This is a genomic window from Streptomyces sp. NPDC091272 (assembly GCF_044757485.1).
Lineage (GTDB): Bacteria > Actinomycetota > Actinomycetes > Streptomycetales > Streptomycetaceae > Streptomyces.
In genome coordinates, this window is record NZ_JBIVVC010000009.1 from 57,672 (window position 1) to 114,722 (window position 57,051).

Below are 57,051 nucleotides of genomic sequence, written 5' to 3' on the forward strand. Positions count from 1 at the left end.
CCTCGACCTGATCGCGCACCTCAAGGACCTGGACCTCGGCACCAAGGCCGAGATGTCCGTCAAGCTGTCGATGTTCGGCCAGGCGCTGCCGGGCGGCCACGAGCTGGCCCTCGCGAACGTGCGCCCCGTCGTCGAGGCGGCGGCCGCCATCGGCACCACGGTCACCCTGGACGCCGAGGACCACACCACCCTGGACTCGATGTTCGCCATCCACGAGGAGCTGCGGAAGGACTTCCCGCAGACCGGCTGCGTCATCCAGGCGTACCTCTTCCGCACCGAGGCCGACGCCCGCCGGCTGGCCGCCGCCGGCAGCCGCGTGCGCATCGTGAAGGGTGCCTACAAGGAGCCCGCCTCGGTCGCGTACCAGGACAAGGCCGAGATCGACAAGGCGTACGTCCGGATCACGAAGATCCTCATGGAGGGCGACGGCTACCCGATGATCGGGTCGCACGACCCCCGGCTCGTGGCCATCGCGCAGGAGCTCGGCCGCCGCGCCGGGCGCAAGCTGGACGAGTACGAGTTCCAGATGCTGTACGGCATCCGCAGCGAGGAGCACGTCCGGCTCGCCGCCGAGGGCCACCGGATGCGCGTCTACACCGCGTACGGCACCGACTGGTACGGCTACTTCATGCGCCGCCTCGCCGAGAAGCCCGCCAACCTGCTCTTCTTCGGCCGCTCGATCATCACCAAGAACTGACGCGCGCCCCGCAACCTCGCGACACCCCGCAGCCCCCTGACGCAAGGAGCAATGGAACACATGGACGCAGTGACCCAGGTCCCCGCCCCGGTCAACGAGCCGGTGCACTCCTACGCCCCCGGTTCGCCGGAGCGCGCCCGCCTGGAGGCCAAGCTCAAGGAGCTGGCCGAGAACCCCATCGACCTCCCGATGACCATCAACGGTGAGAAGCGGATGGGCGGCGGCGAGCGCTTCGACGTCGTGCAGCCGCACAACCACAAGGCCGTCATCGGCACCGGTGCCCAGGCCACCAAGCAGGACGCCCAGGACGCCGTCGACGCCGCGCTCGCCGCAGCTCCGGCCTGGCGCGCGATGGCCTTCGACGACCGCGCCGCGATCATCCTGCGCGCCGCCGAGCTGCTGTCCGGCCCGTGGCGCGAGACCCTCGCGGCCTCCACCATGCTCGGCCAGTCGAAGACCGCCCAGCAGGCCGAGATCGACACCCCGTGCGAGCTCGTCGACTTCTGGCGCTTCAACGTCAAGTACGCCCGCGACCTGCTCGCCGAGCAGCCTCCGGCGAACTCGGCCGGTGTCTGGAACCGCCTGGACCACCGCCCGCTCGAAGGCTTCGTGTACGCGATCACGCCGTTCAACTTCACGGCCATCGCGGGCAACCTGCCGACCGCCCCGGCCCTGATGGGCAACGTGGTCGTCTGGAAGCCGTCCCCGACCCAGACCCACGCCGCCGTGCTGCTCATGCAGCTCCTCGAAGAGGCCGGTCTGCCCAAGGGCGTCATCAACCTCGTCACCGGCGACGGCATCGCGGTCTCCGAGGTCGCACTGACCCACCGCGACCTGGCCGGCATCCACTTCACCGGCTCCACGCCGACCTTCCAGCACCTGTGGAGGACGGTCGGCGAGAACATCGCCAACTACCGCACCTACCCCCGCCTCGTCGGCGAGACCGGCGGCAAGGACTTCGTCGTCGCGCACCCGAGCGCCGACCGCGCCATCCTCAAGACGGCGCTGACCCGGGGCTCCTTCGAGTTCCAGGGCCAGAAGTGCTCGGCCTCCTCGCGCGCCTACGTCCCGGCCTCCATCTGGAACGACGGCTTCAAGGAGGAGTTCGCGGCCGAGGTCGACTCCATCACCATGGGCGACGTCACCGACCTCGACAACTTCATGGGCGCCGTCATCGACGCCCGCTCGTTCGCCAAGAACAAGGCCGCGATCGACCGCGCCGCGTCGGACCCCACCTGCACGATCGTCGCGGGCGGCACCTACGACGACTCCGAGGGCTACTTCGTCCGCCCCACGGTCATCGCCTGCACGGACCCGGCCAACGAGGTCTTCACGACCGAGTACTTCGGTCCGATCCTCGCCGTCCACGTCTACGAGGACGCGGAGTACGACGCGATGCTGGAGCAGATGGAGTCGGTCTCCGACTACGCGCTGACCGGCTCGGTCATCGCGGGCGACCGCGCCGCCGCCGCGCACACGATGGACAAGCTCCGCTACGCAGCGGGCAACTTCTACATCAACGACAAGTCGACGGGCGCCGTCGTCGGCCAGCAGCCGTTCGGCGGAGGCCGCGCCTCCGGCACGAACGACAAGGCCGGCGCGCCCCAGAACCTCCAGCGCTGGACCCTGACCCGCGCCATCAAGGAAACCCTGGTCCCGCCGACCGACTACCGCTACCCGCACCAGGGCTGAGCACCAGCCCTGGGGTAGCCCCCTGAGCCCCGCCCCCGTCCGACCCCACATCGGACGGGGGCGGTGTTGTGTCCGGGGCGGAACCTACAGCTTGCGCCACCGTGCCATCGCGAAGGAGAAGACGCCGAACAGCATCAGCCCGATCGCCAGCACCACCAGCAGCCAGGGTCCCGCCGGGGTCTCCCGGAACGAGCGGATGGTGTCGTCCATGCCCTTTGCCTTGTTCGGGTCGAACGTCACCGCCGCCTGCACCGCGAACCCGCCCGCCACGGCGAACACCAGGCCACGGGCCGCGCCGCCGCCGACGCCCGTGACGTCGACCAGCTGACGGGTCCGGCGGGACATCTCGCCCATCTTCATTTCCTTGTGGTACTTGCGCCGGATCGCCTGGACGGCGATCCACAGCCCGGCGCCCACGACCACCAGGGCGACCAGGCCGACCAGCCACTGGCCGGCGGGCAGCCCCATCGCCTTCGCCGTGACGTCCTGGGACTCCTTGTCGCTGGCGCCGCCGCCGCTGCTCTTGCTGCCGACCGCGAAGGCCAGCACCGAGTAGGAGACGAAGCCGTAGAAGACGAACAGACCGCCGGCCAGCAGCCGTTTGCGGGGCTTGTCACCGTCGGGGCCCACCGAGCCGAACAGTGCCTCCGTCAGCTGCCACAGGGCCATCGCCGCCAGGCCGATGCCCAGTGCCCACAGCAGGACCTTCCCGAAGGGCTTCTCGGCTATCTCCGCCAGCGCCCCGCCCTGGTCCGCGGACTTGCCGCCGCCGCCCAGGGCTATCTGCAACGCCAGCACCCCGATCAGGAGGTGGATGACTCCGCGCGCGGTGAATCCCGCGCGGGCGGCGTGCTTCATCGTGTCGCTGCGGGCTGCCCGCCTCGCCGTTCCGGTCGCACTTGTGGCGTTCATACGGGTTCGCCTCCAGCTTCTTCTCGTCCGCAGCCGTGTGCCCCGGCCGGAGGTACGGAAACGAACGGGGGAGTGCCCGAACAGGCCGCGGCCAGGGTCCACGCGGCCGGCGCCACCCCCGAACTCTGGTGGCCCGCCCGGCATCACCCCGCCCGCCCCGCGCCACCGCGCCCCGCGCCACCGCGCCCCGCGCCACCGCGCCCCGCGCTCACGCCGTCATGTCCAGGGCGACCTTTCCGCGCGTCCGCCGGGTGGCGACCCGCTCCATCGCCTCCTTCGCCTGTTCGAACGGCAGCACCGAATCGACGTGCACCCGAACCCTGCCGTCCGCCAACAGGGCCGCTATCTCGCCGAGTTGCTCCCCGGACGGCGCGACCTGGAGCGGAGCGAAACGCACCCCCGCCACCTTTGCCGCCGTCTTGCCGAAGCCCGTGTCCCAGACGATCGCCGTGACCAGCAGCCCGCCGGGGACCAGGGTGGCCAGGGTGCGCGGGCCGTACTCGCCGCCGACCAGGTCCAGTGCGACGTCCACGTCCCGGGCGACCGCCACGAAGTCGTCCGTCGTGTAGTCGATCGGCTCGTCCACGCCCAGTGCGCGCAGGAAGTCGTGCCCGGCCGCCCGCGCCGTGCCGTACACGAACGCCCCCCGCTCCTTCGCGATCTGCACGGCGAGGTGCCCGACCCCGCCGGCCGCCGCGTGCACCAGCACCTTGTGGCCCGGCCCGACCCTGCCGAGCAGTACGAGCGCCTGCCAGGCGGTGAGGGTGGCGGCGGGGGCCGCCGCGGCCTCGACGTGGGAGAGCCCGGCGGGTTTCGGCGCGAAGGCGTCGGCCGGCGCGGTCAGGTACTCGGCGTAGGCCCCGCCGGCGGACATGCCGAAGACCTCGTCGCCGGCCCGGAACCGGGTGACCCCGTCGCCGACCGCCTCGACGGTTCCCGACGAGTCCCAGCCGGGGACGTACGGCGGCTCGCCCGGCTGCAGGGCGAGGCCCCGCCGGGTCAGCGCGTCGACCGGGTTGACGCCCGCCGCGTGCACCCGCAGCAGGATCTCGCCCTCGCCGGGCTCCGGGCGCCGCGCCTCGGCCAGTTGCAGGACCTCGGGCCCGCCGAAGGTGTGGTGGGCCCAGCGCCGCATCAGGGGGGCGGCGCTCCCCGACGAGGAGGCCGGTGTGCCTTCCGGGGCGTTACGGGGTGAAGTCATGCGGCCGAGTCTGCGTGCTGCACGGGGCAGTTGAGAAGACGGCGGCGGACGGCCCGCGTACGCGCCGCGCCGATCGGGTGCCAGTCACGGCCGGGCCTGGAAGAGTGCCGGCCATGACCGAGTACGGGATGACGACGCTGCACACCGTCCACACCGCCCACCTCACCCCCGCCGAGCTCGGCGCCCTCCGTGGCCTCCTCGACACCGCCTTCGACGGCGGCTTCGCCGACGAGGACTGGGACCACTCGCTGGGCGGAATGCACGCGCTGATCAGTGAGGAGGGGGAGCTGATCGCCCACGGCAGCCTCATTCAGCGCCGGGTGCTGCACCGGGGCCACTCGCTGCGGGTCGGCTACGTGGAGGCCGTGGCGGTACGCCCCGACCGCAGGCGGCGCGGTCTGGGCGGCCGGATCATGGCCGCCCTGGAGGAAATCGTCGACGGGGCGTACCTCTTCGGGGCGCTGTCGGCCTCGGCGTCCGGGGCGGCGCTCTACGCGGGGCGCGGGTGGCAGGTGTGGCCCGGGGGACTGGCGGCGCTCGGCCCCGAGGGTGTCGTACCGCTGCCCGACGAGGAGGGGTCGACGTACGTCCGGCCCGCGGCGGGCCGCAACCTGCCCGACCCGCAGAGCGCCCTCTACTTCGACTGGCGGAACGGGGATGTGCTGTGACCGCCCCGGCGTGCTCACCGTGCCCGGTCAAGGGGAGGTCCGGCGGGGGACGGCCATGATCGCGTCTCAGATAGTAGGAAGTCCGAGTAATTGTGGAGACAGTCGGCCGGACCTGTCCTAGCTTTGTAGGAGCCGAACGTCTCGCTCCATCAGCGAATGGCGGCCGCGGGCCGGTGCCCCGAAGCAGGTAACCCCTGCCGCACCCGCTCCCCGCCTCCTTCCGGCGCCTCACAGATGCAGCAATGTCCCGCGCACCTCCTCGTGCGTACCCCCCATGCCTCTGAAGGAGTCGATTTCCATGCCCGAGACGAAGACGACGACGCACCACGCCGCACTGCGCCCGACGACCGCCCGCCGGGTGCGCCACTCCTCCCGTTCCACCGAGGCCGCCGACCGCGAGCAGGCCGCCGCGGCGCTCCAGCGCGCCCTGGACCGCCGCGACAACGGTGGCGAGACCGGTCACTGAGCGACCGCCGGACGGGCATGTCACGTCCATATGCTGGACGTGACGTGTCATTCCCTGGGACGCGGAGTAGGGTCCCGGACATGTCTCGCAGCATCAATCTCGCAGTGATCCCCGGTGACGGCATCGGCCAGGAGGTCGTCGCCCAGGGCCTGAAGGTCCTCAACTCCGTCCTCGCGCAGGACGTGAAGCTGGAGACCAAGGAGTACGACCTCGGCGCCCAGCGCTGGCACCGCACCGGAGAGACCCTCCCGGACGCGGAGCTGGACGCGCTCAAGCAGCACGACGCGATCCTGCTCGGCGCGATCGGCGACCCGTCGGTACCCTCCGGAGTGCTGGAGCGGGGCCTGCTCCTCAAGCTGCGCTTCGCCTTCGACCACTTCATCAACCTCCGCCCGTCGAAGCTGTTCCCGAACACCTCGACCCCGCTGGCCGGCCGCCCGGAGATCGACTTCGTCGTCGTACGCGAAGGCACCGAGGGACCGTACACCGGCAACGGCGGCAGCCTGCGCACCGGTACGCCCGCCGAGGTGGCCACCGAGGTCAGCCTCAACACGGCGTACGGCGTGGAGCGTGTGGTCCGTGACGCCTTCGAGCGCGCGGCGGCCCGCCCCCGCAAGAAGCTCACCCTCGTCCACAAGAACAACGTGCTCGTCTACGCCGGTCACCTGTGGAAGAACACCTTCGACAGGGTTGCCGCCGAGTACCCGTCCGTCACCACGGACTACCTGCACGTCGACGCCGCGACGATCTTCTTCGTCACGCAGCCCGAGCGCTTCGACGTCATCGTCACCGACAACCTCTTCGGCGACATCCTGACCGACCTGGCCGCCGCCGTCTCCGGCGGAATCGGCCTCGCAGCCTCCGGCAACATCAACCCGACGGGTGCGTACCCGTCGATGTTCGAGCCGGTGCACGGCTCGGCGCCCGACATCGCGGGCCAGGGCAAGGCGGACCCGACGGCGACCATCCTCTCCGTCGCGCTCCTCCTGCGTCACCTCGGCCACGAGGCCGAGGCCGCCCGTATCGAGGACGCGGTCTGCGCCGACCTCGCCGAGCGCTCCGCCGACGTCGTCCGTACGACGGAAGAGATCGGCGACGCGCTCGCGGTACGAGTAGCGGGCTGACCCGACGACTCTCCTCTCCACGACAGCCGCCGGGTATCACCACCCGGCGGCTGTCGCGTTTCCGGCCCCGGGTGCGACCATCGACCCCTGGGCCGCGCGCACCGCGAGCACGCCGTTTCATCCCCGCCTCCCCACGAGCGATAATCGAACGTAGGGTCGCGCTACGAGAGGAAGCTCGGACGTCCTACTACGGTGGGGGCGTGAGCTGCGGCCCTCCCCAGACGACCGGTGAAGGACACGTACTCATGACGACGCTCACGACGATCGAGCTCAAGCCCTCAGCCACCCCGCTGGCCTCGGCGGAGCGCGAGGCGATCCTCGCCAACCCCGGGTTCGGCCGCCACTTCACCGACCACATGGTGACGATCCGCTGGACCGAGGGCCGCGGCTGGCACGACGGACAACTGGTGCCGTACGCCCCGCTGTCCATCGACCCGGCCAACATGACCCTGCACTACGCGCAGGAGATCTTCGAAGGCCTGAAGGCGTACCGCCGCCCGGACGGCTCGGTCGCCACCTTCCGCCCCGAGGCCAACGCCAAGCGCTTCCAGGCCTCCGCGCACCGGCTGGCGATGCCGGAGCTCCCGGTCGAGACCTTCATCGCCGCGTGCGACGCCCTGGTCAAGCAGGACGAGGCCTGGGTCCCGCAGCACGGCGGCGAGGAATCCCTCTACCTGCGCCCCTTCATGATCGCCAACGAGGTGGGGCTGGGGGTCAGGCCGGCGAACGAGTACCTCTTCCTGGTCATCGCCTCGCCCGCGGGCGCCTACTTCCCCGGCGGCGTGCAGCCGGTCTCGGTCTGGCTCTCGGAGAACTACGTCCGCGCCGTGCCCGGCGGCATGGGTTACGCCAAGACCGGCGGCAACTACGCCGCCTCCCTGCTCGCCCAGGCCGAGGCCGCCGAGAAGGGCTGCGACCAGGTCGTCTGGCTGGACGCGATCGACCACAAGTGGGTCGAGGAGATGGGCGGCATGAACCTGTACTTCGTGTACGGGGACAAGATCGTCACGCCGGAGCTGACCGGCTCGCTGCTGGCGGGCGTCACCCGGGACACCTTGCTGAAGCTGGCGGGCGACCTGGGCCACACCTCTGAGGAGGGCCGGATCTCCACCGAGCAGTGGCGGGCCGACGCGGAGTCCGGCGCGCTGACCGAGGTCTTCGCATGCGGCACGGCGGCGGTCATCACCCCCGTCGGCCATGTGAAGTCGGCCTCCGCGCAGTGGACCACGGCTGACGGCCGGCCGGGCGAGGTCACCATGAAGCTGCGCAAGGCGCTCCTGGAGATCCAGACGGGCAAGGCGGCCGACGTGCACGGCTGGATGCACGAGCTGGCGTAACGTCGCGCCCCCGGGGATGGGGCCGCTCACCGCCCCGTCCCCGGGCTGCCACCGCCCCATCCCCGGGCTGCCACCGCCCCGCCCCCCGGGCCGCTCACCGCGCCCCACGTCCCGCAGGCCGCTCACCGCACCAGGTCGGCCCGTACGCCCGCGTGGTCCGACGGCCATACGCCGTCCACCGTGGTGTGGCCGAACCGCGCCACGTCGCGCACGGTGCCCTCTCCCGCGGGGCCGGGTCGGCCCAGGTGGATGTAGTCGACACGGGTGCTCGGGCCGGGCGTGTGATGCCCGTTGGACGCGTCCCAGGTCGCCGATGGGGCGGCCGGATCGGCGTACTCCCAGGCGTCGATGAAGCACTGCCCGCGCACCGGCGGCGCCGTGCGGTAGCCGCCCAGCAGCCGGACCTCGTCCGAATCGGGCCAGGCGTTGAGGTCACCGGCGATGACGGGCGGAAACGGCCCCGGCCCGGCCTTCTCCGCCACGAACCGGGCCAGGGTCCTGACCTGTTCGCACCGCACCGCCGAGTCGTAGGGCGGTGAGTTGAGGTGCGTGGTGAAGACGGGGACGGGCCCGTCGGGGGAGTCCAGGCGGGCGTACAGCGCCACCCGCCCGTCGTCCCTGCCGCCGTCGGCGGGCAGTCGTACGACCGCCTCCTCGCCGACCGGCCAGCGGCTGAGGACGGCGACACCGATGTCCGAGGTGTCGCCGTCGGTGCGCCGCTGCCAGTACTCGGGGTGCCCGAAGCGGGCGAACGTCCAGTGCTCCAGGCCCAGTTCGGCGGCGAGCCAGCCGGCCAGGTTCTCCTCGTCGTGGGCCCAGACCTCCTGCAGGGCGATCACGTCCGCCCGCTGTTCGCGCAGCACGGCCAGGATCGCCCGCCGCCGGGCGTCCCACGGGCCGAACCGCCACCACAGGTTCCACGTCAGTACTCGCATGGGGTGAACGTACCGCCCGGCTTTCCGCCGCCGCCCCGCGCGCGGGGTCCCACACGCGCGAAGCCAGGCTTTCCGCCGCCGCTTTGAACGGCCGGTCCGCCGTGCGAACCGAGTACGGGAAGTTTACGTCTTTCCTTGCGGCGGGACCGCACAGTCGGCCGCCAAGAGCCGTACCAACAGGGGGAGTTCCGCATGCACGTCGTCACACGCACCGCACTGGGCGCGGCTCTCGTCGCCGCGCTCACCGCGGCGACCCTGCCGTCGGCGGGTGCCGCGCCCGCCGCGCCCCGTACCGAGAAGATCAGCACCGCCCCGGCCGGCGGGCAGGCCGACGACTCGTCGTCGGGTCCGCAGCTCAGCGGCGACGGCAAGGTCGTCGCATTCAGCTCGTACGCGTCGAACCTCGTCGCGGGGGACACCCCGGGCACCGCGGACGTCTTCGTCCGCAGCGCGGGCGGCGCCGGGCTGCGACGGATCACCGTCGAGGGGGCCGAGACCTCCAGCCCGCAGCTCAGCAGGTCCGGCCGCCACCTCACGTTCACCGCCGCCATCCAGGACCCGTACGGCTACCGCGTGCACGTCCGGGACCTGGCCACCGGGCGTACCGAGCGGATCGCGCCCGCCCTGGACGCCGGTTACGCGGTGACGGGCGGCGCGGCCCCGATCAGTGCCGACGGCCGGTACGTCGCCGTCAACGCCACGCCCACCGCCGCCACCCCGCCGTCCGACGACGACGGCTCCCGCGTCTACCTCTACGACCGGACGACGAAGAAGGCGGTGCGGGTCAGCCGGACCCCGGACGACGCCGACGGCGCCCGTGGCTGCGTCGCCGGCTCCATCAGCGCGGACGGCAGGAAGGTCGCCTACCAGGACTCGTACACCAACGGGCCCCGCGGCGACGACTGGGGCGACATCTTCGTGTACGACCGCACCACCGGGAAGACCGTGCACGCGGACGCCACGTACGACGGCGCCGAGGCCGACCGCGCGTCCACCACCCCGGTGCTGAGCGCCGACGGCTCGACCGTCGCCTTCCAGTCGTACGCCACCAACCTGGTGCCCGGCACCGACCCCAACCGGGGCTGGAACCCCTTCGTCCGCGATCTGCGCACCGGTGCGCTGACCCGGGTCGACGGCCGCAAGCCCGCCGACATCGCGGGGCTCCACGGGCTGTCCGCCGACGGTTCCAAGGTGCTCTACTCGACCTTCGGCGAGGCCTCGCAAGGGCTGTGGCTGCGCGATCTGCGCACCGGGGGAGACGTGCTCGCCTCCCCGGCCCAGGACGGCAGTGCCCAGGACATGTCCGGGGGCGCCCTCAGCGCGGACGCCTCCACCGCCGCGTTCGCCGGGGGTGACGAAGGCAACTTCGTGCCCGCGGACACCAACGGCCACCGGGACGTGTTCGTACGCCACCTGAGGTGAGCCACCCGCTGAGGTCGTCCGCGACCCGCTGCGGACGTCCGCGGCGGTGCGCGAGAAGCGCGTCCCTCGCGGTGCGGCCCGCATCCTGAGACGCGTGTGAGACACGGGGGCGGCCTTGTGCCAGACTGCCCCCGTGTCCTCGTTCGCCATGATTATCGGCAGCAGGCGCGCCGGTCCGCAGTGACCGTCCCGTTCGCCCACCCTTGGCGACGGCACGGCCCTCAGCTCCAGACCCGCGCGCAGACCTCTCGCACCCGCGAGAGGTTTTTTCGTTTTATCGGCCACACCCCGGCCGCAGGAACGAGGCGCACGCGAAGATGGAGGCAAGTGGAGCAAGCCATTCCGCAGCCTGGGCCGTCCGCCCAGGACCCGACAGGAGTTCAGACAGCATGACGACCGCAGAAAGCCTTGAGAGCAGCTTCCACGTCTTCGACACCACGCTGCGCGACGGCGCGCAGCGCGAGGGGATCAACCTCACGGTGGCGGACAAGCTGGCCATCGCCCGTCATCTGGACGACTTCGGGGTGGGCTTCATCGAGGGCGGCTGGCCGGGCGCCAACCCCCGGGACACCGAGTTCTTCGCCCGCGCGCAGCAGGAGATCACCTTCCGCAACGCGGAGCTGGTCGCCTTCGGTGCCACCCGCCGCCCGGGTGCCAAGGCGTCCGAGGACCCGCAGGTCAACGCGCTGCTCGCGTCCGGGGCGCCGGTGATCACCCTGGTCGCCAAGTCGCACGACCGGCATGTCGAGCTGGCACTGCGCACCACACTCGACGAGAACGTCGCGATGGTCCGCGACACCGTCTCCTACCTGCGCGAGCAGGGCCGGCGGGTGTTCGTCGACTGCGAGCACTTCTTCGACGGTTACCGGGCGAACCCCGAGTACGCCAAGGCCGTCGTGCGGGCCGCCGCCGAGTCGGGCGCCGAGGTCGTCATCCTCTGCGACACCAACGGCGGGATGCTGCCCGCCCAGATCCAGGCGGTCGTCGCCACCGTCCTCGCCGACACCGGCGCCCGGCTCGGCATCCACGCCCAGGACGACACCGGCTGCGCCGTCGCCAACACCCTCGCCGCCGTCGACGCGGGCGCCACCCACGTCCAGTGCACCGCCAACGGCTACGGCGAGCGCGTCGGCAACGCCAACCTCTTCCCCGTCGTCGCCGCCCTGGAACTCAAGTACGGCAAGCGGGTGCTGCCCGAGGGCTCGCTGCGCGAGATGACCCGCATCTCGCACGCCATCGCCGAGGTCGTCAACCTCACCCCCTCGACCCACCAGCCGTACGTCGGTGTCTCCGCCTTCGCGCACAAGGCCGGACTGCACGCCTCCGCCATCAAGGTCGACCCCGACCTCTACCAGCACATCGACCCCGACTTGGTCGGCAACCGCATCCGGATGCTCGTCTCCGACATGGCGGGCCGTGCCTCCATCGAGCTCAAGGGCAAGGAGCTCGGCGTCGACCTCGGCGACGACCGCGAGCTGGTGGGCCGGGTCGTCACCCGGGTCAAGGAGCGCGAGCTCAAGGGCTACACCTACGAGGCCGCCGACGCCTCCTTCGAACTGCTGCTGCGCGAGGAGGCGGAGGGCAGGGCCCGGCGCTACTTCCGCGTCGAGTCCTGGCGGGCCATCGTCGAGGACCGTCCGGACGGCACCCACGCCAACGAGGCCACCGTGAAGCTGTGGGCCAAGGGCGAGCGGATCGTCGCCACCGCGGAGGGCAACGGCCCGGTCAACGCCCTGGACCGGGCGCTGCGCGTCGGCCTGGAGCGCATCTACCCGCAGCTCGCCAAGCTGGAGCTGGTCGATTACAAGGTCCGCATCCTGGAGGGCACGCACGGCACCGAGTCCACCACCCGGGTGCTGATCACCACGGGCGACGGCAGCGGCGAGGGCGGCGGCGACTGGTCGACGGTCGGTGTCGCGGAGAACGTCATCGCCGCCTCGTGGCAGGCACTGGAGGACGCGTACACCTACGGGCTGCTGCGCGCGGGCGTCGAGCCGACCGAGTAACCGGCGGCGCGGCGCCTCCGGACCCACCGGTCACGGGCGGCGCGGCGTCCCTGTCCCCGCGGGCCCCGCGATACGTTCAACATGCAACGAGTAAGCGCTCGTTCACTGTGGGTCAAGAGGGGGGAACCCGTCAGGTCTGCGGCCGAACAAGCCAACTCGGGGCCCGGGGGTGCACAGCGGCAGGCGGAACGGCTCAACTGTTCCGGGCCGTAACGGAGTTCACACGGGTCACACCGTGCACTTGCGTAACGGTGTCCTACTGCTCGGTGCACCCCCATCCACGGAGAGGACGTGACGACGATGAAGAAGACCTACGTCAAGCCGTCGCTGTTCAACCAGGGCGACTTCAGCAAGAAGACCGCCGGCATGTTCTACGCGTCGTGCAAGGAGTTCTGGTCCCGCAAGCTCTGCATCTGAGCGGACGGGTAACCGACTGATGAAGATGCCCGGTCACCTGCATCTGCGTGACTTCTTCGCCGTCCTTCCGGACACCGCCGAAGGCGAGGCGGCGGCCGGGCACCTTCGCTCGGCCGCGCCCGCCGCAGGCCCCGCGCTCACCACCGTCAGCCATCCCTCGGGGCGGCCCTGGATCGTCGCCCGGCTTCTCGTACGCAACCTGGTCAAGGTCGCCCGGGGCGCCGACGCCCTCGTCCTGATCGGGCCGAACAAGGTCCCCGCCGCGTCCCTGGAGGCCGTGCTCGGCCCGGCCCGCGACACCCCCGACCTGCACCGTCGGCTCGCCGCGCTGCCGGGGCTCGGGCACGTCGTCTCCCGGCTGGGGGCCGAGACCTGCGTACGGGGCACGGCCTCCGGCCACCGCCGCGTCTACCACGCCGCACACGCGGGCGGGCGCCTCGCATCCGACCGTCCCGCCGTCCTCGCCCAGCTCACCGGGGCCGACCTCGACGAAGGCGCCCTCGCGCTGCGCCTGCTGGACTTCGTCCCGCACCCGCTGCGCGAACGGCCGCTCTGGCAGGGCGTCGAGGAGATCGACCCGGCGTACGCGCTGCTGCTGCGCGCAGGAACCCACTCGGTCCGGCGCTGGTGGTTGCCACCGAAACCCCGGCTCACCGCGGCCGAGGGCGCGCCCCTGGTCGCCGCCGCGCTCGGTGCGTCCGTCGCCGCCCACCTGCACGGACGTACCAGCGTCAGCGGCGAGCTCTCCGGCGGCATGGACTCCACCGCCGTCACCTTCCTCGCCCAGCGGGCCGGCGCGCAGGACGTCACCCTGCTCACGGTGGCCGCCCGGGACGACCGCTCGCAGGACCAGCTCTGGGCGGAACGGGCAGTGGCGCAGGCCCGCGCGGCGGCCGAAGGCAGCGGCCGCAGGATCGAGCACCGTATCGTCCCCGCCGCGGACGCCCCCCTCTTCTACGCCGACCTGGCGGGCACGGCCGGTGAACTCCTCGACGAGCCCTTCCCCGTCGCTCCCGCCCGCGCCCGCGCCGCGATGCTGCTCGGCCGCGCGGCCGCCACCGGCTCCGAGTACCACCTCACGGGCTACGGCGGCGACGAACTCTTCAATGGACTCGCCTCCGCCTGCCAGGACCTGCTGCCGGGCAAGCCGGTCAAGGCCTGGAGCCGGATGAGCGCCCTGCGCCACCAGTCCGGCTGGCCGCTGCTGCCCACCCTGCGCGGCATGCTCTTCCCGCCCCCGTTCCGCAGCTGGCTCGCGCACTCGATCGCCGGGGACGCCACCGCCGACGCCAGGACCCCGCAGGTCTCCTGGGGGATGCGGCAGGCCCTGCGGCCCTGGCTCACCGACCGGGCGGCGGCGCTGATCCGCGAGGAGTTCCGCAGGGCGGCCCGGGAGGCCCGGCCCATCGCGCCGCGCCCGGGGCGCCACATGGACATCGACACCGTGCGCCTCGGCGCCCGCTACTTCCAGTCCATGGAGGACCTTGGCGCAGGCCTCGGACTGCCCGTCGCCGCGCCGCTCCTCGACGACCGGGTGATCGAGGCCGTGCTCGCGGTGCGGGTGGAGGACCGGGTCGTCCCCTGGCGGTACAAGCCGCTCCTCGTCGAGGCGATGCGCCCGGTGGTACCCGACGTGCTGCTCTCCCGTACGACGAAGGACGACATGTCCGCCGACGACGTCCAGGGGCTGCGCGAACACGCCCCCGCCATCAAGGACCTGTGGACGGACTCGCTGCTGGCCTCCCGCGGGCTCATCGACGCCGAGCGGCTGCGCCGGCTCGCCGACGACCCGTTCTCCCCGGTGCTCCAGCGCTACCCCATCGACGCCACGGTGTCCTGCGAGGCCTGGCTGCGCACGGCCCAGGGTGCCTGGCCGGCACCGTCCCCCGCCACGACCACCAGGGAGGCCACCCCATGAGCGAACTCCGGCTCCGCAAGGGCATAGCCGTCACCACCACCGAGTACGGCAGCGTCCTGCTCGACGAGAAGGACGGCACCTACTGGCAGTTGAACGAGTGCGGCGCACTCGTCGTGACCGCGATCCGCGAGGGCAGGTCCCCCTCCGACGCCGTCGAGCAGCTCCTCGCCGAGTACGAGGTGGAGCGGGCCGAGGCGGAGGCCGACGTCGCCGAGCTCACCGCCCGGCTCGTCGAGGCGAAGATCGTCACCCGGTCCGGCGGCGCCCGATGACCACCGAGATGACCATGCCGCGGCGCGGGGCGGGCCCCGGCGGCCTCCGGTTGCGTACCGCCGTCGCGGCGGCCCTCCTGCTCGCCAGGCTCAGACCGGGCCGGCTGCGCCGGGTACTGACCCTGCTCGGCCGCGGCGCGCGCCCCGCCACGTACGACCAGGCCCTGGAGGCGTACCGGTCCGTGGTCGCGACCAGCCGCAAGTGCGCGGGCTGGTACGGCTGTCTGCCCCGCTCGATCGCGATCGCGCTGACCTGCCGGATGTCGGGCACCTTTCCCGACTGGCACGCGGGCGTCCGCGACGCACCGCCGTTCCAGCCGCACGCCTGGGTGGCGGCGCAGGGCCGGACGGTCGGTGAGGACGTGCGCGACTTCCGGCCGCTGATGAAGGTGACGGCGGGTGGCAGGTGAGAAGGTGCGGCGCGGTGAGAAGGTGCGGCGCGGTGAGAAGGTGCGGCGCGCCAACTCCCCGCCGCGACGTAGTTCGCTCCCGAGCGCGGTGCTCACCCAGGGCTGGAGCGCGGTCACCGTGAGCAACACGTGCATGTTCGAACACATCGGGTAGCGTCAAAGGTATGAGGTCCAGGTCGTTTTCCGTCGTATCGGCCCTCGCGGGGTCGACGTTGCTCGCGCTGCTCACCTTCGCTCCGGCCGCCGCGGCCGCGACCGACGTGACGGACGTGGGCAACGCGCTCAAGAACGGGCCCGTGTACGTCGCCCCTGAGGTCCGCGGCCAGCTCTCCCAGGCCGACCAGGACGCGCTGGCGCGGAAGATCGAGGACGCGGACAAGCCGCTGTTCGTGGCGGTGCTGCCGCGCAGCGCCGAGTTCCCGCCGACCGACGTCCGGCAGAACCTGCGCAACGCGACCGGGGTCACCGGCGTGTACGCGGTCCGTCTCGGCGACGGCTTCGAGGCGGGCGCCGACCCGCGCTCGCTGCCCCGCGCGTCGGTCCGCAACCTGGTCGCGGCGGCCAAGACCCCGGCGGGCCTCGACGCCGCGACCCAGCTCAACACCTTCGTCGACCAGGCCCTGCCGCAGATCAAGGGCCACGCCCCCGCCTCCTGGGACGGCGGGTCGAACGACGGCAGCACCGGCGTCGGTGTGCTGGCCGGGGTGGGCGCCGTGGTCGTCGTGGCGGGCGCCGGCGGTTACGTCCTCGTACGCCGCAGCCGCAAGCGCAAGGAGGAGGAGCGCCGCGCCGCCCTGAGCAAGCTGACGGTCGTCGTCGACGAGGACATCACCGCCTACGGCGAGGAACTCGACCGCCTGGACTTCCACCCCTCCGAGCCGGGCGCCACCGACGAGATGCGCACCGACTACGAGCACGCGCTCGACCTGTACGAGACGGCCAAGTCCAAGATGGCCGCGGTCCGCGAGCCCAATGACGTCCGAGGCGTCACCGAGGCCCTGGAGGACGGCCGGTACTCGCTCGCCGTCCTGGACGCCCGCCGCACCGGCGCCCCGCTCCCCGAACGCCGCGCGCCCTGCTTCTTCGACCCCAGGCACGGCCCCTCGGTGGCCGACGCGACCTGGACCCCGGCGGGCGGCGCCGCCCGTGAGGTACCGGTCTGCGCGGCCGACGCGACCCGTATCGCCGACGGTCAGGACCCGGCCGTCCGCACGGTCGACACGGCGGACGGCCGCCGCCCCTACTACGACGCGGGCCCGGCGTACGGTCCGTGGGCCGGCGGTTACTTCGGCGGCGGGATGCTCCCCGGCCTCCTGGTCGGCACCATGCTCGGCTCGATGCTCGCCTCCCCGGCCTACGCCTCGGACTTCGGCGCGGGCACCGGCTTCGACACTGCGGGCGCGGGCTTCGAGGGCGGTGACGTCTCCGGCTCGGACTTCGACCCGTCCTCGTTCGGCGGCGGCGACTTCGGCGGTGGCGGCGGGGACTTCGGCGGCGGCGGGGACTTCGGCGGGGGTGGCGGCGGAGGGGACTTCGGCGGAGGCGGTTTCTAGGGGATGGTGTCCCCATGAGTTTCCGGCTGGCTGCCTACGCCGTGTGCGTCGAGGACGGGCGGGTGCTGCTCGTCCGCTGTGTGGAGCCGGGGGGCGGGAGCATCTGGTCCCTGCCGGGTGGTGGGGTCGAGCACGCGGAGGACCCGTTCGACGCGGTGGTCCGCGAGGTCGCAGAGGAGACCGGCTGCACGTCGAAGGTGCTGCGACTGCTGGGGGTCGACTCAAGGGTGATTCCCGCGGCCCAGGCGCGGGCCGGGACCTCACACCAGAACGTCGGCATCTTCTACCGGGTGGCCATCACCGGCGGACGGCTGCGCCCCGAACCCGGCGGTGAGGTCGCCGAGTCGGTGTGGACGCCGTTCGCCGAGGTCGAGGGGCTCCGGCGGTCCTCACTCGTGGACGTCGGGCTGTCCCTGGCGAGGAGCGCCCCCGCGTCCGGCCATGTCCCGCCCGTGCCGGTGGGCGGTCTCGTCCAGCACTGAGTCCAGCTCCGGGTCCAGGGCTGAGTCCAGCACTGAGTCCAGCTCCGAGTCCAGGGCTGAGCCCAGCAGCGAGTGCAGCGCCGAGAGGCGGGCGGTCGCGCAGGTAGTCGCGTAGCGCGCGGGAACGACGGCGGGCCGGGGTGGTCGCCCCGGCCCGTTGTCGTATGTCCGTACCCCTGTCCGCACCCCGTGGGTTCAGGCCTGCGCGTTCCTGATCGCCGAGATGTCGAAGTTCAGCTTGATCTTGTCGCTGACCAGCACGCCGCCCGCCTCCAGCGCCGCGTTCCAGGTCAGGCCCCAGTCCGAGCGCAGGATCGTCGCGCTGCCCTCGAAGCCGACGCGGTCGTTGCCGAAGGGGTCGGTGGCGGTGCCGTTGAACTCCAGGTCGATGGAGAGGGGCTTGGTGACGTCCTTGATGGTCAGGTCGCCGGTGATCCGGTAGTCCGCGCCACCGAGCTGCTCCGCCTTCGTGGAGCGGAAGGTCATCTCGGGGTACGTCTGCGCGTCGAAGAAGTCCGCGCTGCGCAGGTGGTTGTCGCGGTCGGCGGCGCCCGTGTCGATGCTCGCGATGCGGACGGTGATCGAGGCCTCCGATGCGGCCGGGTTCGTGCCGTCGAGCTTCAGCGTGCCCTCGTGGTCGGTGAACGAGCCGCGCACGTTGGTGACCATCGCGTGGCGGGCCGTGAACCCGATGCTGCTGTGGCTGGCGTCGATCGTGTACTCGCCGGTCAGGGCGGCCAGGGCCGGGTCCACGGCGGTGGGGGACGTGGTGGCGGTGGTGGTGGCGGTGTCGTTGCTGCGGCCGAAGAGACCCATGGTGTTCCTCCTGGGAGCGGGTGTGACTTTGTTGTTGAACCTTCAACATGAACGACCATAGCGCGATGATGTTCAATATTCAACCTTTACGGTCGGGTAACCCCGTCGAGCCGTCGCAATTCAGTCGGACGGGTGAACCGCACCCCGCTTGGACTTCCGGGCGGGGGTTGTTGGACTGGCGGGGACGTACGGCCCCGATGTCGTTGACGGGGCCGGTGGGCGGCGGGCTTACTCAGGCCCCATGTCGCTGAGATTCCGTGCGTCGTGCGCTGTGGCCGCCGCCTCGTCCGTCGTGTTCGCGCTGGCAGGTCCGGCGCTCCCCACGTCGGCCGCACCGGCCCCCGCCCCCGCCGACACCGCCGTCATCCACTCCGCCCAGCTGTCCGTCGCCGTCGCCAAGGACTTCCCCCGCGTCGTGTCGTACACCGACCGTGCGGGCGGGGCCCGACTGCTCGGCAGCACCGGGCCGGTCACCGAGATCGTGCTGAACGGCACGGCCCACCCCGTCAAGGTCAAGGCCGCGCCGGTGCTCAGGTCCGGTTCCGCCGCGTACACCCTCGTGCTGCCCGCGCTGGCCGGCGTCGAGATCGACGCCACCCTGTCCGTCAGCGGCCGGACCACCACCTTCAAGGTCACGGCGGTACGCGACACCGAGGCGTTCCGCGTCGGCACGATCGACATACCCGGGCACGACCTCGTGTCGGTCGGCAGCGAGGAGGCCGGCGCCGGGACCGCGTTCACCCGGCTCGACCCCGACTCCACCCGCACGGCCGACGTCTTCGGGAAGGTGAGTGAGGCGACCCCCGTGGACGCCGCGCCCGTCGGCGCCTCGTACGGGATCGTGAACACCGGCGCACTCGCCGCCGCCGTCGAGTCCAACTCCTCGTACGACAAGCCGAGCGGCGCGAGCGCGAAGGACGGCGCCCGGCTGTGGCACCGGGCGACCAAGGGCCCGGACGGCGGCGTCCGGGTCGGCCTGTGGTCCGGGCAGTGGACCTACCGGGGCGAGGGCGCCGCGAAGCCCGAGAGCGGCAAGGACCTGCCGTGGGCCAAGGTCGTCGTGACCCCGGACGCCAACGGGGACCGGACGGTCGACTGGCAGGACGGCGCCGTCGCCTTCCGCTCGATCGGCATCGCGGCACCGGGCTCGAAGGAGACCGCGGACCGGGTCGTCACCCACATCCCGTTCAACTTCGCCAGCCAGGCCACCCACCCCTTCCTGCGCACCCTCGACGACGTCAAGCGCGTCTCGCAGGCGACCGACGGCCTCGGCCAGCTCGCCCTGCTCAAGGGGTACGGATCCGAGGGGCACGACTCCGCGCACCCCGACTACGGCGGCAACTACAACAAGCGCGCCGGCGGCCTCACCGATCTGAACAAGTTGCTCAAGGACGGCAAGAAGTGGGGCGCGACCTTCGGCGTGCACGTCAACGCCACCGAGTCCTACCCCGAGGCGAAGGCCTTCGACGAGAAGCTCGTCGACAGGACGAAGCCCGGCTGGAACTGGCTCAACCAGAGCTACTACATCGACCAGCGCCGCGACATCAACAGCGGTGACCTGGAACGCAGGTTCCAGCAGCTGAGGGACGAGACCGACCGCAACCTCAGCCTGCTGTACATCGACGTGTACTACACCCACGGCTGGATCGCCGACAAGACGATGCAGGCAGTGCAGAAGCAGGGCTGGAACGTCGCCACCGAGTGGGCGGAGAAGTTCGAGCACGCCTCGCTCTGGTCGCACTGGGCCAACGACCTCGACTACGGCGGCAAGACCAACAAGGGCCTCAACTCGCAGATCATCCGGTTCATCCGCAACGGCGAGAAGGACATCTGGAACGACGACCCGATCCTCGGCCAGACCGCGATCGAGGAGTTCGAGGGCTGGACCGGCGAGAGCGACTGGAACGCCTTCTACGACAACATCTGGCAGCGCAACCTCCCCGCCAAGTTCCTCCAGCACCAGCAGATCCAGCGCTGGGAGAAGGACCGCATCGACTTCACCGGCGGAGTGCGCGGCGCCGTGGAGAACGGCAAACGCGCCTTCTACGTCGGCGACGCCAAGGTCCTCGACGGGTCCGACTACCTGCTCCCGTGGGACGGCGGCAAGAAGCTCTACCACTACAACAAGGCCGGCGGGAGCACCACCTGGACCGTCCCCGACCAGTTCGAGCACGCCGGGTCCTTCACCGTCAGCAAGCTCACCGACAACGGCCGGGTGCGGACCGCGACCGTCCCCGTGCAGAACGGCAAGGTCACCCTCCAGGCCGCCGCGGGAGTGCCGTACGTCCTCTACCCGGCCGGCCGCACCCCCGCCGCCCGCGACGCGCAGTGGGGCCAGGGCGGCAAGGTCGCCGACCCCGGCTTCAACGACGCGAAGCTCGGTGCCTGGCGCACCACGGGCAAGGTCGTGCGCGACACCGACGACCAGGGCCGCAACAGCGCCGCCCTCACCGGCACCGCCGCCGCCTCACTCTCGCAGCGCGTCACCGGCCTCAGGGCGGGACAGCGCTACACCGCGTCCGCCTGGGTGGAGGTGCAGCCCGGAACCTCCCGGCGCACGACCCTGTCCGTCGGTGGCAGGGAAGTCGCCGTCGAGCGGTCCACCGCCAAGGAGCAGACCGCCGCCAACGACTGGCACGGCACGTACTTCCAGCGCGCCAAGGTCAACTTCACGGCGCCGCGCAACGGTTCCACCACCCTGGACATCCGTGCCGCCCAGGCCGATTCGGACACCCGGGTGCGGATCGACGACGTACGCCTCGTCGCCAACGCGCCGGCCACCAGGCCCGGCACCCTCGTGCACGACGACTTCGAGGCCGTCGACCAGGGCTGGGGCCCCTTCCTCAAGGGCGACGCGGGCGGCGACACCGACCCGCGCACCCATGTCTCGCAGAAGAACGCCCCCTACACCCAGGCCGGCTGGAACGGCAAGCGGATCGACGACGTACTGGGCGGCAAGGAGTCGCTGAAGTCCCACGAGGAGAACGACGGGATCGTCTACCGCACCGCCCCCTGGACCGTGCCCATGAAGGACGGACACCGCTACAAGGTGGAGTTCGACCACCAGTCGAGCCACGCCGGGGCCTACGAGTGGATCACCGGGTACGACCGGATCGGCGCCGACGGCAAGCCGGCGTCCGTCGGCAGCCACAGCACCCCCATCGGTGAGCAGCGCACCACCGCGCACCACTCCGAGACCGTCACCGCGGGCTGCGGCGACACCTGGGTGGGGCTGCGCAAGAAGGCCGGTGCCCCCGAGGGCGCCGACTTCGTCCTGGACGACTTCACCGTCACCGACCTGGGCCCGGCCACCGCAGGCGCCGCCTGCGGGGACCTCACCGTGACCCCGGCCGCCGGTGCCTTCGAGCCGGGACAGCCGCACGAGGTCAAGAGCGTCTTCACCAACTACGAGAGCGCCCCCGCCACCGGTGTGGCGCTGAGCCCGGTCCTGCCCGAAGGCTGGCGGGCCGAGCCCGCGGACCCGGTCACCTTCCCGGCCGTCGCACCGGGCGCCGAGGTCACCGGCAGCTGGCAGGTCACCCCGCCGCTGGACGCCAAGTACCAACCCTACGAGGTCGGTTCGAGCGCCGCCTACACCGTCGGAGGTACGGCGAAGAAGCTCACCGCCACCGCGAGCGTCCGCACTCTCCCGCCACCGCCCGCCGAGGACGCGTACGCCAGCGATCTCGACTGGACGGCCAGTGAGAACGGCTGGGGCCCGGCAGAGAAGGACATGTCGAACGGCGAGACCGCGCCGGGCGACGGCAAGCCCCTCACCCTGAACGGCACGGTCCACGCCAAGGGCCTGGGGACCGCGTCACCCGGCAGGATCCGCTACTACCTGGGCGGCGGGTGCACCTCGTTCACGGCCCAGGTCGGGCTGGACGACGTCCAGACCACCCGGGGCAGCGTGCAGTTCAGCGTGCTGGCCGACGGCGCCGAGAAGGTGAGTTCGCCGGTGCTCAGGGGCGCCGATCCGGGGTGGGCGCTCAGCGCCGACCTGACCGGCGCGAAGTACGTCGACCTGGTGACCGGGGACGGTGGCGACGGGCCGGGCAACGACCACGCGGACTGGGGCGGGGCACGGTTCCACTGCGGCGGCTGAGCACGCCGCAAGGCTGACTGACGGCCCCTCGCACGGAGAAATCTGTGTGAGGGGCCGTCAGTGTGCTTGTGCAGCAAGCGGGTTGGGGTGCGCCGGAAAACTCCGTACCCGCCACACGAAGTGCCGGGTTCGCCGCGGATTCGCTGGAGCGGGACCGTCACCCGGCGTATCCTCGGGCGCCATGGAGGCGGACGGGGACGTCCACAGGGACGAGGGAATCTACGCGTCGTGGCGGCTGAGGCTGTGGCGCGGCGACCCGGTGCGCGAGGTCTGCGGCGCGGGCGTACTGCTGACCGCCGACCGGGCACTCACCTGTGCGCACGTCGCGGTGGACCGGGACACCCCGCTGTGGGTCGACTTCGTCGCCGCCCCCGGGGCGCCCGCCGTACGGGCGAGAGTGACCGAGGACGGCTGGTTCCCCTCCGCCGGGCCGAGTGCTCTGCCGGGGGAGAACGAGAAGGAGCTGGACGTCGCGGTGCTCGCGCTGGAAGCCGGGGTCCCCTCGCTGCGACCGGCCAGGCTGCACCGTGAACTCGTCACGGGGGAGCGGGTGTTGATGACGGGGCACCCGGAGGAGGCCCCGGCGGGTCTGACCCTGGGCGCGACCGTGCGGGGACTGCGGGAGCGGTGGATCCAGCTGGACCCCGAGCGCGGGAACGTACTCCACGGGTTCAGCGGCGCGGGGGTCAGCGTCGACCCCGGGCCCCGGCACCGGGAACCCGCGCCGGACCGGCCCCCGCCGCCGCTCAGGGTGGTGGGGCTGGTGGTCTCCGACCAGGCCGTCGCCCAGCACCGGCTGCCCACCGACTACGACTACATGGTCCCCGTCGACGAGATCGCACGGGCGGTGCCCCTCGTGGCCGGCCTCGCCGCCCCGTTCGACTGGGACGACGCACTGTGGGCCAGGGTGTGGACCTGGTTCCACGGCCAGGACCAGCCCTCGGTCAAGATCAGCGTGCTGGAGGAGGGGTCGGACCGGCACCGCACCTTCAGATTCGCCCGCCACCTCGCCGACGTCGACCACGACGCGGCGGCGCCGGGGGGCGTGCGCGCGCTGGCCGAGCAGGTCGTACGGACGCAGGGGGACGCTGTCGGGGACGGCGCGGCCTGCCGGGACTGGCTGCTGACGGGCCAGTACGCCGAAGCCCGCCGAGCCACCCCGTACCGGCTGCGCGGCAGCGTCCTCGTCACCGGGCTCGACCGTGCCCCCGAGCGCGAGGCGACCCTCGCCCTGCTGGGCCGCGCGCACGCCGCCGGGTTACGGCTGCTGCTGGTCTGCGACTCGTACGGGGAACCCAAACGGCAGGCCGAGCAGCAACTCCTCGACCCGGCCCTTCGCACCCACTCCAGGGCCCTGGTGGAGAAGCTCTACCAGGGTGAGAAGAGGCGCAGGGCGCAACGCAAGTACGGCCGCGGGGCCGGGTCGACGACCGGCCGCCCGCACCCGCCGGACGTCGCCGTCGCACGCCACGAGGACTGGGTGCGGGCGACCGGTCAGAGCGACCCGCGCCGCCGCATCCGCGCCCTGCGCAAACTCCTCAGAAGACTGGACCGGGACCTGTACGCCCTGACCGCCGAGCTCGGGCGGGGGACGGGCGAGTGACCCCGTGCCCGCACCGGGCCCTGTCCGGAGACAGCTGCCCAGGGGGCGTCCTGCCCACCGGGTACTGCGACAGTTGCGGCCGCTCCGCCACCGCCCCGCGGCTGGCGGACGTGCCGAGCCCGCCGGGCGAGGAACACCTCCTCGCACTGCCCGACCGCAAGGTGCCCGACGCGGTCTCCCGGGTCCTCGACCGGCAGGCGCGCGCCGACCTGCCCATCAGGTGCGGAGCCCGCGACTGCCGGGCCGACATCGGCTCGCTCACCGAGGAGAGACCCCCGGACAAGGGCTTCTGCCCGCGCTGCGGCAAGCCGTACTCCTACGAACCCGCACTGGGCGAGGGCGACACCCTGGGCGAGCACTACACCGTGCGGGGCCCGCTCGCCAACGGCGGGCAGGGCTGGGTGTACCTCGCCCACGACGCCCACCTCGACGACAAGCCGGTGGCGGTCAAGGGCCTCCTCAACCGGCACGACGAGGAGGGCGCCAGGCGTGCGGACAGCGAACGCCGCAACCTCATCGCCATCCGCCACCCCCGCATCGTCCGCATCCTCGACTACGTCGAGGTACCCCGGACGGCGGACGAGGAGCCGACCTCGTACATCGTGATGGAGTACGTGGGCGACCTCACGCTCGCCGAGATCGCCGCCCGCACCCGGCGCGGCCAGAACCCGCTCGGCGCCCCGCTCGACATCGAGCACGTGCTCGCCTACGGCGTCCAGATCCTGGAGGCCCTCGGCCATCTGCGGTCGATGCGCCTCGTCTACGGCGACATGAAGCCCTCCAACGTCATCCACGAGGGCACCGGCATCAAGGTCATCGACCTGGGCGGGGTCCAGCCGGCCGACGGCGCGAACCGCCCCACCCCGCTGTGCACCCCGGGGTTCGCGGCCCCGGAGGTGAAGTCGACCGGGGTCACCGTCGCGCACGACATCCACTGCCTGGGCCGCACCCTGGCGGCGCTCGCGGACTGCGCGGTGACCACCGGGGGCTGCGAGGTCGGCATCGACTCGTTCCGCCGGACCGTCGCCCGCGCCACCCACCGGGACCCCGCGGGGCGGTTCGCGGAACCGGAGGAGATGGCGGAGCAACTGCGCTTCGTCGCACGGGAGATACGCGCCCTGCGCGGCCGGAGGGACCCGCCGCGCCCGTCCCGGCAGTTCGTCCCGTCCGTGCACCTGCTGGGTGACCGGCTCGGCACCGTGCCCGGCCCCGAACACTGGCTGCGCAGGCCGGTGCCCTCCCGCCGCGCGCCCTGTGACGCCCCCTTCCTCGATCCGGGCACCCCCACCGCCCTGGAGGTCGCCCGGGGGCTGCCCGCCCCGACGCCGCGCCCCGGCGACAGCCAGGAGTGGCGGTTCGGCATCACCGGTTACGATCCCGCCCAGCCGCTCGGCCAGCCGCCGCGGGGCGGACCGGTCGAGGAGTCGGCGGAGGTCTGCCTGCACAACGTGCGGCTCCTGCTCTGGAGCAGCCGCCCCGACGCCTACGAGCGGGCCGCCCGCGAGCTCGAAGCCGCGGGCCGGATCCTCGGCAGCGGTACGGACCACCCGAACTGGCGGCTCACCTGGCACCACGGCCTGCTCGCCCTGTGGCGTGCCGACCGGGGCGGGCGAACGGCCGCCCGGCAGGGCACGGCGGACGCCACCTCGGGGGAGGCCGAACTGCGCGCCGCGCAACGGCACTTCCTGCGGGTGCACGGCGCGGTGCCGGGGGAGTACGCACCGAAACTCGCCCTCGCCTACTGCGCGGAACGGCTCGGCGAACCCTCGGCGCCCGGCCTCACCGCCGAGGCCCTGTACCGCACGGTCCTGGCCCGCAACCCCTCCCAGGGCGGCGCGGCCCTCGGCCTCGCCAGGATCGCCCTCGCGGACGGCGACCGGGAGCGGGCGCGGCGCGCGCTGGAGCGGGTGCCCCCGGAGTCCCGCGACCACGCGGTGGTGCGGATCGCCGAGATACGGGTCCGGGGGGCCAGGCTGCGGACGGAACGGGAACCGGACGCGGGACGGCGGCAGGACCGCCGGGGCCTCGTCGACGCGGCGCGGGCCCTGCACGAACTGGACGCCGACAGCGCGGTACAGCTGCCGGAGGAACTGGTGAGCCGCCTGGCGACCGAGCTCGACGAGTGGCTCCTCGACACGCTCGTGGCACAGGGCCAGGGCCAGGGGCCGGCCGCAGGGACGGCCGGCCGCAGGCCCGCCGGCGAGCGTGCCGTGCGCTTCCGGCTGGACGCCGCCTACCGGACGATGGCCGGCCGGTGCGGCCGACGGGAGGAGTCGGAACACCTGGTGGACCTGGCCAACTCGGTACGCCCACGCACACGTTACTGAGGCCTGCTGCTGCTTCCCGATGCCTTGAGAGGAGGTCCTTCGGATGGGAACCGCCCCTGCCGCCGGGCCGCGCCACCGGCTGACCGTCGAAGGTCCGGGTGACCACTGGCCCGGCGCCGGGCCGCAGACCGTCACCGCCGTCGTCCGTGTCGGGGCCGGGGCGGCCGAACAGGCCCCGCCGCCCGACGAGTTGGGTGTGATCATCGCGGTGGACTTCGCGCCGGGGCGGGTCGAGGAGACCCGCGAGGCGGTCGCCGCAGCCGTGCGCGCGCTGCCCGAGGGAGCCTCCTTCGCCGTGCTGGGCGGCGATTCCGTCACCGCGCACCCCGACACGGGCGGCTGGGCCGTGGCCGACGAGGCACGGCGCAAGCAGGCCGTGTTCGTGGCCACCCGCCTGCTGCCGCTCACCGCCGCCGCGCGCGGTGGCTGCCTGACCTGGCTGGAAAGGGCGCGGACGATGGCGCGGGAGCATCCGCGCCGCATCGTACGACTGGTGATGATCACCGACGGGGCGGGCACGGGGGTGGACGGACTCGATGCCGAACTGGACGCCTGCGAGGGGAGGTTCACCTGCGACGTACTGGGCGTGGGGGCCGACTGGGAGGCGGAGGTACTGGCCCGGATCGCCCGCCGGCTGCACGGCACCGCCGCACCGGTCTCGGGCCGGGTGGCCGAGGCGGTCGCCGCGGTGGTCGGCCGGCTGGGCGCGCTCCGCGACCCCGAGCTCCCGGTGTGGGTGACCCCTCGAAGGGGCGTACGCCTGCTGTCCCTGGAGGAGACGTTCCCGTCCCGCCGGCCTCTCACGCCGTACCCGGCGGGGCCGGGGGAGGCGGGGGAGCCGGCGGGGCAGCCGCCCGGTACCGGCCCGGCCCCCGGCCGCCTGCTGTTCCGCACCTACGCCTGGGCGACCGAGGAACGGCACTACCTGCTGACGCTGAGCGCGCAGGCGGGCAGCGATCTGCACCACGAGGAGATCCAGTTGGCGATGGTGTCGGTGCCGGGGGCGGACGCGGCCGTACTCGTCCGGTGGACGGCGGCCGTGCGGGCCGACCCCGCCCCGGCGCGTTCCCCGGTGCCGTACGGCGGCGAGGAGAGCCGGCACGTCCAGTACTCCCGCATGGTGGAGGAGTTCAAGAGGGGGCTGGACGCCCTCGCGGCAGGGCGGGAAGGCTCGGCCGACCGGCACCTGAAGAACGCGTCCGGCCTCGCCGGCAGACTCGGCGACCGCAGCCGGCTCGCCCACATCAGGGACGCGCAACTCCAGCTTCGCGCCGGAGCTGCGACCGGCGACGGCGAAGCGGCCCGCCCCGTCCCGCTCACCCACCTCCTGCTGTCCGCGCTCACCGGCCCGGGGACGCCGCCCCCGGCCGGCCCGACGTCCGGCCCGGCCGCGCCCTGTGTGCGCCCCGGCTGCGGCAGGCCGGTCCGGGCCGCCGCGACGTTCTGCGTGTACTGCGGCACGGAGCAGGGGGGTCCCGCGTGAGAGTGGTGCCCCGCAGATGGCGCGGCCGCGGCAACTCGCGGACCCGCCGTCTCCTCGAACTCCACATGGTGGCGGCCGGGCTGCTCGGCGCGCTGGCCGTGACGCTCCTGCTGGTCTCGTACGCCGACGTGCACCGCGAGGTCCCACGGCTGCGCGAGGTCTCCGCGCCCGCGGTCCGCGAGGTGGTCGCCGTCAGACTCGCGCTGACACGGGCCCAGACGTACGCGGAGAAGGCCCAGCTGGGCGGGGCCCTGGAGGCCAACGAGAACTACCCCACCCAGCGGTTCGCCGCGGAGGAGGGCCTGTCACAGCTCGCGGCGGGACAGATCGCGGGCAAGGAGGGCGAGCGGACGCTGGGCACCCTGCGCGGCCTGCTCGGCAGGTACACCGAATCGATGGGGCAGGGGATCTGGGGCTACGACGACCTCTCGCTGACCCGCAGACAGAAGATGACCGAGGGCAGGACGATCCTGACCAGGGGTGAGACCGGCATCGTCGACCGGCTGACCGCCCTCCAGCGCCTGCAACTCGCGCAGGTGGCCAGGGACACCGGCACGGATCCGGCACAGCACGTGGTCGCAGGCGTGGCGGAGGCGGCTCTGCTGGGCACCGGGGTGACGCTCGTCTCGGCGTGGGCCGTGCTGCGTAGACGCTGCGGACGCAGATTCAGCCGGTCACTCGCGGGCGGCCTGCTGCTGGTGCTGCTCCTCGCCGTGCTGCCGCCGCTCTGGACGTCCAGCACCCAGCGGGCACTCGACGGCGCGCGCGAGCGGCTCAACACCCTGGAGTCCCGGGCGGCCCCGGGGCGGGCGGGAGCCCTGGCCGACCCGGACCTGGCCCAGTTGGACGTCAAGGAATCCGTCCGCGAGATCGACGGGGGGCTGGCCGACGCCTACCGGCGCGCCCCGTACGTATGGGGCGTCGGAGCGGCCGGCCTCGCCATGGTCGCCCTGCCCCTCTGCGGCCTCGGCCGCCGGCTGTGGCTGGACTACTGGAAGGTCGCCCCATGACCCGGATGACGGCACGCGCCCTGCCGCGAGCGGAAGGCCGCCCCGCGACCCCGGCCCCGGCACGCGCCCTGCCGCGGGCGAAGGGCCGCCCCGCGACCCGGGGCCCGGCGCGCGCCCTGCGGCCGGTGATCCTCGCCCTGACCGTGCTGCTCGCGGGCTGCGGCCTGGCCGCACCCGGGCCCGACCGGCCGCAGGCGGTGACGGTGCTGGGCCCGTGGACCGGAGCCCAGGGCGACGCCTTCCGCGCACTGCTCGACGGCTCGGGCGTCCCCTACTCCTACGAGGGCACCGCGGCCCAGCGGGAGGTGCTCCTCTCCCAGGTCCAGTCCGGCTCCCCGCCCGACGTCGCGGTCCTGCCGGGAGTGGGTGAGCTCGCCGAGTACGCCCGCGGCAAGCACCTGCGGGACCTGGGGAGCATCGACCCACCGCTCTACGACCCGGAGCAGTACGGCGCCCCCTGGCAGCCGAGACTGCCCGACCTGCCCGGCCAGGTCTTCTGGGTCCCGCTGAAGGCCGACCTCAAGAGCCTCGTCTGGTACCGCAAGGGCGAACCGGCGCCGACCTCGCCCGCCCCCCTCCCGGCCTGGTGCATGGGCATGGGGGACGACGGCGCGTCCGGCTGGCCGGGCAGCGACTGGATCGAGGACCTCATGCTCCAGATGTACGGCACCGAGGTCTACACCCAGTGGGCGACCGGCAGCCGGGACCCGGCCGGCCGGACCCTGGTCCCGTGGACCGACCTCCGCGTCCTGAAGGCCTGGCAGACCTGGTCCGCACTGATGGCCCAGGACGTGCGGGAAAAACCCGGGAGGACGGGCACGGGCGAGGCCCCGGACAGGGAATCGGACAGGGAATCGGACAGGGCCCGGGGCGCGGACCCCGGCGAGGTCCCGGACCAGGCCCCCGCCGGCGGAGCCGCCGAGCGGGCCCTGCTCACCGACCACCGCGGCGAGCCGCACAGCGGCGGTCTGCTGTTCTCCCTGCCCGGCTGCTCGCTCGAACACCAGGGCTCCTTCGCCCGTACGGCCTTCTACGGCGACGAGCACCGCGACGACGTCGCGGTCGTCGGCTCGGAGCGTGTACTGCCCGGCTCCCCCTGGGGCCGGAGCCAGGCGCAGGCGCGTGGCCGCGAGGTCTCCGGCGACTTCGCCGTCCTCTTCAACGACACCCCCGGCGCCCGCCGTCTGCTCCGGCACCTGGCCTCCGAGGAAGGTCAGCGGAGCTGGGCGAGGGACGCCAAGGTGTTCTCCGCGAACTCGAAGGTGCGGGTGGCCTCCGACGCGGCGGACACGTTCATCGAGAAGAACCTCGTGGGCGGGCAGCGCCTGTGCCTGGACGCGTCGGACCTGATGCCCGCGACGGTCAGGGACGCCTTCTACGAGGCGACCCTGCTCCAGCTGGCGGACCCGACGTCCGATCCGCTGCCGCTGCTGAAGTCGCTCCAGCGGGTGCAGCAGCGCGAGGAGGAGGAGACCGAGCCGCCCTGGCTGACCGGGGTGTGCAGCGCGCCGCAGTGAGGCCCTTTGTGACCTCTTTACAAAAAGCTCCGCCCCCGGACGGGGATTCACTCCCTTCCCGGGCATGGTTCTGTCCGGCCTCAACAGGGATCCGGTCCGGAGACTGTGCAGAGTCGACGGACCGTTTTCTTGTCGTTCTTCGTAGGGTCGACACATGACCGTTTTGGATACTCCGGGCGAGCCCACCGACTCCCGCGGCCGGGTGGCCGAGCTGCACGCGCTGCGCGAGCAGGCCCGCCGCGGCCCGAGCGACCGGGCGACCGAGGCGCAGCACGCCAAGGGCAAGCTCACCGCCCGCGAGCGCATCGAGCTGCTGCTCGACCCGGACTCCTTCAAGGAGGTCGAACAGCTGCGGCGGCACCGGGCGACCGGATTCGGCCTGGAGAACAAGAAGCCGTACACCGACGGTGTCATCACCGGCTGGGGCACGGTCGAGGGCCGCACGGTCTTCGTCTACGCGCACGACTTCCGGATCTTCGGCGGCGCACTCGGCGAGGCGCACGCCACGAAGATCCACAAGATCATGGACATGGCCATCTCGGCCGGCGCGCCGCTGGTCTCGCTGAACGACGGCGCCGGCGCCCGTATCCAGGAGGGCGTCTCCGCGCTCGCCGGCTACGGCGGCATCTTCCAGCGCAACACCCGGGCCTCCGGCGTCATCCCGCAGATCAGCGTGATGCTCGGCCCGTGCGCGGGTGGCGCGGCCTACAGCCCCGCCCTCACCGACTTCGTCTTCATGGTCCGCGAGACCTCGCAGATGTTCATCACGGGACCCGACGTGGTCCGCGCGGTGACCGGCGAGGAGATCACCCAGAACGGTCTGGGCGGCGCCGACGTGCACGCCGAGACCTCGGGCGTCGCGCACTTCGCGTACGACGACGAGGAGACCTGCATCGCCGAGGTCAGGTACCTGATCTCGATGCTGCCCTCCAACAACCGCGAGAACCCGCCGACGGTCGTCTCCGAGGACCCCGCGGACCGTCGCGGCGACGTCCTGCTGGACCTCGTCCCGGCCGACGGCAACCGCCCGTACGACATGCGCAAGGTCATCGAGGAGCTCGTCGACGACGGTGACTACCTGGAGGTCCACGAGCGCTGGGCCACCAACATCCTCTGCGCCCTGGCCCGTCTGGACGGCCAGGTCGTGGGCATCGTCGCCAACCAGCCGCAGTCCCTGGCCGGTGTCCTGGACATCGAGGCAAGCGAAAAAGCTGCCCGGTTCGTCCAGATGTGCGATGCTTTCAACATCCCTATCGTGACGCTCCTCGACGTCCCGGGCTTCCTGCCCGGCGTCGACCAGGAGCACGGCGGGATCATCCGGCACGGCGCGAAGCTGCTGTACGCGTACTGCAACGCCACCGTGCCGCGGATCTCCCTGATCCTGCGCAAGGCGTACGGAGGTGCGTACATCGTCATGGATTCCCAGTCCATCGGTGCGGACCTCACCTATGCCTGGCCGACGAACGAGATCGCGGTGATGGGCGCCGAGGGCGCGGCCAACGTGATCTTCCGCAAGCAGATCGCGGAGGCCGCCGACCCCGAGGCGATGCGCGCGCGCATGGTCAAGGAGTACAAGGCCGAGCTGATGCACCCGTACTACGCGGCCGAGCGCGGACTGGTCGACGACGTCATCGATCCGGCGGAGACGCGCGCGGTCCTCATTGCGTCGCTTGCGATGCTGCGCAACAAGCACGCGAACCTGCCCTCGCGCAAGCACGGCAACCCGCCCCAGTAGGCCCTGTGACCCCCGAGACTTCTGTGCACGACGACGAGACGGAGACGACGAAACCGATGAGCACCCCCGCCGACACGGCTGCCACGAAGAACCTGCTGCGCGTGGAGAAGGGCGAGGCGGCCCCCGAGGAGCTCGCCGCGATCACCGCGATCCTGCTGGCGCGCGCCGCCGCGCGGCCGGCCGAGGTCTCTGCCCCGCACGCCCGCACCTCCGCCGGCTGGCGCCGCCTGGAACGCACCCCCGGCTTCCGCGCCCCCCACAGCTGGCAAGGCTGACCCACGGCGCCGACAGGGGCGCCCCACAGGGGCGCGGGGAACTGCGCGACCAGCCACGACGCACCCGCACGAATCACCACCCGCGCCACCCCTCTGCTCACGCAAAAGGGCCCGTCCTGCTGAGGAATCCTCAGCAGGACGGGCCCTTTCCGCGCACCCCGTACGGACGTACTACCGCAGGCGCGCCATCAAGGCATGCTCCACCAAAGTGATCAGCGCGCTCTTCGCGTCCGCCCGGTGCCGTGCGTCGGTGGTGATGATCGGGGTGTCGGGCCCGATCTGGAGGGCCTCCCGGACCTCCTCCGGGTTGTACGGCTGGTGGCCGTCGAACCCGTTGAGGGCGATCACGAAGGGCAGTCCGCTGTTCTCGAAGTAGTCGACCGCGGGGAAGCAGTCGGCGAGCCGGCGGGTGTCCACCAGCACGACGGCGCCGATGGCACCCCGTACCAGGTCGTCCCACATGAACCAGAAGCGGTCCTGGCCCGGCGTACCGAAGAGGTACAGGATCAGGTCCTGGTCCAGCGTGATGCGGCCGAAGTCCATGGCGACCGTGGTGGTCGTCTTGTCACCGGTGTGGGTGAGGTCGTCGATGCCCGCCGACGCGGACGTCATGACGGCCTCGGTGCGCAGCGGGTTGATCTCCGACACGGCTCCGACGAACGTCGTCTTGCCGACGCCGAAGCCGCCCGCCACCACGATCTTCGCGGAGGTTGTGGAGCGGGCTGCTCCGCTGCTAGAGCTTGCGAAGTCCACTGAGCACCCTTTCGAGCAGTGTCACGTCTGGCTGACCGCCCGCGGCTTCGTCGCCGCCGGGCTGGTGAATGGCGACGAGTCCGGCCTCTGCCAGGTCGGCGACGAGGATCCGGGCAACGCCGAGGGGGATGGAGAGCAGTGCCGAGATCTCGGCCACGGACTTGATCTCACGGCACAGGTGGCAGATCCGCTGGTGCTCGGGCAACTGCCCTTGCAGCCTGCTCGGGTCCGCCGTGGTGCTGACCAGCGCCTCGATGGCGAGCTGGTAGCGGGGCCTGGTACGGCCGCCCGTCATGGCGTACGGACGCACCAGGGGGTTGTGGGTGCCGCCGCCGGGGGAGGAGGACGACGGGGAGCCCGCGCGACCCGTGTGGCGCGGCTGCACCGGCTGGATGCCGGGCTGCGCCCGGTGCGGACCCTGCTGCGCACGCTGCGGCTGCTGAGGGGGCGGCTGCTGCTGGTACGGACGGCCCTCGTGCGAGGAACGGCTCGGTGTGGAGGGGAAGTTGAAGCGGTTCTGCGAGGGGTCGCCGGAGCCACCCTGACCCTGTCCCGGGCCGCGGCCATAGGGCCAGTCGGCCGACGAACCGTTTGGGGGCGTTGCCACGTTCTCCTCCTCCGACTGCACTGCGGGCGCCATGCACTTGTGGAGCCACGTCCCCGAACCCTAAAGCCCGGGGACACCAACACGCACGGGGTGTCTGCTAGTTGAGAACACTTGTGTCTGCCTGTTCGACTTCGGGCAGTTGTCCAAGCGATGCTCAGTTGAGCAGACTCCCCTGGAGCTCGGCCCGCAGGTCCGGGGTCAGCACCGTGCCGGCCCGGTCCACGAGGAGCGCCATCTCGTAGCCTACGAGGCCGATGTCGGCGTCGGGGTGCGCGAGCACCGCGAGCGAAGATCCGTCGGAGATGGACATGATGAAAAGGAATCCACGCTCCATCTCCACCACGGTCTGGTTGACGGCGCCGCCCTCGAAGATCCGGGAGGCACCTGCCGTCAGCGACGTCAGACCGGAGGCCACGGCCGCCAGTTGATCGGCACGGTCACGCGGGAAACCTTCGGACATCGCCAGCAGGAGTCCGTCGGCGGAGACCACCACCGTGTGCGACACCCCGGGGGTGTTGTCCACGAAATTGGTGATCAACCAGTTCAGATTCTGCGCCGCCTGGCTCATCGGGCTCACACTAACGCTCCTGGTTGTAGGTACTACCCGGTCCACTGTGCTGATCGTAAGTGGCCGCTTGGTCCTGGTCGGTCCCCGCGCTGCGTCCCCGCTGGACACCGCGGCGCAGGTTGCTCAACCTGCCCCTGACGTCCTCGGGGGCGCGGGAGACCTGGGGGCCGCCCTGCGGGGTCTGCTCGGCGGCGCCCTCGACCAGGTTGGCCTTGGGCACCCGCTTGGGGAGGCCGGAGGGGGTGACCCCGCCCGCCTTCGGGTCCTTGAGCTTCTCGGCCCGCTGCCAGCGCTCGTCGTTCGACGTGCGCCAGCTGTCGTCCGCGGCCTCGCCCGCACCGGCGGCCCCCTGCGGGGAGACCTCCGCCTGCGAAGGTCCCGGCGCCTGGAAGGACTGCGGTGCCTGCGGGGCCTGGGACCGCGGTGCCTGCGGCTGCTCCGCCCGGGGCGCCTGCTCCTGCTGCTCGGCGCCGCCTGCGGACCTGCTGTGCCGGCTGAGCATGCTCTCCGGACCGGACTGGCTGCCACGGCGCGGAAGGCCGGCGTCGGTCATGGCGTGACCGGCGCGCGGCGCGGGAGGAGTGGATCCCGGGCGGTCGAAGCCTACGGGGTCCTGACCTGCCGTGGGAGCGTCGGGGGCCGTCTGGCCGGATTCCGCTTGCGCCGGGAAGGCGGGGTCGTAGGCGGTCTGGAAACCGTTCTGATCCTGCCAGTTGGCCTGCTGAGGCTGCTGAGGAGCCTCAGCGTAGGACTGGTACTCGGATTCCGTATAGCCCTGCTGCGGCTGTCCGGTGTACCGCTCGGTCGAGCCGAAGGAGTCCCGCGGACCGAAGCCGTCGAAGCCGCCGGAGGACGTGCCGGGCGCCGCCGGGTAGCCGTTCTGGCCGTACGAGGGCTGCTGCTGGTCACCGTCGCCGTACGGGGCAGCCTGGAAGGAGGGGTCCTGGTAGGAGGGGTCCGGGTAGCCGGGGCCCTGGCCGGGCTCCTCGTACCGCTGCTCCTCGTAACCGCCCCGCTGCTGCGGCACCTCGTCGCGGAACAGCGGGCGGTCCTCGCCCTGTCCGGGCCGGCCCTCCAGGGCCGCCCTGCGCTCCTCGCGCTGCAACGAGCGGTTCACCGGATCGAGCGGTGTCCTGGCGGGGCCGTTACCGGGCCCGTCCGGCCGGCCGTGCTGCCGGTCGTACTGCGAGTCGTCGAAGCCGAGTTCGGCCGCGGTGCGCATCGGGGCGGCCTCGAAGGCGGGCTGCTCGGGAGCGGACTGCTGGTCGGCCATGATCGAGGAGACGGTGAAGTCGCCCTGCGGCTGGTTCTCGCCACCGCCACCGTGGGTGATCGCGTCCGGCAGCATGACCAGCGACGTCGTACCGGCCTGCTCGCCCGAGGGACGGAGCTGGACCCGGATGCCGTGCCGGTCGGCGAGCCGGCCGACCACGAACAGCCCCATCCGCTGCGAGACGGCGGCGTCCACCGTCGGCGGATTGGCCAGCTTGTGGTTGATGTCCGCGAAGTCCTCCGCGGTGAGACCGATGCCCTTGTCGTGGATCTCGACCATCACGCGGCCGTCCGGCAGCCGGGTCGCGGTGACGCGGACCTTGGTCTGCGGCGAGGAGAACGTCGTCGCGTTCTCCAGGAGCTCGGCGAGCAGGTGCACGAGGTCGGTCACGGCCTGGCCGTGGATCTCCGACTCGGGGACGCCGGTCAGCTCGATGCGCTCGTAGTTCTCCACCTCGGAGGAGGCGGCGCGCAACACGTCGACCAGCGGAACCGGCTGGTTCCAGCGGCGGCCGGGCTCCTCGCCCGCGAGGACCAGGAGGTTCTCGCCGTTGCGGCGCATACGGGTGGCCAGGTGGTCGAGCCGGAACAGGCTCTCCAGCTGGTCCGGGTCGGCCTCGTTGTTCTCCAGGTCGGTGATGAGGGTCAGCTGGCCCTCGATCAGCGACTGGTTGCGGCGGGAGAGGTTGGTGAAGATCGCGTTGACGTTGCCCCGCAGCATGGCCTGCTCGGCAGCGAGCCGGACGGCCTCGCGGTGCACCTGGTCGAAGGCGCGGGCCACTTCGCCGATCTCGTCGTGCGAGGTGATCGGGATGGGCTGCACCCGGGTGTCGACCCGGCCGGGCTCGGTACGGGAGAGCTGGTCGACGAGCATCGGCAGCCGCTGCTCGGCGATGGAGAAGGCGGCGGTGCGCAGACGCTTCATCGAGCGGCTCATCTGGCGGGCGACCGTGCCGGCCAGGATGAAGGCGGCGAGCAGGGCGACCACGACGATCGCACCGTTGATGATCGCGTCGTTGCGCGAGCTCTCGGAGATGGCCGCCGCGTCCGTCACGGCCTTGTCGACGAGCTCGTTCTCGATCTGCGAGTAACCGTCGAACTTGGCCGTCGACGCGGCCATCCAGGTCTCCGGGACGATCCCCTTGGCGGCGAGCGCGCGGGTCGACTGACCCTTGCAGATCTCGGCGGCCATGCCGTCGAGCATCGAACCGTTCTTGGCCGGCGGCGTCGGGAAGGGCTTGCCCGCGGCGCGCGCGGCGGCCTGGGCCGCCGCGAGCTTCTCGGCGCCGTCCTTGGCCTTGCCCTGCATGACCTCGCGGAGCCGGTCCACGTCGTGCTGGGTGCCGCCCGACGCGTACTCGCCGAGGGCGATCGTCTCCAGGTAGTTGTACGAGCAGAACGCCTTGACCTGGCCGTCGTAGATCGCGCCCTCGCCGTTGCCGCTCGGCCGGATCAGCAGGTGCATGCCGATGGCGCGCTGCAGGGACTCGGCGGCCTTCGCCAGCTCGACCGCGTACACGGTCCTGCCGTACGAGGTGATGTTGCCGGAGCCCAGGCTCAGTTCGTTCGACACTTCCATCAGGAAGTGCTGGACGTCGCGGTACCCCTCTTCGGTGGCGACCGGGTTCTTGCTCTCGACGGCCGCGGTGTAGGCGGTCTCGCGCAACGCGGGGAGCAGCGGCTCGGCCTGCTTGATGCGGTTCAGTCGGTTGCGCAGGCCCTGGTTGTCGGGCGCCGCCTTGACCGCCGTGTCGAACTTCTGCTTCGCGGCGTCGGTGACGGCCTTCGCCGCGGTGACGTCCTTGCCCTCGCGGTTCTTGTTCGCGAGCAGCGGGGCGGCGGTCAGGTCGCGCTCGTTGAGCAGCGCGTGGCCGTACTCGGCGGCGGCGCGCACGATGAGCGCGGTCTTCTCCGCGTCCTGCGCCTGCCGCCAGTTGTTGACGGAGCCATTCACCTGGAAGCCACCCATGACCAGGGCGACCAGGGCGGGTATGAGGAGGATCGCGTTCAGCCGGGTGGCCACCCGCCAGTTGCGCGGTGACATCCTGCTGGAACTGCCGCTCTGCGGAGCGGCTTCCGGAACCTCGGCGGCACCCGGCGCCGCAGCACGCGACGGCGGGGTGAAGTTGCCCCGCGTCTGCTGCTCTGCGGAGCTCTTCTTGCTTCGCCTCACTCGACCAACAACCTCTCGGCGTCGGCACCTACGCTGTGCCGTGTTTCGTTCCGGGCCGTACTTCACTGCGCGACCGCCGGCACCCGTTGCGCGGGCCGGCCGCTCGCCATACTCGTGCCACCTGCTCGGACTGCTCGTACTTACTCAGGAGTTTCGCCGAATTCCAGCACGGCCGACGGTTGTGGACCAAACAGCCGGGGCGTCGGGTTCCCAGTGGCCCATCCCTCAGATAAAACGGGCATAAAGAACGAGCCCCGTCAAAAGACGGGGCCCGTATGAGCGCAGCGACACCGAGCGAACGCGCCGGGTTGCCTTGCTCCTGCAATTCTCATTCGAAACGTTATGAACTCCACCGCGGACCAGGGCCGAAGAGTGTCGTACGCCACAGCCCGCCCCGGCCCGGCTACGACAACTTCCGTATATGGAGCCCCACTTGTGTCCTACCCCGGCCGGACTACTTCAGCCGGGCCATCAGCGCGTGTTCGACCAGCGTGATCAGGCCGCTCTTCGCGTCCGCACGGTGGCGCGCGTCGGTCGTGATGATCGGGGTGTCGGGCCCGATCTGCAGCGCCTCGCGCACCTCGTCGGGCGTGTACGGCTGGTGGCCGTCGAACCCGTTGAGGGCGATCACGAAGGGCAGTCCGCTGTTCTCGAAGTAGTCGACCGCGGGGAAGCAGTCGGCGAGCCGGCGGGTGTCCACCAGGACCACGGCGCCGATGGCGCCGCGCACCAGGTCGTCCCACATGAACCAGAAGCGGTCCTGGCCCGGCGTACCGAAGAGGTACAGGATCAGGTCCTGGTCCAGCGTGATGCGGCCGAAGTCCATCGCCACCGTGGTGGTGGTCTTGCCCCCGGTGTGGGTGAGGTCGTCGATCCCCGCGGACGCCGAGGTCATGACGGCCTCGGTACGCAGCGGGTTGATCTCGGAGACCGCCCCCACGAACGTGGTCTTGCCGACGCCGAAACCACCGGCCACCACGATCTTCGCGGAGGTGGTGGACCGGGCGGTCGCGCCGGTGGCGCCGTCAGAGCTTGCGAAGTCCACTGAGCACCCTTTCCAGCAGCGTGACGGCCGGCGTTCCGTCGGCGTCCGCGCCCTCGCCCGGCTGGTGGATGGCGACCATCCCGGCCTCGGCCAGGTCGGCCACCAGGATGCGGGCGACGCCGAGCGGCATCGACAGCAGGGCCGAGACCTCGGCCACCGACTTGACCTCGCGGCACAGGTGGCAGATCCGCTGGTGCTCGGGCAGCAGCGTGGACAGGTGTGCGGGGTCGGCCGTGGTGCTGACCAGCGCCTCGATGGCGAGCTGGTAGCGCGGCCTGGTCCGGCCGCCGGTCATCGCGTAAGGGCGTACCAGCGGCTGGTCGCCCTCGTATGCGTCGTACGGCGCGTCGAGATGCGCGCCGCCGTACGAATCGTGAGAGGCGGGGGGCGGGGTCATGGGTCCTCCGGGCATGACAGCAGGGTGTCGGCGTGCCGTCTGACGGGGCCGGTGGGGGATCGGACTTACGGCCGGACGGTGTGAAGCTGTGGGGCGTTTCCTGAAGAGGTGCTGCGGGGTTACTAGGCGCGGCGCCGCCTAATGGAGCAGGCTTCCCTGGAGCTCGGCGCGCAGGTCGGGGGTGAGCACCGTGCCCGCCCGGTCGACCAGCAGGGCCATCTCGTACCCGACCAGGCCGATGTCGGCGTCGGGGTGCGCCAGCACGGCCAGCGACGACCCGTCCGAGATCGACATGAGGAAGAGGAAGCCTCTCTCCATCTCGACCACGGTCTGCGCGACCGGCCCGCCCTCGAAGATCCGGGACGCGCCGGCCGTCAGCGAGGTCAGCCCGGAGGCCACCGCCGCCAGCTGGTCGGCACGGTCTCGGGGGAAGCCTTCGGACATCGCCAGAAGGAGACCGTCGGCGGAGACCACCACCGTGTGGGACACCCCGGGGGTGTTGTCCACGAAGTTGGTGATCAACCAGTTCAGATTCTGCGCCGCCTGGCTCATCGGACTCAACTAACGCTCCTGCTGGTGAGTGGGGTCAACGGTGCGGAAACTGCCAGTGGTGCCGTTGGTACCGGCCTGGCGGCCCTGCTGGATGCCCCGGCGAAGATTGGTCAGCCGGCCGCGCACGTCATCGGGCGCACGGGAGACCTGCGGACCACTCTGGTGGTTCTGTTCCTGCGCGGTGCCCGGGACCAGGTTGGCCTTCGGGACGCGGCGCGGAAGTCCTGAGGTGGTGACCCCGCCGGCGGCGGGCTTGCGCACCCGCTCGGCCTGCCGGACGAGTTCGTCGTTCGGCGAGGGCCGCCAGTTCGCCTCGGCGGCCTCCCGCTCGGGGGCGGCGGCGGTGGGCTGCTGCGGCACGCCGACGGCCTGGCCCTGCGGACCCTGCCCGCCGGGCTGCTCGCCGTGGAACCAGTTCGACTCCAGCGTGTCGAAGAGCGGCGTGCGGCCGTCCCCAGGGCCCGCGGGCGGCAGCGCGTCGTGCGGCTGCCGGGCCTGCGGAGCCGCCGGGGGCCCGGCCTGCTGGTGCTGCGGCCGGTCCTGGCGCTGCTGCGGTGCCTGCTGCGGCGAAGGCTGCGCGGGCAGGCTCGCCACGGGGCGAGGCGCTCCGAAGTCGGTGCCACGGCCGCCCAGGCCTGCCGCATCGCCCTCGGGGCCGCGCGGACGCGGGGCCAGAGGTGCCTGCGGCGGGCCGGCGGGGTGCGCCGCGGCGGGACGGAAACCGGAACGGTCGTAGGAGCCGGTGTCGTACGCGCCGCCGTCGGGCGATCCGGCGCGGTGTGCGCCGGTGTCGTACGGGTCGGCCCTGTGCTGCCCGTCGTCCTGCGGGCGCCGTGTCTCCGGGCGCGTGAACCGCTCGGCGGCGGACGGCAGTTCGGCCTGCGGGAACCGCTCCGTGGCGGCCGGGTCCTGGTAACCGCGGGCCTGCGCCTGCGGGAACTGCCCCGTGGCGGCCGGGTCCTGGTAACCACGGGTGTCGGCCTGCGGGAACTGCCCGGTCCGGCCCTGGCCCTGGCCGAGTCCCTGCGGACCGCGCACGTCGGGGCGTTCGAACTGACCGGAGGTGCTGTTGCCCTGCGGCCCCCGTACGTCCGGGCGCTCGAACTGGCCGGTGGTGGAGCCCGGTTCGGCCTGCGGGAACTGGCCGGTGGCGGCCGGGTCCTGGTAGCCGCGGGCGTCCGCCTGCGGGAACTGACCCGTGGCGCTGGAGTCCTGGTAACCGTGGGCGTCGGCCTGCGGGAACTGTCCCGTGGCGGCCGGGTCCTGGTAACCGCGGGCGTCCGCCTGCGGGAACTGCCCGGTCGCGCCGGGTCCCTGGCTCTGCCCCTGGCCCGGTCCGCGGCCCTGCGGACCGCGCACGTCGGCACGCTCGAACTGGCCGGTGGCCGCGGGGGTCTGCCGTACGTCAGGACGCTCGTACTGACCGGTCGGCGCGCCCACGCCGGGCGGCGGTCCGTTGAAGTCGGGGCGCTCGAACTCGGCGGTCGAGCCGGGGCCCTGACGGCTCTCCGTCTCCTCGTGACCGCGCGGCGCGTCGGCGGGGTTCTGCCGGGCGCCCCAGCTCGTACCCGGCCGGCCGTCCTGCGACGGGTCCTGCGGGGCCGCCGGGTTGCCGCCGGGCAGCTCCGCACGGGGGCCGCCGGCCCTGGGCAGCGAGGAGGGAGCACCGCGCTCCGGCTCGGGGCCGCCGTTCTGCCGTACGTCCTCACGGCCGCCGCGCGCACCGCCGAAGGCACCGGCGAGACCGCCGCGCTTCGGGGGGCCGGCCGGCGCCGGGTCCGCGAGACCCGCTCCCGGCGTACGTCCGGGCAGCGCGGCCCGGGGACCGGAACCGGCCCCGACCTGGCGCCGGGACGGCTCGGAACCGAGCAGACCGGGTCCGCCCTGCGGGGCGGAGGGACGGCTGCCGGGGCCACCGCCGGCTCCGGGACCCGCGGGCAGGCCGGGACGGGCACCGGGGCCCGCGGGCATCTGCGGCGCACCACCCTGGCCACCGGGCGCGCCGGCAGCACCGGGCTTGCCGGGAACCTTCTTGCCGCCCTGGGCGACGTCGACGGGGAGCATGACCAGTGCGGTCGTACCACCGGAGTCGGACGGGCGGAGCTGGATGCGGATGCCGTGCCGCAGGGACAGCCGGCCGACCACGAACAGACCCATCCGGCGGGACACCGAGACGTCCACGGTCGGGGGAGCGGCGAGCCGCTCGTTGATCGCGGACAGGTCCTCGGGGGAGAGGCCGATGCCGGTGTCGTGGATCTCGACGAGCACGCGGCCGTCGGGCAGCGCGTGACCGGTGACGCGCACCTTGGTCTGCGGCGAGGAGAACGACGTCGCGTTCTCCAGGAGCTCCGCGAGGAGGTGCACGAGGTCGTTGACCACGCGTCCCGCGACCTCGGTGGAGGGCACCGACGACAGCTCGATGCGCTCGTACTGCTCCACCTCGGACGCGGCGGCACGCAGCACGTCGACCAGCGGCACGGGCCGCGTCCAGCGGCGGCCGGGCTCCTCACCGGCGAGGACGAGAAGGTTCTCGCCGTTACGGCGCATACGGGTCGCGAGGTGGTCGAGCTTGAAGAGCGAGGACAGCTGGTCCGGGTCGGCCTCGCGGGACTCCAGTTCGGAGATGAGCGAGAGCTGACGCTGGATGAGGCCCTGCGAACGGCGCGAGAGGTTGGTGAACATCGCGTTGACGTTGCCCCGCAGCAGCGCCTGCTCGGCGGCGAGCCGGACGGCCTCGCGGTGCACGTCGTCGAAGGCGGAGGCCACTCGGCCGATCTCGTCCCGGCTGTGCACACCGACGGACTCGACGGAGGTGTCGACGTCCTGCGGGTCGGACTCCGAGAGCTGCTTGACGAGCTCGGGCAGCCGGTCCTGGGCGACCCGGGTCGCGGTGTCCTGCAGCCGGCGCAGCGAGCGGATCATGGAGCGGGCCACCACGAAGGCGCCGACCAGCGAGACGCCGAGCACCAGGAGGATGACGGCACCGGAGATGACCGTGGAGCGCTCGGAGTCGGCCTGGAGCTCGCGCGCCTTCTGGTCCATCTCGCTGAGCAGCGTGGCCTCGATGCGCTTCATGGCCTGGATCTCGTTGCTCGCCTGGTCGCCCCAGTCCATGTAGGACCGCTTCTGGACGCGCGCGATGCCGTTTTCCTTGGTCAGCACGTCACGGGCGTACGTATCGGCGCGCTGGGCGTCCGGGCTGCCGTGCTCCAGCACGTCGAGCAGCTCTTTGGCCTTGGTGTCGCCGTAGATACGGGTGAAGGTGGTGAGCGCGCTTCGCTCGTTGTCCAGGGCCGTCTTGCCGAAGAGGCGGTCGCTCTCCTGGAGCGAGGCCTTCTGGGCCGGGTCGTCCGGGTTGGCGGGGAGCGCGCCGGCGATGATCGCGCGCTGGATCGAGGCGTACTCCTTGGCGGACGAGAACGCCGCCAGGGCGCGGGTGCGCTGGATCATCTCGCGGCTGGAGGTGGCCTGCGCCATGTCCTGCGAGAGGCTCAGCAGCGAGGTGATCAGGTTGCTGTACTCGCTGACGGTCTGCGAGTTGCCCGCGTTGCCCTGCGTCTTGAAGGCCTCCGCGCGGATCTGCTTCAGGTTCTGCAGCTTGACCGAGATGTCGGTCAGGCTGCCCCGGATGTTGTTCAGTGCCGCGTCGGACTCGTCACCTGCGTCGACGTCGCTCGTGCCGGTGAGGAAGGCCTCGCGCATGAGGTCGGTCTTGTCGGTCTCGGCCTTGATCGTGGCGTCGGAGCGCTCGGTGCCGGTGTGCAGCGGGCCTGCCGTCTTGTCGCGCTCGTTCTGCAGGGCGGCGGCGAGGTCGGTGGCCTGACGGGTCATCTTGGTCAGCAGCTGCATGTGCTCCAGCTGCTGCATGTCGTCGAGGGACTCGGTGATGCGGAGTCCGCCGAGCGCGGTCGCCGCGACCACGGGGAGGGCGAGCAGCGAGACCAGGCGGGTGCTGATGCTCCAGTTGCGCAGGGATATTCGGGTGCCCGCGCTGATCGGCTTCGGGGTCCTGGACGCCTTCTGCTTGGACGCGCCGGAGCCGCCGGAGGACGAGGGGGTCTCCTGACCGCCGCCGAAGGCGTTGCCCCCGCCGCCGAACGCGCCGCCGCCACCGGCAGGTCCCGACCTGGCCGCTCCGCCGCCGGCGGGCGCCGAGCCGCGCCGCTGGGGGGCCTGGGGGCCCTGCGGAGCCTGGGCGTGCGGGGGCTGGGGCGACGAGCCGCGGTCGGCCCCACCGTGCGGCTCGTGTTCCGCCGCAGCTTCCCCTCGGCCCTGGTGGGCCGGGGGAGAGCCCGTGCCATCCCTCTTGAAACGTCCCTGCACTAGCGTCGCAACCTCTGGACCAGGCGTTCTGCCGCAGAGCGGCACAACGGTGTCGAGTCGTGGGGTACCGGATCATCCCCATTGGGTGGTCGTGAGTGACCGCGGTCCGGGGAATTCCAGCACAGTGCAGGATCTCCAACAAGGCCCGAGGGGAGCGGCCCACCCGGGGTGACGCTTTGTGCCCGGCGGGTCACCAGTCGTAGACTCCTTTCCCTCACGAAGTGGACAATTCCCCACGAGTCGCTTACGGGTGGGGGGTGCCCCAGTCGAGGCGATCAGGAGCGGAATCGTGCCTTCAGGTATGCAATGTCCGTTTCTGCCCGCAAGATCAACAGCCCGAGATATGGCTTTTGCCCAACAACTCGTGAGCAAACTCACACGAAGATCCCTGCACATTCCAGGCTTTGGCCGGGAAGCGGATGTTTAGCCTGGCGCTTTACAGGGATTGCGAATCCGACCACCGGCGCCCGACCGGCGCCCCCACGACAAGGCGCGAGCACTCTCATGAAGACGACGAAGACCGCAAAGCAGTCGGCACCGGCGATCCGCAACCTGGCCAACCCTCAGCGCACCACGCTCGCCCATCTGGACTCCGCCGCGGCCCGCGGCACGGCCGCCCTGCCGGAGTACGCCCAGGAGCTCCCCGCCGTCACCGCGAACTCCCGCCGCACCATCCTGATGGTGGCCCCCGAGCCCATGAGGCAGCACGAGAGCGTCTCCGTCTGAGCGGTTCCCGACAACAGTCCGAAGGGCTCCCGGCGACCAGCCGGGCGGTTCCCGGCGACAGTCCGGGCGGTTCCCGACGACAGTCCGGGCGGTCCCCGGCGACCGGAGGGGCGGAGCCCGTGCCCGCACCCGCGTTAGCCTGGAGCGTCAGACTTCAGCCAGCTCAGGTAAGGGGCGCAGGCACACAGTGCGCATCGCCAGATTCTCCATCGACGGCAATGTCGCCTTCGGCGCGGTCGAGGGCGACGGGACCATCGAATCCGGTGGCCTCGTCCTCGACATCATCAAGGGCATTCCGTACGCCGACTTCGAGCTCTCCGGCGTCAAGGTCCCGCTCGACAAGGTGCGGCTCCTGCCGCCCGTGCTGCCCAGCAAGGTCGTGGCCATCGGCCGCAACTACGCGGAGCACGCGGCGGAGCTCGGCCACTCGATCGTCGACGACCAGGGCCGCCCTGAGATCCCGGTGACCTTCTTCAAGCCGTCCACCTCGGTGATCGGCCCCGGTGACCCGATCGCGTACCCCTCCTTCTCCTCCGAGCTGCACCACGAGGCCGAACTGGCCGTGGTCATCGGCCGGATGTGCCGCGAGGTCCCGCCGTCCCGCGTCAAGGACGTCGTCCTCGGCTACACGGCCGCCAACGACGTCACCGCCCGTGACGTGCAGAAGCGCGAGAAGCAGTGGGCCCGCGCCAAGGGCTTCGACACCTCCTGCCCCCTGGGCCCCTGGGTCGAGACCGACCTCGACCCCGCCGACCTCACCATCCAGTGCACGGTCAACGGGGAACAGCGCCAGCTCGGCCGCACCAGCGACATGGTCCGTTCGGTCGCGGAACTGGTCGCGCACGTCTCCGAGGCGATGACCCTCCTCCCGGGAGACGTCATCCTCACCGGCACCCCCGCGGGTGTCGGACCCCTGAACGTCGGCGACGAGGTCGCCGTCACCATCGAAGGCATCGGCACTCTCACCAACAAGGTGATCAAGCGTGGCTAACACCCCCTCCGCCCCCGTCCGCGTACGGTTCTGCCCCTCCCCGACGGGCAACCCGCACGTGGGCCTGGTCCGTACCGCCCTGTTCAACTGGGCGTACGCCCGGCACACCGGCGGCAGCATGGTCTTCCGCATCGAGGACACCGACGCCGCGCGGGACTCGGAGGAGTCGTACCAGCAGCTCCTCGACTCCATGCGCTGGCTCGGCCTCGACTGGGACGAGGGCCCGGAGGTCGGCGGCCCGCACGCGCCGTACCGCCAGTCCCAGCGGATGGACCTCTACAAGGACATCGCAGAGAAGCTGCTGGCCGCCGGCCACGCCTACCACTGCTACTGCTCCACCGAGGAGCTGGACGCCCGCCGCGACGCCGCCCGCGCCGCGGGAAAGCCCTCCGGCTACGACGGCCACTGCCGCGACCTCACCGCCGAGCAGAAGCAGGCGTACGAGGCCGAGGGCCGCTCGGCGATCGTCCGCTTCCGGATGCCCGACGAGGCGATCACCTTCACGGACCTGGTCCGCGGCGAGATCACCGTCCTGCCCGAGAACACCCCGGACTACGGCATCGTCCGCGCGAACGGAGCCCCGCTCTACACGCTGGTCAACCCGATCGACGACGCCCTGATGGAGATCACCCACGTCCTGCGCGGCGAGGACCTGCTCTCCTCCACACCGCGCCAGATCGCTCTGCACCGGGCGCTGATCTCGCTGGGCGTCTCCGAGAAGCTCCCCGCCTTCGGCCACCTGCCCTACGTCATGGGCGAGGGCAACAAGAAGCTCTCCAAGCGCGACCCGCAGGCCTCGCTCAACGTCTACCGCGAGCGCGGCTTCCTCCCCGAGGGCCTGCTCAACTACCTCTCGCTGCTCGGCTGGTCCTTCTCCGCCGACCAGGACATCTTCACGGTCCGTGAGCTGATCGAGAAGTTCGACGTCGCCGACGTCAACGCCAACCCGGCCCGCTTCGACCTCAAGAAGGCCGAGTCGATCAACGCCGACCACATCCGCCTCCTGGACCCCAAGGCCTTCGCCGAGGCCTGCGAGCCGTGGCTGCGGGCCCCGCACGCCAACTGGGCCCCCGAGGACTTCGACCGCGCCGCGTGGGAGGCCATCGCCCCGCACGCCCAGACCCGCGTCACGGTCCTCTCCGACATCACGGCCAACGTCGACTTCCTGTTCCGCCAGGAGCCGGTCGAGGACGAGGCCTCCTGGGCCAAGGCCATGGGCAAGGGCGACCCGGCCGCCCTGCTGACCACGGCCCGCACGAACCTCGAAGGCGCCGACTGGGCGGACCCCGAGTCCCTCAAGAACGCCGTCCTCACCGCGGGCGAGGCGCACGGCCTCAAGCTCGGCAAGGCCCAGGCCCCGGTCCGCGTCGCCGTCACCGGCCGCACGGTCGGCCTGCCCCTCTTCGAGTCCCTCGAAATCCTGGGCAAGGACAAGACCCTGGCCCGCATCGACGCGGCGCTGGCGAAGCTGGCCGCGTAAGCACTTCCCGTACGTCCGCGAGGGGCGGCAGCCGGCCGGGCTGCCGCCCCTCGGCCGTGCCCGGCCCCCCGCGGCCGGCCCGCTCCGAGGTGTCCCGCGGCTAGCCTGGGTCCATGGCCATCCGCGCGGTCCTCTGGGACATCGACGACACGATCTTCGACTACTCCACCGCCGACCGCACCGGGATGACACGGCACTTCGCGGCCGAGGGGCTGCCCGCCGGGTACGGGAGCGCGGAGCAGGCGCTCGGGCGCTGGCAGGAGCTCACCGAGCTGCACTGGGCACGGTTCGCCGCCGGTGAGGTCACCTTCGACGAGCAGCGCCGGCAGCGCATCCGGGACTTCCTCGGCACGGACGTACCGGACGCGGCGGCCGACGACTGGTTCGCCCGGCACGTCTCGCACTACGAGGCCGCGTGGGCCCTCTTCCCCGACGCGGTGCCGGTCCTGGACGCCCTGGCCGAGGGCTACCGGCACGCGGTCCTCTCCAACTCCAGCATCCGCAACCAGGAGCGCAAGCTCCGGGTCCTCGGGGTGCGCAGTCGCTTCGAGGCCGTGCTGTGCGCCGCCGAGCTCGGGGTGTCCAAGCCGCACCCAGCGGCCTTCCACGCGGCCTGCGACGCCCTCGCGCTGCCGCCGCACGAGGTCGCGTACATCGGTGACCAACCGGACATCGACGCCCGGGGCGCCGTGGCCGCCGGGCTCACCGGGATCTGGCTCGACCGCTCGGGGGCGGGCGGCCAACCCGATCTGGTCTCCGTGTCCGGACTCGATCAGGTGCCTGAGCTGCTGCGCGGCAATACCCGTTTTGGAGCCCCGGACACCTTCGGGTAATGTTCTTTCTGCGCCGCCCGAGAAGGCCGAAAGGTCCGGTCGGGAAGCGCAAGCCGAACAGAAACCCCCGATCAGGGGGTTGCGTTTTGGTGGGCTATGGTGTAATTGGCAACACTACGGTTTCTGGTACCGTCATTCTAGGTTCGAGTCCTGGTAGCCCAGCTCGCAAGAGTTGTTGAAGTCACGCAAGTGAAGTGCATGCAGCTCTGCTAGGGCCCCCGTTGTGTAGCGGCCTAGCACGCCGCCCTCTCAAGGCGGTAGCGCCGGTTCGAATCCGGTCGGGGGTACAGATCCTTTCTTTCCGACACCTTCAGGTCGCTCCTGGATGTATCGACGCAAGGATCGCTAGGGCCCCCGTTGTGTAGCGGCCTAGCACGCCGCCCTCTCAAGGCGGTAGCGCCGGTTCGAATCCGGTCGGGGGTACTGGTAGCAATCAATTCAAAATGGTTGAAACCACCATGGGCTATGGTGTAATTGGCAACACTACGGTTTCTGGTACCGTCATTCTAGGTTCGAGTCCTGGTAGCCCAGCGCAAGTTGATCCCCTCGTTCTTCGAGCGGCAGGTCAATCTGCATGTTGCAGGCCCCCGTTGTGTAGCGGCCTAGCACGCCGCCCTCTCAAGGCGGTAGCGCCGGTTCGAATCCGGTCGGGGGTACGTTCGTGAGGAAGGCCCCCCGCATCAGTGATGCGGGGGGCCTTCTTGCGTGCGTGGCCAGTGTGTGTGAAGAGATGCCCAAGTGCGTTGCGGGCAGCGGACGTTGAACACGCCGCTGCGGTACGCGGCCGGCCGTGGGCCCCGCGTACCGCAGTGCGAAAGGTCAGCTGCCGCCGGAGCGGCGCAGGGCCTCCGAGAGGCGGGCCGCCGAGTCGATGACCGCCTGGGCGTGCATCCGGCCGGGGTGGCGGGTCAGCCGCTCGATCGGTCCGGAGACCGAGACGGCGGCGACCACGCGGTTGGACGGGCCGCGCACCGGGGCGGAGACCGAGGCCACGCCCGGCTCGCGCTCGCCGATCGACTGGGCCCAGCCGCGGCGCCGTACACCGGACAGCGCGGTGGCCGTGAAACGCGCGCCCTGGAGACCCCGGTGCAGGCGCTCCGGCTCCTCCCAGGCCATCAGGATCTGTGCGGAGGAACCGGCCTTCATGGTGAGCGTGGAGCCCACCGGCACGGTGTCCCGCAGTCCGGACAGGCGTTCCGCCGCGGCGACACAGATGCGCATGTCGCCCTGGCGGCGGTAGAGCTGGGCGCTCTCGCCGGTCACGTCGCGCAGGTGCGTGAGCACCGGGCCCGCCGTGGCCAGGAGGCGGTCCTCGCCCGCCGCTGCGGAGAGTTCGGAGAGCCGGGGGCCGAGGATGAAACGGCCCTGCATGTCCCTCGCCACCAGTCGGTGGTGTTCCAGTGCCACGGCGAGCCGGTGTGCCGTGGGTCGTGCGAGCCCGGTGGCCGCGACCAACCCCGCGAGGGTGGCCGGACCGGACTCCAGGGCGCTCAGCACGAGCGCCGCCTTGTCGAGAACGCCGACGCCGCTAGAGTTGTCCATGCGTCGATACTCGCGTCTCACTCTGTGAAACGCAAGTTCAATTTTCCAACGAACTTGTCACGCTGTACAGGCGGCCGTACAACGGCCCGCGGTCACCGCCCCGTACGGGGGTCCGGGCGGGGTGAACCGACATCTCTAGTTGAGCCGGCAAAGCCGCCGGCCGGAGGGAAAGCGATGGGTAGGACACTCGCGGAGAAGGTCTGGGACGACCATGTCGTCCGGCGCGCCGAAGGGGAGCCCGACCTGCTCTTCATCGACCTTCACCTGCTGCACGAGGTCACCAGCCCGCAGGCCTTCGACGGACTGCGGAAGAACGGCCGTCCGGTACGGCGCCTCGACCTCACCATCGCGACCGAGGACCACAACACCCCGACCCTCGACATCGACAAGCCCATCGCGGACCCGGTCTCCCGGATCCAGCTGGAGACGCTGCGCAAGAACTGCGCCGAGTTCGGCGTCCGGCTGCACCCGCTGGGCGACGTCGAGCAGGGCGTCGTCCACGTGGTCGGGCCGCAGCTCGGGCTGACCCAGCCGGGCACCACGGTCGTCTGCGGCGACTCGCACACCTCCACGCACGGCGCGTTCGGCGCGCTGGCCTTCGGCATCGGCACCTCCCAGGTGGAGCACGTCCTGGCGACGCAGACGCTCCCGATGGCGCGCCCCAAGACGATGGCCATCACGGTGGAGGGCGAACTGCCCGACACCGTCACCGCCAAGGACCTGATCCTGGCGATCATCGCCAAGATCGGCACGGGTGGCGGTCAGGGCTACGTCCTGGAGTACCGGGGCCCCGCCATCGAGAAACTGTCGATGGAAGCCCGCATGACCATCTGCAACATGTCGATCGAGGCCGGCGCGCGGGCGGGCATGATCGCCCCCGACGCCACCACCTTCGACTACCTCAAGGGCCGCGACCACGCCCCGAAGGACGCCGACTGGGACGCCGCCGTGGCGTACTGGGAGACGCTCAGGAGCGACGACGACGCCGTCTTCGACGCGGAGGTCCTCATCGACGCCGCCTCGCTGGCGCCGTTCGTCACCTGGGGCACCAACCCCGGCCAGGGCGCCCCGCTGTCGGCGCGCGTCCCCGATCCTGCTTCGTACGAAGACGCATCGGAGCGGTACGCCGCCGAAAAGGCCCTGGAGTACATGGGGTTGACCGCCGGGCAGCCGCTCCGTGACATCAAGGTCGACACCGTCTTCGTGGGGTCCTGCACCAACGGCCGCATCGAGGACCTGCGTGCGGCAGCCGCGATCGTCGAGGGCCGTTCGGTCGCCGACGGGGTACGGATGCTGGTGGTCCCCGGTTCCGTACGGGTGGCGCTGCAGGCCATCGACGAGGGCCTGGACAAGGTGTTCGTCGCCGCAGGCGCCGAATGGCGGCACGCGGGCTGTTCGATGTGCCTGGGCATGAACCCGGACCAGCTCGCCCCCGGCGAGCGCTCCGCCTCCACCTCCAACCGCAACTTCGAGGGCAGGCAGGGCAAGGGCGGCCGTACCCACCTGGTGTCCCCGCAGGTCGCCGCCGCGACCGCGGTGCTTGGCCACCTCGCCGCGCCCGCAGACCTGACCGACGCAGCCGCAACCGCCCTCGTGGAGGCCTGAGAACCATGGAAGCTTTCACCGCGCACACCGGCCGGGCAGTGCCCCTGCGCCGCTCCAACGTGGACACCGACCAGATCATCCCCGCGCACTGGCTGAAGAAGGTCACCAGGGACGGTTTCGAGGACGGGCTCTTCGAGGCCTGGCGCAAGGACCCGGAGTTCGTGCTCAACAGGCCCGAGCACGCGGATGCCTCGGTACTGGTCGCTGGGCCCGACTTCGGCACCGGCTCCTCCCGTGAGCACGCCGTCTGGGCCCTGCAGAACTACGGTTTCAAGACAGTTGTGTCCTCGCGTTTCGCGGACATCTTCCGGGGCAATTCACTCAAGAACGGCCTGCTCACGGTGGTGCTGCCGCAGGAGACGGTGGAGCGGCTCTGGAAGCTCGTGGAGAGCGACCCGACCGCCGAAATCACCGTTGATCTGCAGGACAGGCAGGTCCGCGCCCAGGGTGTCACCGCCGACTTCGAGTTGGACGAGAACGCCCGCTGGCGGCTGCTGAACGGCCTGGACGACATCTCCATCACGCTGCAGAACGAGGACTCGATCTCGGCGTACGAATCAAGCCGCCCGGCCCACAAGCCGAGTACGATCCGCGCCTGACCGTCGGCCGGAGCTCGATCAGGCCCCGTTCACGGGTCTTCGGTAGCCCGTTCGGCCTGAGATCCATGACTCACTTTCGGCGCCCCCCGCCATTCGTGGCGGGGGGCGCCGAACTGTGTTCCGGCTCTCAACTGCGCATGTGAGCAGGTGAGTTGGGCAGTGGGGCGGAAGTGACTTGAGGGGCTGATGGAACCTGGAATTCCGTTAGTTGCCCCCGGCGGAGGCGACAACTCGCCCCAGATGGCACAATCGGTGCATGGAACGTGACAGCCAACTCGAGCTCTACGAGGCAGTCGCGGACCAACTGAAAGAAGCACACACACGGGTGCGTGCACTGCAAGTCCCGGAGGGCGTACGGATGGCGCTGTCCCGGAAGCTGCTGGTCATATCGGCCGGGGCGAAACACGATCTCGCGACTGCGGCTAGGCGTCTGAGCAGGTTGATGAAGGACCTCGACGAGGGCCGATTCCCTGAAGGCGACTAGGCCTATGGAACTCCACAAGGACTCCCGCAAGGCCTACTTCGTTGCGGCACTAGGGTGATTAGCCCGTTTCGTGTTTGATTTGCGGTATATATCTGCCTAACGTGCGAATAAGCCTGGACATTTCGTTCCGGCAATGTCTCCGAAGGGGAAGACGTGAACAAGGCCCAGCTCGTAGAAGCGATTGCCGACAAGGTCGGCGGCCGTCAGCAGGCCGCTGACGCCGTGGACGCCGTCCTGGACGCTGTCGTCCGCGCCGTCGTCGCCGGCGACCGCGTCTCGGTCACCGGATTCGGCTCGTTCGAGAAGGTCGACCGCCCGGCCCGGTACGCCCGCAACCCGCAGACGGGTGAGCGCGTTCGGGTCAAGAAGACCTCGGTGCCGCGTTTCCGCGCGGGTCAGGGCTTCAAGGACCTGGTGGCCGGCTCGAAGAAGCTCCCGAAGAACGACGTCGCCGTGAAGAAGGCACCCAAGGGCAGCCTGTCGGGCGGTTCTTCCACCCGCACGACCGCCAAGGCCGCGGCCAAGAAGGCCACCGCCAAGAAGGCGACCGCGACCAAGAAGGCCACCGCCGCGAAGAAGACGACCGCGACGCCCGCCAAGAAGACCTCGGCGACGGCGAAGAAGACGTCCTCGGCCACCGCCAAGAAGGCGACCCCGGCGGCCAAGAAGACGACCGCCACGGCGAAGAAGACCGCTCCGGCCAAGACCGCCGGCACGACCAAGAAGGCCGTGGCCAAGAAGACCGCCCCGGCGGCCAAGAAGGCCACCGCCGCCACGAAGGCGCCCGCCAAGAAGACCACGGCGCGCAAGACCACCGCCAAGAAGACCACCGCCAAGAAGAAGTAGTTCTGGCACGCGGTACTACACGCCGGGCCGGGCTCCCTCCGGGGAGCCCGGCCCGCGGTGCGTCCGGGGCGGGGTGGGACGGTCGCCGGGGTGGCGTTGCACGGCCGCGGAGGCCCTGGGGGGAGAGACAGCAGCTCAGAGGCCCGGAAGCCCGTTCAGAAGGCCTGGAGACCCGTGCGGAAGGCCCGGAGGCCCGCTCAGAAGGTCTGGAGCGTCACCAGGGTGACCGGGCCGTCCGCGTCGTCGCCCGCCCTCTCGATCCGCACCCGCTGGCCCGCGCGCAGCAGCCGCAGGCCTCCCGCGTCGAAGGCCGCCGCGTCGAAGGGCACCGGGGTGCCGTCGTCGAGCAGCACACTGCCGCTGCGGGTCTCGGAGTCGTACGTGTACGCGGTCGCCTGCATGGCCGTCAGGGTATCCGCAGGGCCGGGTCAAGGGTCTTGCCGTTCCGGGCGGGGGCAGCCACCCGACCCCGGCACGGTCCGCGGAGGACAGGTCCTAGAGCTGTGGCTGGCGTACGGGAGTACCGGGGCCGACGGGCAGCGAACCCCGCAGCGCCGCCGTGTACGGGCCCGCTCCCAGGGCGAACGCGGCGCGCAGATCGTCCCCGGTATCGACGTCCTGCCGCACGGAATCCACCAATTCCAGCAGCAGCTCCTCCGCGCCGGAAAGGATGTGCCGCATACGTGAAGGTCCCCCGAACGAGGGCCTCAATTCCACTTCTGGCGCAGCGGAAAGGAATGTAGTTCCGATTCCTGCGGCATCGGTCAGAAATGCGCGCGGAAATTCCGCCGCCCGGCTCAGCACCTGCTGCAATTCCGCGGGGCGCAGCGCGGGCAGATCCGCGTTCAGCGCGGCGACCGCGGCCGTGGGCCTGGTGGCCCGTACCGTCCGCGCCCCGTACGCCAGCGCCGCGTTGAGTCCGTCCGCGGGTACGTCGGGGACGATGCGCGCGCCCAACTCGGCGAGTGCGTCGCCGGCCGCGGTGTCGTCCGTGACGACCACCACATCCCGTACCGCCCCGCAGGCCAGCGCGGCGGCCACGGTGTCCTGGGCGAAGGCCAGGGCGAGGCCGGGCCTGAGCCGGTCGGGAACGACGGGCGCGAGCCTGCTCTTCGCCCGCGCCAGGGGCTTCAGCGGGACGACCAGGGACCAGGAAGGGGGCCGGGACGGTTTCAAGCTGCGGGCCTTTCGTCCGGGCGCGGCCGGTGCGTCCTCGTGCGTGATCGGGGTGCGAACGGCCCCATTGTCGCCCGGGGCCCCGACAACCGGGAGGCCCGGCCCCCGGGCCGGGGCGTAGTGTTCTCGACAGACGAGGGACCCGGGGCGACACTTGTCCGCCTGAACCAGGCGCAGGTGCACACGGGGTGCAGTGGCCAGGGTCCCAGAGGAAGGTGTCCTGAGTGTCCCGCCGCAGAATCGGCTTCTGGTACCGCCTGGCCGCGGTCATCGCCAAACCCCCGCTGCTGGTTCTGTTCAGGCGGGACTGGCGAGGAATGGAGCACATTCCGGCGGACGGCGGTTTCATCACCGCCGTGAACCACAACTCCTACGTGGACCCGCTGTCCTACGCGCACTGGCAGTACAACACCGGCCGGGTGCCGCGCTTCCTCGCCAAGGCGGGACTCTTCAAGACCCCGTTCGTCGGCATGATGCTGCGCGGGACCGGCCAGATCCCGGTCTACCGCGAGACGACGGACGCGATGACCGCCTTCCGGGCCGCCATCGAGGCCGTCGAGCGCGGCGAGTGCGTCGCCTTCTACCCCGAGGGCACCCTCACCCGCGACCCCGACATGTGGCCGATGGCGGGCAAGACCGGGGCCGCCCGGGTCGCGCTGCAGACCAGGGCGCCCGTCATCCCGGTCGCCCAGTGGGGCGCCAACCTCGCGATGCCGCCGTACGCGAAGGGGAAGAAGACCAACTTCTTCCCGCGCAAGACCCTCCAGGTGCAGGCGGGGCCGCCGGTCGACCTGGAGCGGTTCTACGACAAGGAACCCACGCCGGACGTGCTCCGCGAGGCCACCGAGGTCATCATGGCCGCCATCACCGAACTCCTCGCGGAGGTGCGGCAGGAGCCGGTGCCCGCCGAGGTGTACGACCACCGCAGGGCGCGGGCCGAGCTGCGGCGCCGGGCGGCCGAACTGCGGGCGAAGTCCGGGGAGGACACGAAGTGACAAGGGTCGCCGTCTTCGGCAACGGCTCCTGGGGGACCGCGTTCGGCATGGTGCTCGCCGACGCGGGCTGCGAGGTGTCCCTGTGGGGGCGCAACGCCTCCCGTGCGGATGTCATCAACGCCACGCGTACCAACCCCGAGTACCTGCCGGGGGTCGAACTCCCCGCGGGCATCACGGCCACGGCGGACGCCGCACGGGCCGCGGCGGGCGCGGACTTCGTCGTCCTGTGCGTCCCCTCGCAGACCCTGCGCGAGAACCTGAGCGGCTGGAAGGACCTGCTGCCCGCCGACTCGGTCCTGGTCTCCCTGATGAAGGGCGTCGAACTGGGCACCGCGAAGCGGATGAGCGAGGTCGTCGCCGAGGTGGCCAAGGTGCCCGACGAGCGCGTCGCCGTGCTCAGCGGGCCCAACCTCTCGAAGGAGATCGCCGCCAGGCACCCCGCCGCGGCGGTCGTCGCCTGCCCGGACGAGGACGCGGCCGTACGGTTCCAGGCGGCCTGCCACACCCCGTACTTCCGCCCGTACACGACCACCGACGTGGTCGGCGTGGAGCTGGGCGGCGCCGTCAAGAACGTCATCGCGCTCGCCGTCGGCATCGCCAACGGCATGGGGCTCGGCGACAACACCAAGGCCTCGCTCATCACCCGCGGTCTCGCCGAGACCACCCGCCTCGGCCTCGCGATGGGCGCCGACGCGCACACCTTCGCCGGCCTCGCGGGCATGGGCGACCTGGTCGCCACCTGCTCGTCCCCGCTGTCGCGCAACAACACCTTCGGCATGAACCTGGGCCGCGGCATGACCCTCCAGGAGGCAGTCGCCGCCACCCGGCAGACCGCCGAGGGCGTCAAGTCCTGCGAGTCCGTACTGGACCTGGCGCAGCGGCACGGCGTCGAGATGCCGATCACCGAGACGGTGGTGAGCATCGTCCACGAGGGCAAGCCGCCGCTGGTCGCGGTGAAGGAACTGATGTCGCGCAGCGCCAAGCCCGAGCGCTGATTCCTGCGGGCACAGCGGGTACCCTCAAGCCGATATGAGCAGCGAGAACCTCCCCCAGAGCCCTGACCAGGAGCCCCGCAAGCCGCGCGTGGCGGTCGTCTTCGGCGGCCGTAGTTCCGAACACGGCATTTCGATCGTCACCGCCGGCGCGATCATGCAGGCCATCGACCGCGAGAAGTACGACGTGCTGCCGATCGGCATCACCACGGACGGGCGTTGGGTGCTGACCGCCGACGCGCCCGACCGGATGGCGATCTCCGACCGCAAGGTGCCCAGCATGGAGCAGCTCGCGGAGTCGGCCGAAGGCGCCGTGGTCCTCTCCGTCGACCCGGCCAACCGCGAGGTCGTCTACAGCGAGCCGGGCTCCGTGCCCAAGGCGCTGGGCGAGGTCGACGTCGTCTTCCCGATGCTGCACGGCCCGTACGGCGAGGACGGCACCCTCCAGGGCCTGCTCGAACTCTCCGGCGTCCCCTACGTCGGGTCGGGCGTGCTGTCCTCCGCGGTCGGCCAGGACAAGGAGTACATGAAGCGCGTCTTCACCTCCTTCGGGCTGCCGGTCGGCCCCTACGAGGTGATCCGCCCCCGGGAGTGGGACAACGACCCCTCGGCCGCCCGTAAGAAGATCGTCGACTTCGCGGGCGAGCACGGCTGGCCGCTCTTCGTGAAGCCCGCCCGCGGCGGCTCCTCGATGGGCATCACCAAGGTC

General features: G+C 71.6%; 49 protein-coding genes and 5 tRNA genes (2 of these 54 running past the window's edge). 39 read left to right on the top strand and 15 right to left on the bottom strand.

What is annotated here, in order from left to right; genetic code table 11:
- Window positions 1-697, top strand: partial view of a proline dehydrogenase family protein gene (locus tag ACIQM4_RS24065; protein WP_401595186.1) — the 3' portion only. Its footprint begins 230 nt before the window's first position; 697 of the gene's 927 nt are visible here — the last part of the coding sequence; the start codon falls outside the window, past its left edge; its stop codon occupies window positions 695-697.
- A 60-nt stretch (window positions 698-757) separates the two neighbouring features.
- A complete protein-coding gene (gene pruA / locus ACIQM4_RS24070; RefSeq protein ID WP_401595189.1) occupies window positions 758-2,389 on the top strand; it encodes an L-glutamate gamma-semialdehyde dehydrogenase in 1,632 nt (543 codons plus the stop codon).
- A gap of 84 nt (window positions 2,390-2,473) precedes the next feature.
- Here pruA and ACIQM4_RS24075 read toward each other — a convergent pair whose 3' ends face one another.
- Both ACIQM4_RS24075 and ACIQM4_RS24080 read right to left on the bottom strand, forming a co-directional pair.
- Window positions 2,474-3,301, bottom strand: a complete 828-nt coding sequence (locus ACIQM4_RS24075; protein WP_401595192.1) for a DUF1206 domain-containing protein — start codon at window positions 3,299-3,301, stop codon at window positions 2,474-2,476.
- Between the two features lie 208 nt (window positions 3,302-3,509).
- Window positions 3,510-4,436: an NADP-dependent oxidoreductase gene (locus tag ACIQM4_RS24080; protein ID WP_401595660.1), complete on the bottom strand. Its 927-nt coding sequence runs from the start codon at window positions 4,434-4,436 to the stop codon at window positions 3,510-3,512.
- Window positions 4,437-4,615: 179 nt separating this feature from the next.
- On the opposite strand from ACIQM4_RS24080, the gene ACIQM4_RS24085 reads away from it, so the two are divergent.
- The 4 genes from ACIQM4_RS24085 to ACIQM4_RS24100 all read left to right on the top strand — a co-directional run bounded on the left by ACIQM4_RS24085 (window position 4,616) and on the right by ACIQM4_RS24100 (window position 8,097).
- Entirely contained in the window at window positions 4,616-5,170 is a 555-nt protein-coding gene (locus ACIQM4_RS24085; RefSeq protein WP_401595195.1) for a GNAT family N-acetyltransferase, read from the top strand.
- A gap of 298 nt (window positions 5,171-5,468) precedes the next feature.
- Window positions 5,469-5,636: a hypothetical protein gene (locus ACIQM4_RS24090; protein ID WP_401595696.1), complete on the top strand. Its 168-nt coding sequence runs from the start codon at window positions 5,469-5,471 to the stop codon at window positions 5,634-5,636.
- 80 nt (window positions 5,637-5,716) lie between these two features.
- Window positions 5,717-6,760 (top strand): 3-isopropylmalate dehydrogenase, encoded by a 1,044-nt coding sequence (locus ACIQM4_RS24095; protein ID WP_401595198.1) that lies wholly within the window; start codon window positions 5,717-5,719, stop codon window positions 6,758-6,760.
- A 245-nt stretch (window positions 6,761-7,005) separates the two neighbouring features.
- Complete coding sequence (locus ACIQM4_RS24100; RefSeq protein WP_401595200.1) at window positions 7,006-8,097, top strand: branched-chain amino acid aminotransferase; 1,092 nt, start codon at window positions 7,006-7,008, stop codon at window positions 8,095-8,097.
- A gap of 122 nt (window positions 8,098-8,219) precedes the next feature.
- Here ACIQM4_RS24100 and ACIQM4_RS24105 read toward each other — a convergent pair whose 3' ends face one another.
- Complete coding sequence (locus ACIQM4_RS24105) at window positions 8,220-9,032, bottom strand: endonuclease/exonuclease/phosphatase family protein (protein ID WP_401595203.1); 813 nt, start codon at window positions 9,030-9,032, stop codon at window positions 8,220-8,222.
- Between the two features lie 192 nt (window positions 9,033-9,224).
- On the opposite strand from ACIQM4_RS24105, the gene ACIQM4_RS24110 reads away from it, so the two are divergent.
- The 9 genes from ACIQM4_RS24110 to ACIQM4_RS24150 all read left to right on the top strand — a co-directional run bounded on the left by ACIQM4_RS24110 (window position 9,225) and on the right by ACIQM4_RS24150 (window position 17,512).
- Entirely contained in the window at window positions 9,225-10,454 is a 1,230-nt protein-coding gene (locus ACIQM4_RS24110; RefSeq protein ID WP_401595206.1) for a TolB family protein, read from the top strand.
- A gap of 389 nt (window positions 10,455-10,843) precedes the next feature.
- Window positions 10,844-12,460, top strand: a complete 1,617-nt coding sequence (cimA, locus tag ACIQM4_RS24115; RefSeq protein WP_401595209.1) for a citramalate synthase — start codon at window positions 10,844-10,846, stop codon at window positions 12,458-12,460.
- A gap of 300 nt (window positions 12,461-12,760) precedes the next feature.
- On the top strand, window positions 12,761-12,877 hold the full coding sequence (locus tag ACIQM4_RS24120; RefSeq protein WP_362416699.1) for a keywimysin-related RiPP: 117 nt from the start codon (window positions 12,761-12,763) through the stop codon (window positions 12,875-12,877).
- A 19-nt stretch (window positions 12,878-12,896) separates the two neighbouring features.
- The gene (locus ACIQM4_RS24125; protein WP_401595211.1) at window positions 12,897-14,795 is read left to right on the top strand and encodes an asparagine synthase-related protein; all 1,899 of its coding nucleotides are present in this window, start codon (window positions 12,897-12,899) and stop codon (window positions 14,793-14,795) included.
- Window positions 14,792-15,067, top strand: a complete 276-nt coding sequence (locus ACIQM4_RS24130) for a lasso peptide biosynthesis PqqD family chaperone (protein ID WP_401595214.1) — start codon at window positions 14,792-14,794, stop codon at window positions 15,065-15,067. The genes ACIQM4_RS24125 and ACIQM4_RS24130 overlap by 4 nt, the downstream gene beginning before the upstream one ends.
- A complete protein-coding gene (locus ACIQM4_RS24135; RefSeq protein WP_401595215.1) occupies window positions 15,064-15,477 on the top strand; it encodes a lasso peptide biosynthesis B2 protein in 414 nt (137 codons plus the stop codon). Before ACIQM4_RS24130 ends, ACIQM4_RS24135 begins: the two co-directional genes overlap by 4 nt.
- Window positions 15,467-15,631, top strand: coding sequence for a hypothetical protein (locus ACIQM4_RS24140; RefSeq protein WP_401595217.1), 165 nt, complete (start codon window positions 15,467-15,469; stop codon window positions 15,629-15,631). The genes ACIQM4_RS24135 and ACIQM4_RS24140 overlap by 11 nt, the downstream gene beginning before the upstream one ends.
- 10 nt (window positions 15,632-15,641) lie before the next feature.
- Entirely contained in the window at window positions 15,642-17,030 is a 1,389-nt protein-coding gene (locus ACIQM4_RS24145; RefSeq protein WP_401595220.1) for a hypothetical protein, read from the top strand.
- 14 nt (window positions 17,031-17,044) lie between these two features.
- On the top strand, window positions 17,045-17,512 hold the full coding sequence (locus ACIQM4_RS24150; protein ID WP_401595223.1) for an NUDIX hydrolase: 468 nt from the start codon (window positions 17,045-17,047) through the stop codon (window positions 17,510-17,512).
- A 195-nt stretch (window positions 17,513-17,707) separates the two neighbouring features.
- Here ACIQM4_RS24150 and ACIQM4_RS24155 read toward each other — a convergent pair whose 3' ends face one another.
- The gene (locus tag ACIQM4_RS24155; protein WP_401595225.1) at window positions 17,708-18,328 is read right to left on the bottom strand and encodes a YceI family protein; all 621 of its coding nucleotides are present in this window, start codon (window positions 18,326-18,328) and stop codon (window positions 17,708-17,710) included.
- A 241-nt stretch (window positions 18,329-18,569) separates the two neighbouring features.
- Here ACIQM4_RS24155 and ACIQM4_RS24160 point away from each other — a divergent pair, with 241 nt between their 5' ends.
- From ACIQM4_RS24160 to ACIQM4_RS24195, 8 genes are all read left to right on the top strand, one after another.
- A complete protein-coding gene (locus ACIQM4_RS24160; RefSeq protein ID WP_401595227.1) occupies window positions 18,570-22,433 on the top strand; it encodes an endo-alpha-N-acetylgalactosaminidase family protein in 3,864 nt (1,287 codons plus the stop codon).
- Between the two features lie 181 nt (window positions 22,434-22,614).
- The gene (locus tag ACIQM4_RS24165; protein ID WP_401595230.1) at window positions 22,615-24,036 is read left to right on the top strand and encodes a serine protease; all 1,422 of its coding nucleotides are present in this window, start codon (window positions 22,615-22,617) and stop codon (window positions 24,034-24,036) included.
- A 110-nt stretch (window positions 24,037-24,146) separates the two neighbouring features.
- Window positions 24,147-26,363, top strand: a complete 2,217-nt coding sequence (locus ACIQM4_RS24170) for a tetratricopeptide repeat protein (protein ID WP_401595233.1) — start codon at window positions 24,147-24,149, stop codon at window positions 26,361-26,363.
- A gap of 43 nt (window positions 26,364-26,406) precedes the next feature.
- A complete protein-coding gene (locus ACIQM4_RS24175; protein ID WP_401595236.1) occupies window positions 26,407-27,846 on the top strand; it encodes a hypothetical protein in 1,440 nt (479 codons plus the stop codon).
- Window positions 27,843-28,856 carry a hypothetical protein gene (locus ACIQM4_RS24180; RefSeq protein ID WP_401595238.1) on the top strand — a complete coding sequence of 338 codons (1,014 nt, stop codon included), beginning with the start codon at window positions 27,843-27,845 and terminating at the stop codon, window positions 28,854-28,856. Before ACIQM4_RS24175 ends, ACIQM4_RS24180 begins: the two co-directional genes overlap by 4 nt.
- Window positions 28,853-30,373: an extracellular solute-binding protein gene (locus tag ACIQM4_RS24185; protein ID WP_401595241.1), complete on the top strand. Its 1,521-nt coding sequence runs from the start codon at window positions 28,853-28,855 to the stop codon at window positions 30,371-30,373. Before ACIQM4_RS24180 ends, ACIQM4_RS24185 begins: the two co-directional genes overlap by 4 nt.
- 154 nt (window positions 30,374-30,527) lie before the next feature.
- On the top strand, window positions 30,528-32,108 hold the full coding sequence (locus tag ACIQM4_RS24190; RefSeq protein ID WP_401595244.1) for an acyl-CoA carboxylase subunit beta: 1,581 nt from the start codon (window positions 30,528-30,530) through the stop codon (window positions 32,106-32,108).
- Window positions 32,109-32,164: 56 nt separating this feature from the next.
- Complete coding sequence (locus tag ACIQM4_RS24195) at window positions 32,165-32,383, top strand: acyl-CoA carboxylase subunit epsilon (RefSeq protein WP_401595663.1); 219 nt, start codon at window positions 32,165-32,167, stop codon at window positions 32,381-32,383.
- Window positions 32,384-32,554: 171 nt separating this feature from the next.
- On the opposite strand, the gene ACIQM4_RS24200 is transcribed toward ACIQM4_RS24195, so the two are convergent.
- The 8 genes from ACIQM4_RS24200 to ACIQM4_RS24235 form a co-directional block, all read right to left on the bottom strand.
- Window positions 32,555-33,136: an ATP/GTP-binding protein gene (locus tag ACIQM4_RS24200; protein WP_185034326.1), complete on the bottom strand. Its 582-nt coding sequence runs from the start codon at window positions 33,134-33,136 to the stop codon at window positions 32,555-32,557.
- Entirely contained in the window at window positions 33,117-33,743 is a 627-nt protein-coding gene (locus ACIQM4_RS24205) for a DUF742 domain-containing protein (RefSeq protein WP_401595247.1), read from the bottom strand. The genes ACIQM4_RS24200 and ACIQM4_RS24205 overlap by 20 nt, the downstream gene beginning before the upstream one ends.
- Window positions 33,744-33,897: 154 nt before the next feature.
- On the bottom strand, window positions 33,898-34,311 hold the full coding sequence (locus ACIQM4_RS24210) for a roadblock/LC7 domain-containing protein (protein WP_030980891.1): 414 nt from the start codon (window positions 34,309-34,311) through the stop codon (window positions 33,898-33,900).
- 10 nt (window positions 34,312-34,321) lie between these two features.
- A complete protein-coding gene (locus ACIQM4_RS24215; RefSeq protein WP_401595249.1) occupies window positions 34,322-37,756 on the bottom strand; it encodes a nitrate- and nitrite sensing domain-containing protein in 3,435 nt (1,144 codons plus the stop codon).
- Window positions 37,757-38,210: 454 nt separating this feature from the next.
- Entirely contained in the window at window positions 38,211-38,801 is a 591-nt protein-coding gene (locus ACIQM4_RS24220; RefSeq protein ID WP_401595251.1) for a GTP-binding protein, read from the bottom strand.
- The gene (locus ACIQM4_RS24225) at window positions 38,782-39,198 is read right to left on the bottom strand and encodes a DUF742 domain-containing protein (protein WP_401595665.1); all 417 of its coding nucleotides are present in this window, start codon (window positions 39,196-39,198) and stop codon (window positions 38,782-38,784) included. Before ACIQM4_RS24225 ends, ACIQM4_RS24220 begins: the two co-directional genes overlap by 20 nt.
- 138 nt (window positions 39,199-39,336) lie before the next feature.
- Window positions 39,337-39,750, bottom strand: a complete 414-nt coding sequence (locus ACIQM4_RS24230) for a roadblock/LC7 domain-containing protein (protein WP_185034582.1) — start codon at window positions 39,748-39,750, stop codon at window positions 39,337-39,339.
- 9 nt (window positions 39,751-39,759) lie between these two features.
- Window positions 39,760-44,073: a nitrate- and nitrite sensing domain-containing protein gene (locus ACIQM4_RS24235; protein ID WP_401595254.1), complete on the bottom strand. Its 4,314-nt coding sequence runs from the start codon at window positions 44,071-44,073 to the stop codon at window positions 39,760-39,762.
- 504 nt (window positions 44,074-44,577) lie between these two features.
- On the opposite strand from ACIQM4_RS24235, the gene ACIQM4_RS24240 reads away from it, so the two are divergent.
- The 9 genes from ACIQM4_RS24240 (at window position 44,578) to ACIQM4_RS24280 (ending at window position 48,759) form a co-directional block, all read left to right on the top strand.
- Window positions 44,578-44,799: a hypothetical protein gene (locus ACIQM4_RS24240; protein WP_401595256.1), complete on the top strand. Its 222-nt coding sequence runs from the start codon at window positions 44,578-44,580 to the stop codon at window positions 44,797-44,799.
- Between the two features lie 187 nt (window positions 44,800-44,986).
- Window positions 44,987-45,790, top strand: coding sequence for a fumarylacetoacetate hydrolase family protein (locus tag ACIQM4_RS24245; protein WP_401595259.1), 804 nt, complete (start codon window positions 44,987-44,989; stop codon window positions 45,788-45,790).
- Window positions 45,783-47,270 carry a glutamate--tRNA ligase gene (gltX, locus tag ACIQM4_RS24250; protein WP_401595261.1) on the top strand — a complete coding sequence of 496 codons (1,488 nt, stop codon included), beginning with the start codon at window positions 45,783-45,785 and terminating at the stop codon, window positions 47,268-47,270. The genes ACIQM4_RS24245 and gltX overlap by 8 nt, the downstream gene beginning before the upstream one ends.
- A gap of 113 nt (window positions 47,271-47,383) precedes the next feature.
- Window positions 47,384-48,103 (top strand): HAD family hydrolase, encoded by a 720-nt coding sequence (locus ACIQM4_RS24255; RefSeq protein WP_401595263.1) that lies wholly within the window; start codon window positions 47,384-47,386, stop codon window positions 48,101-48,103.
- 90 nt (window positions 48,104-48,193) lie between these two features.
- A tRNA-Gln gene (locus tag ACIQM4_RS24260) sits at window positions 48,194-48,265 on the top strand.
- A 52-nt stretch (window positions 48,266-48,317) separates the two neighbouring features.
- Window positions 48,318-48,390 (top strand) — tRNA-Glu (locus ACIQM4_RS24265).
- A 63-nt stretch (window positions 48,391-48,453) separates the two neighbouring features.
- Window positions 48,454-48,526 (top strand) — tRNA-Glu (locus tag ACIQM4_RS24270).
- Window positions 48,527-48,562: 36 nt separating this feature from the next.
- A tRNA-Gln gene (locus ACIQM4_RS24275) sits at window positions 48,563-48,634 on the top strand.
- A 52-nt stretch (window positions 48,635-48,686) separates the two neighbouring features.
- Window positions 48,687-48,759: transfer RNA gene (locus ACIQM4_RS24280), tRNA-Glu, on the top strand.
- Between the two features lie 163 nt (window positions 48,760-48,922).
- Here the strand turns inward: ACIQM4_RS24280 and ndgR are convergent.
- The gene (ndgR, locus tag ACIQM4_RS24285) at window positions 48,923-49,645 is read right to left on the bottom strand and encodes an IclR family transcriptional regulator NdgR (protein ID WP_401595265.1); all 723 of its coding nucleotides are present in this window, start codon (window positions 49,643-49,645) and stop codon (window positions 48,923-48,925) included.
- A 174-nt stretch (window positions 49,646-49,819) separates the two neighbouring features.
- Here ndgR and leuC point away from each other — a divergent pair, with 174 nt between their 5' ends.
- From leuC to ACIQM4_RS24305, 4 genes are all read left to right on the top strand, one after another.
- Entirely contained in the window at window positions 49,820-51,250 is a 1,431-nt protein-coding gene (leuC, locus tag ACIQM4_RS24290) for a 3-isopropylmalate dehydratase large subunit (RefSeq protein WP_401595268.1), read from the top strand.
- A 5-nt stretch (window positions 51,251-51,255) separates the two neighbouring features.
- A complete protein-coding gene (leuD, locus tag ACIQM4_RS24295; protein ID WP_401595270.1) occupies window positions 51,256-51,849 on the top strand; it encodes a 3-isopropylmalate dehydratase small subunit in 594 nt (197 codons plus the stop codon).
- Window positions 51,850-52,105: 256 nt separating this feature from the next.
- Window positions 52,106-52,333, top strand: coding sequence for a hypothetical protein (locus tag ACIQM4_RS24300; RefSeq protein WP_401595272.1), 228 nt, complete (start codon window positions 52,106-52,108; stop codon window positions 52,331-52,333).
- Between the two features lie 153 nt (window positions 52,334-52,486).
- Window positions 52,487-53,179 carry an HU family DNA-binding protein gene (locus tag ACIQM4_RS24305; protein ID WP_401595274.1) on the top strand — a complete coding sequence of 231 codons (693 nt, stop codon included), beginning with the start codon at window positions 52,487-52,489 and terminating at the stop codon, window positions 53,177-53,179.
- A gap of 197 nt (window positions 53,180-53,376) precedes the next feature.
- On the opposite strand, the gene ACIQM4_RS24310 is transcribed toward ACIQM4_RS24305, so the two are convergent.
- Window positions 53,377-53,580, bottom strand: a complete 204-nt coding sequence (locus ACIQM4_RS24310; protein ID WP_401595277.1) for a hypothetical protein — start codon at window positions 53,578-53,580, stop codon at window positions 53,377-53,379.
- A 94-nt stretch (window positions 53,581-53,674) separates the two neighbouring features.
- A complete protein-coding gene (gene cofC / locus ACIQM4_RS24315) occupies window positions 53,675-54,355 on the bottom strand; it encodes a 2-phospho-L-lactate guanylyltransferase (RefSeq protein ID WP_401595279.1) in 681 nt (226 codons plus the stop codon).
- Between the two features lie 224 nt (window positions 54,356-54,579).
- On the opposite strand from cofC, the gene ACIQM4_RS24320 reads away from it, so the two are divergent.
- The 3 genes in view from ACIQM4_RS24320 to ACIQM4_RS24330 are tightly spaced (at most 34 nt apart) and all read left to right on the top strand, a layout consistent with a single transcriptional unit that may run on beyond the window.
- Window positions 54,580-55,350, top strand: coding sequence for a lysophospholipid acyltransferase family protein (locus tag ACIQM4_RS24320; protein WP_401595282.1), 771 nt, complete (start codon window positions 54,580-54,582; stop codon window positions 55,348-55,350).
- Window positions 55,347-56,345: an NAD(P)H-dependent glycerol-3-phosphate dehydrogenase gene (locus ACIQM4_RS24325; RefSeq protein WP_401595285.1), complete on the top strand. Its 999-nt coding sequence runs from the start codon at window positions 55,347-55,349 to the stop codon at window positions 56,343-56,345. Before ACIQM4_RS24320 ends, ACIQM4_RS24325 begins: the two co-directional genes overlap by 4 nt.
- A 34-nt stretch (window positions 56,346-56,379) precedes the next feature.
- A protein-coding gene (locus ACIQM4_RS24330) for a D-alanine--D-alanine ligase family protein (RefSeq protein ID WP_401595287.1) crosses the window boundary here: on the top strand, window positions 56,380-57,051 show its 5' portion. The gene runs 486 nt beyond the window's last position; 672 of the gene's 1,158 nt are visible here — the first part of the coding sequence; its start codon is at window positions 56,380-56,382; its stop codon lies off the right edge, out of view.

Excerpts from the sequence above, each read along its gene's own strand:
- ACIQM4_RS24120 (WP_362416699.1), top strand. The coding sequence starts at position 12,761 with ATGAAGAAGACCTACGTCAAGCCGTCGCTGTTCAACCAGGGCGACTTC.
- ACIQM4_RS24225 (WP_401595665.1), bottom strand. The coding sequence starts at position 39,198 with ATGACCCCGCCCCCCGCCTCTCACGATTCGTACGGCGGCGCGCATCTC.
- ACIQM4_RS24110 (WP_401595206.1), top strand. The coding sequence starts at position 9,225 with ATGCACGTCGTCACACGCACCGCACTGGGCGCGGCTCTCGTCGCCGCG.
- ACIQM4_RS24195 (WP_401595663.1), top strand. The coding sequence starts at position 32,165 with ATGAGCACCCCCGCCGACACGGCTGCCACGAAGAACCTGCTGCGCGTG.
- ACIQM4_RS24080 (WP_401595660.1), bottom strand. The coding sequence starts at position 4,436 with ATGCGGCGCTGGGCCCACCACACCTTCGGCGGGCCCGAGGTCCTGCAA.
- ACIQM4_RS24230 (WP_185034582.1), bottom strand. The coding sequence starts at position 39,750 with ATGAGCCAGGCGGCGCAGAATCTGAACTGGTTGATCACCAACTTCGTG.
- ACIQM4_RS24105 (WP_401595203.1), bottom strand. The coding sequence starts at position 9,032 with ATGCGAGTACTGACGTGGAACCTGTGGTGGCGGTTCGGCCCGTGGGAC.
- leuC (WP_401595268.1), top strand. The coding sequence starts at position 49,820 with ATGGGTAGGACACTCGCGGAGAAGGTCTGGGACGACCATGTCGTCCGG.
- ACIQM4_RS24135 (WP_401595215.1), top strand. The coding sequence starts at position 15,064 with ATGACCACCGAGATGACCATGCCGCGGCGCGGGGCGGGCCCCGGCGGC.
- ACIQM4_RS24255 (WP_401595263.1), top strand. The coding sequence starts at position 47,384 with ATGGCCATCCGCGCGGTCCTCTGGGACATCGACGACACGATCTTCGAC.
- ACIQM4_RS24310 (WP_401595277.1), bottom strand. The coding sequence starts at position 53,580 with ATGCAGGCGACCGCGTACACGTACGACTCCGAGACCCGCAGCGGCAGT.
- leuD (WP_401595270.1), top strand. The coding sequence starts at position 51,256 with ATGGAAGCTTTCACCGCGCACACCGGCCGGGCAGTGCCCCTGCGCCGC.
- ndgR (WP_401595265.1), bottom strand. The coding sequence starts at position 49,645 with ATGGACAACTCTAGCGGCGTCGGCGTTCTCGACAAGGCGGCGCTCGTG.
- ACIQM4_RS24210 (WP_030980891.1), bottom strand. The coding sequence starts at position 34,311 with ATGAGCCAGGCGGCGCAGAATCTGAACTGGTTGATCACCAATTTCGTG.
- ACIQM4_RS24125 (WP_401595211.1), top strand. The coding sequence starts at position 12,897 with ATGAAGATGCCCGGTCACCTGCATCTGCGTGACTTCTTCGCCGTCCTT.
- ACIQM4_RS24300 (WP_401595272.1), top strand. The coding sequence starts at position 52,106 with ATGGAACGTGACAGCCAACTCGAGCTCTACGAGGCAGTCGCGGACCAA.
- ACIQM4_RS24240 (WP_401595256.1), top strand. The coding sequence starts at position 44,578 with ATGAAGACGACGAAGACCGCAAAGCAGTCGGCACCGGCGATCCGCAAC.
- ACIQM4_RS24160 (WP_401595227.1), top strand. The coding sequence starts at position 18,570 with ATGTCGCTGAGATTCCGTGCGTCGTGCGCTGTGGCCGCCGCCTCGTCC.
- ACIQM4_RS24090 (WP_401595696.1), top strand. The coding sequence starts at position 5,469 with ATGCCCGAGACGAAGACGACGACGCACCACGCCGCACTGCGCCCGACG.
- ACIQM4_RS24130 (WP_401595214.1), top strand. The coding sequence starts at position 14,792 with ATGAGCGAACTCCGGCTCCGCAAGGGCATAGCCGTCACCACCACCGAG.
- cimA (WP_401595209.1), top strand. The coding sequence starts at position 10,844 with ATGACGACCGCAGAAAGCCTTGAGAGCAGCTTCCACGTCTTCGACACC.
- ACIQM4_RS24145 (WP_401595220.1), top strand. The coding sequence starts at position 15,642 with ATGAGGTCCAGGTCGTTTTCCGTCGTATCGGCCCTCGCGGGGTCGACG.
- ACIQM4_RS24095 (WP_401595198.1), top strand. The coding sequence starts at position 5,717 with ATGTCTCGCAGCATCAATCTCGCAGTGATCCCCGGTGACGGCATCGGC.
- ACIQM4_RS24075 (WP_401595192.1), bottom strand. The coding sequence starts at position 3,301 with ATGAACGCCACAAGTGCGACCGGAACGGCGAGGCGGGCAGCCCGCAGC.
- ACIQM4_RS24100 (WP_401595200.1), top strand. The coding sequence starts at position 7,006 with ATGACGACGCTCACGACGATCGAGCTCAAGCCCTCAGCCACCCCGCTG.
- ACIQM4_RS24190 (WP_401595244.1), top strand. The coding sequence starts at position 30,528 with ATGACCGTTTTGGATACTCCGGGCGAGCCCACCGACTCCCGCGGCCGG.
- ACIQM4_RS24085 (WP_401595195.1), top strand. The coding sequence starts at position 4,616 with ATGACCGAGTACGGGATGACGACGCTGCACACCGTCCACACCGCCCAC.
- ACIQM4_RS24150 (WP_401595223.1), top strand. The coding sequence starts at position 17,045 with ATGAGTTTCCGGCTGGCTGCCTACGCCGTGTGCGTCGAGGACGGGCGG.
- pruA (WP_401595189.1), top strand. The coding sequence starts at position 758 with ATGGACGCAGTGACCCAGGTCCCCGCCCCGGTCAACGAGCCGGTGCAC.
- ACIQM4_RS24175 (WP_401595236.1), top strand. The coding sequence starts at position 26,407 with ATGGGAACCGCCCCTGCCGCCGGGCCGCGCCACCGGCTGACCGTCGAA.
- ACIQM4_RS24185 (WP_401595241.1), top strand. The coding sequence starts at position 28,853 with ATGACCCGGATGACGGCACGCGCCCTGCCGCGAGCGGAAGGCCGCCCC.
- ACIQM4_RS24165 (WP_401595230.1), top strand. The coding sequence starts at position 22,615 with ATGGAGGCGGACGGGGACGTCCACAGGGACGAGGGAATCTACGCGTCG.
- ACIQM4_RS24155 (WP_401595225.1), bottom strand. The coding sequence starts at position 18,328 with ATGGGTCTCTTCGGCCGCAGCAACGACACCGCCACCACCACCGCCACC.